General features: G+C 64.3%; 53 protein-coding genes (2 of these 53 running past the window's edge). 21 read left to right on the top strand and 32 right to left on the bottom strand.

The window, feature by feature from the left end; all coding sequences use genetic code 11:
• Positions 1–353, top strand: partial view of a YfcC family protein gene (locus tag KW842_RS16130; protein ID WP_218305130.1) — the 3' end only. Its footprint begins 1,045 nt before the window's first position; the window shows 353 of its 1,398 coding nt (coding positions 1,046–1,398); the start codon falls outside the window, past its left edge; it ends in the stop codon at positions 351–353.
• Between the two features lie 181 nt (positions 354–534).
• On the opposite strand, the gene KW842_RS16125 is transcribed toward KW842_RS16130, so the two are convergent.
• Positions 535–969, bottom strand: a complete 435-nt coding sequence (locus KW842_RS16125) for a GNAT family N-acetyltransferase (protein ID WP_229223730.1) — start codon at positions 967–969, stop codon at positions 535–537.
• A gap of 86 nt (positions 970–1,055) precedes the next feature.
• Here KW842_RS16125 and argH point away from each other — a divergent pair, with 86 nt between their 5' ends.
• The gene (argH, locus tag KW842_RS16120; protein WP_218305128.1) at positions 1,056–2,450 is read left to right on the top strand and encodes an argininosuccinate lyase; all 1,395 of its coding nucleotides are present in this window, start codon (positions 1,056–1,058) and stop codon (positions 2,448–2,450) included.
• A 112-nt stretch (positions 2,451–2,562) separates the two neighbouring features.
• A complete protein-coding gene (locus tag KW842_RS16115; protein WP_218305127.1) occupies positions 2,563–4,878 on the top strand; it encodes a M4 family metallopeptidase in 2,316 nt (771 codons plus the stop codon).
• Here KW842_RS16115 and KW842_RS16110 read toward each other — a convergent pair whose 3' ends face one another.
• Positions 4,879–6,480 (bottom strand): S-layer protein, encoded by a 1,602-nt coding sequence (locus tag KW842_RS16110; RefSeq protein WP_229223729.1) that lies wholly within the window; start codon positions 6,478–6,480, stop codon positions 4,879–4,881.
• Between the two features lie 115 nt (positions 6,481–6,595).
• Here KW842_RS16110 and KW842_RS16105 point away from each other — a divergent pair, with 115 nt between their 5' ends.
• On the top strand, positions 6,596–7,822 hold the full coding sequence (locus tag KW842_RS16105; RefSeq protein WP_229223728.1) for a Xaa-Pro peptidase family protein: 1,227 nt from the start codon (positions 6,596–6,598) through the stop codon (positions 7,820–7,822).
• On the opposite strand, the gene paaZ is transcribed toward KW842_RS16105, so the two are convergent.
• The 12 genes from paaZ to paaA are packed head-to-tail and all read right to left on the bottom strand — an operon-like array spanning position 7,819 to position 19,572.
• Positions 7,819–9,861, bottom strand: coding sequence for a phenylacetic acid degradation bifunctional protein PaaZ (gene paaZ, locus KW842_RS16100; RefSeq protein ID WP_218305126.1), 2,043 nt, complete (start codon positions 9,859–9,861; stop codon positions 7,819–7,821). The two genes, KW842_RS16105 and paaZ, sit on opposite strands and share 4 nt — an antisense overlap.
• 15 nt (positions 9,862–9,876) lie before the next feature.
• Positions 9,877–10,488 carry a phenylacetic acid degradation protein PaaY gene (locus tag KW842_RS16095; protein ID WP_218305125.1) on the bottom strand — a complete coding sequence of 204 codons (612 nt, stop codon included), beginning with the start codon at positions 10,486–10,488 and terminating at the stop codon, positions 9,877–9,879.
• Between the two features lie 2 nt (positions 10,489–10,490).
• Positions 10,491–11,696 (bottom strand): 3-oxoadipyl-CoA thiolase, encoded by a 1,206-nt coding sequence (gene pcaF / locus KW842_RS16090; protein ID WP_218305124.1) that lies wholly within the window; start codon positions 11,694–11,696, stop codon positions 10,491–10,493.
• 10 nt (positions 11,697–11,706) lie between these two features.
• On the bottom strand, positions 11,707–13,017 hold the full coding sequence (gene paaK, locus KW842_RS16085; RefSeq protein ID WP_218305123.1) for a phenylacetate--CoA ligase PaaK: 1,311 nt from the start codon (positions 13,015–13,017) through the stop codon (positions 11,707–11,709).
• An 11-nt stretch (positions 13,018–13,028) separates the two neighbouring features.
• Positions 13,029–13,478: a hydroxyphenylacetyl-CoA thioesterase PaaI gene (gene paaI, locus KW842_RS16080; RefSeq protein ID WP_218305122.1), complete on the bottom strand. Its 450-nt coding sequence runs from the start codon at positions 13,476–13,478 to the stop codon at positions 13,029–13,031.
• Positions 13,471–15,051 (bottom strand): 3-hydroxyacyl-CoA dehydrogenase PaaH, encoded by a 1,581-nt coding sequence (gene paaH, locus KW842_RS16075; protein ID WP_218305121.1) that lies wholly within the window; start codon positions 15,049–15,051, stop codon positions 13,471–13,473. The genes paaI and paaH overlap by 8 nt, the downstream gene beginning before the upstream one ends.
• Position 15,052: 1 nt before the next feature.
• Positions 15,053–15,853 carry a 2-(1,2-epoxy-1,2-dihydrophenyl)acetyl-CoA isomerase PaaG gene (gene paaG, locus KW842_RS16070; RefSeq protein WP_218305120.1) on the bottom strand — a complete coding sequence of 267 codons (801 nt, stop codon included), beginning with the start codon at positions 15,851–15,853 and terminating at the stop codon, positions 15,053–15,055.
• A 13-nt stretch (positions 15,854–15,866) separates the two neighbouring features.
• The gene (gene paaE / locus KW842_RS16065; RefSeq protein ID WP_218305119.1) at positions 15,867–16,949 is read right to left on the bottom strand and encodes a 1,2-phenylacetyl-CoA epoxidase subunit PaaE; all 1,083 of its coding nucleotides are present in this window, start codon (positions 16,947–16,949) and stop codon (positions 15,867–15,869) included.
• A gap of 5 nt (positions 16,950–16,954) precedes the next feature.
• Entirely contained in the window at positions 16,955–17,518 is a 564-nt protein-coding gene (gene paaD / locus KW842_RS16060; RefSeq protein ID WP_218305118.1) for a 1,2-phenylacetyl-CoA epoxidase subunit PaaD, read from the bottom strand.
• 13 nt (positions 17,519–17,531) lie between these two features.
• On the bottom strand, positions 17,532–18,284 hold the full coding sequence (paaC, locus tag KW842_RS16055) for a 1,2-phenylacetyl-CoA epoxidase subunit PaaC (RefSeq protein ID WP_218305117.1): 753 nt from the start codon (positions 18,282–18,284) through the stop codon (positions 17,532–17,534).
• A gap of 9 nt (positions 18,285–18,293) precedes the next feature.
• The gene (gene paaB / locus KW842_RS16050; RefSeq protein ID WP_092276067.1) at positions 18,294–18,578 is read right to left on the bottom strand and encodes a 1,2-phenylacetyl-CoA epoxidase subunit PaaB; all 285 of its coding nucleotides are present in this window, start codon (positions 18,576–18,578) and stop codon (positions 18,294–18,296) included.
• Between the two features lie 10 nt (positions 18,579–18,588).
• Positions 18,589–19,572: a 1,2-phenylacetyl-CoA epoxidase subunit PaaA gene (gene paaA, locus KW842_RS16045; RefSeq protein WP_218305116.1), complete on the bottom strand. Its 984-nt coding sequence runs from the start codon at positions 19,570–19,572 to the stop codon at positions 18,589–18,591.
• 157 nt (positions 19,573–19,729) lie between these two features.
• On the opposite strand from paaA, the gene paaX reads away from it, so the two are divergent.
• Positions 19,730–20,698 (top strand): phenylacetic acid degradation operon negative regulatory protein PaaX, encoded by a 969-nt coding sequence (gene paaX, locus KW842_RS16040; RefSeq protein WP_218305115.1) that lies wholly within the window; start codon positions 19,730–19,732, stop codon positions 20,696–20,698.
• A gap of 130 nt (positions 20,699–20,828) precedes the next feature.
• Positions 20,829–21,959 (top strand): M14-type cytosolic carboxypeptidase, encoded by a 1,131-nt coding sequence (locus KW842_RS16035; RefSeq protein ID WP_218305114.1) that lies wholly within the window; start codon positions 20,829–20,831, stop codon positions 21,957–21,959.
• A gap of 583 nt (positions 21,960–22,542) precedes the next feature.
• On the opposite strand, the gene pmbA is transcribed toward KW842_RS16035, so the two are convergent.
• Positions 22,543–23,895: a metalloprotease PmbA gene (gene pmbA, locus KW842_RS16030; RefSeq protein ID WP_218305113.1), complete on the bottom strand. Its 1,353-nt coding sequence runs from the start codon at positions 23,893–23,895 to the stop codon at positions 22,543–22,545.
• 94 nt (positions 23,896–23,989) lie between these two features.
• Here pmbA and yjgA point away from each other — a divergent pair, with 94 nt between their 5' ends.
• Genes yjgA through KW842_RS16015 form a run of 3 tightly spaced genes read left to right on the top strand, consistent with a single transcriptional unit; the run spans position 23,990 to position 25,867 of the window.
• A complete protein-coding gene (gene yjgA, locus KW842_RS16025; RefSeq protein WP_218305112.1) occupies positions 23,990–24,601 on the top strand; it encodes a ribosome biogenesis factor YjgA in 612 nt (203 codons plus the stop codon).
• Positions 24,591–25,205 carry a molybdopterin adenylyltransferase gene (gene mog / locus KW842_RS16020; RefSeq protein WP_218305111.1) on the top strand — a complete coding sequence of 205 codons (615 nt, stop codon included), beginning with the start codon at positions 24,591–24,593 and terminating at the stop codon, positions 25,203–25,205. The genes yjgA and mog overlap by 11 nt, the downstream gene beginning before the upstream one ends.
• The gene (locus tag KW842_RS16015; RefSeq protein ID WP_218305110.1) at positions 25,202–25,867 is read left to right on the top strand and encodes an alpha/beta hydrolase; all 666 of its coding nucleotides are present in this window, start codon (positions 25,202–25,204) and stop codon (positions 25,865–25,867) included. The genes mog and KW842_RS16015 overlap by 4 nt, the downstream gene beginning before the upstream one ends.
• Here the strand turns inward: KW842_RS16015 and KW842_RS16010 are convergent.
• Together KW842_RS16010 and KW842_RS16005 are read right to left on the bottom strand one after the other, a co-directional pair.
• On the bottom strand, positions 25,864–26,439 hold the full coding sequence (locus tag KW842_RS16010; protein ID WP_218305109.1) for a serine hydrolase: 576 nt from the start codon (positions 26,437–26,439) through the stop codon (positions 25,864–25,866). The genes KW842_RS16015 and KW842_RS16010 overlap by 4 nt on opposite strands.
• 2 nt (positions 26,440–26,441) lie before the next feature.
• Entirely contained in the window at positions 26,442–26,996 is a 555-nt protein-coding gene (locus tag KW842_RS16005) for a carboxymuconolactone decarboxylase family protein (protein ID WP_218305108.1), read from the bottom strand.
• Positions 26,997–27,087: 91 nt separating this feature from the next.
• Between KW842_RS16005 and KW842_RS16000 the strand changes: the two genes are divergently transcribed.
• A complete protein-coding gene (locus KW842_RS16000) occupies positions 27,088–28,431 on the top strand; it encodes an aspartate aminotransferase family protein (RefSeq protein WP_218305107.1) in 1,344 nt (447 codons plus the stop codon).
• A gap of 25 nt (positions 28,432–28,456) precedes the next feature.
• Here KW842_RS16000 and KW842_RS15995 read toward each other — a convergent pair whose 3' ends face one another.
• Genes KW842_RS15995 through KW842_RS15980 form a run of 4 tightly spaced genes read right to left on the bottom strand, consistent with a single transcriptional unit; the run spans position 28,457 to position 32,908 of the window.
• On the bottom strand, positions 28,457–29,308 hold the full coding sequence (locus KW842_RS15995; protein WP_218305106.1) for a fumarylacetoacetate hydrolase family protein: 852 nt from the start codon (positions 29,306–29,308) through the stop codon (positions 28,457–28,459).
• 33 nt (positions 29,309–29,341) lie between these two features.
• The gene (locus KW842_RS15990) at positions 29,342–30,244 is read right to left on the bottom strand and encodes a 2OG-Fe(II) oxygenase (RefSeq protein WP_229223727.1); all 903 of its coding nucleotides are present in this window, start codon (positions 30,242–30,244) and stop codon (positions 29,342–29,344) included.
• 7 nt (positions 30,245–30,251) lie between these two features.
• Positions 30,252–31,547, bottom strand: coding sequence for an MFS transporter (locus KW842_RS15985; protein ID WP_218305105.1), 1,296 nt, complete (start codon positions 31,545–31,547; stop codon positions 30,252–30,254).
• Complete coding sequence (locus tag KW842_RS15980) at positions 31,544–32,908, bottom strand: KamA family radical SAM protein (protein WP_218305104.1); 1,365 nt, start codon at positions 32,906–32,908, stop codon at positions 31,544–31,546. The genes KW842_RS15985 and KW842_RS15980 overlap by 4 nt, the downstream gene beginning before the upstream one ends.
• Positions 32,909–33,039: 131 nt before the next feature.
• On the opposite strand from KW842_RS15980, the gene KW842_RS15975 reads away from it, so the two are divergent.
• Entirely contained in the window at positions 33,040–33,486 is a 447-nt protein-coding gene (locus KW842_RS15975; protein WP_218305103.1) for a cache domain-containing protein, read from the top strand.
• An 11-nt stretch (positions 33,487–33,497) separates the two neighbouring features.
• On the top strand, positions 33,498–35,153 hold the full coding sequence (locus KW842_RS15970) for a methyl-accepting chemotaxis protein (protein WP_218305102.1): 1,656 nt from the start codon (positions 33,498–33,500) through the stop codon (positions 35,151–35,153).
• Here the strand turns inward: KW842_RS15970 and KW842_RS15965 are convergent.
• Entirely contained in the window at positions 35,052–35,633 is a 582-nt protein-coding gene (locus tag KW842_RS15965) for a DNA-3-methyladenine glycosylase (RefSeq protein WP_218305101.1), read from the bottom strand. The two genes, KW842_RS15970 and KW842_RS15965, sit on opposite strands and share 102 nt — an antisense overlap.
• A 181-nt stretch (positions 35,634–35,814) precedes the next feature.
• On the opposite strand from KW842_RS15965, the gene KW842_RS15960 reads away from it, so the two are divergent.
• The 5 genes from KW842_RS15960 to KW842_RS15940 all read left to right on the top strand — a co-directional run bounded on the left by KW842_RS15960 (position 35,815) and on the right by KW842_RS15940 (position 42,590).
• The gene (locus KW842_RS15960) at positions 35,815–36,681 is read left to right on the top strand and encodes an HDOD domain-containing protein (protein ID WP_218305100.1); all 867 of its coding nucleotides are present in this window, start codon (positions 35,815–35,817) and stop codon (positions 36,679–36,681) included.
• 18 nt (positions 36,682–36,699) lie between these two features.
• A complete protein-coding gene (locus KW842_RS15955) occupies positions 36,700–37,887 on the top strand; it encodes a DUF2863 family protein (protein ID WP_218305099.1) in 1,188 nt (395 codons plus the stop codon).
• Between the two features lie 118 nt (positions 37,888–38,005).
• Positions 38,006–39,199 (top strand): tetratricopeptide repeat protein, encoded by a 1,194-nt coding sequence (locus KW842_RS15950; protein ID WP_218305098.1) that lies wholly within the window; start codon positions 38,006–38,008, stop codon positions 39,197–39,199.
• 102 nt (positions 39,200–39,301) lie between these two features.
• Positions 39,302–41,902, top strand: coding sequence for a quinoprotein amine dehydrogenase (locus tag KW842_RS15945; protein ID WP_218305097.1), 2,601 nt, complete (start codon positions 39,302–39,304; stop codon positions 41,900–41,902).
• A 7-nt stretch (positions 41,903–41,909) separates the two neighbouring features.
• On the top strand, positions 41,910–42,590 hold the full coding sequence (locus tag KW842_RS15940) for a GNAT family N-acetyltransferase (RefSeq protein ID WP_218305096.1): 681 nt from the start codon (positions 41,910–41,912) through the stop codon (positions 42,588–42,590).
• A gap of 27 nt (positions 42,591–42,617) precedes the next feature.
• On the opposite strand, the gene KW842_RS15935 is transcribed toward KW842_RS15940, so the two are convergent.
• A complete protein-coding gene (locus tag KW842_RS15935; protein ID WP_218305095.1) occupies positions 42,618–43,136 on the bottom strand; it encodes a DNA-deoxyinosine glycosylase in 519 nt (172 codons plus the stop codon).
• Between the two features lie 115 nt (positions 43,137–43,251).
• Here KW842_RS15935 and KW842_RS15930 point away from each other — a divergent pair, with 115 nt between their 5' ends.
• Positions 43,252–43,689, top strand: coding sequence for a DUF962 domain-containing protein (locus KW842_RS15930; RefSeq protein ID WP_218305094.1), 438 nt, complete (start codon positions 43,252–43,254; stop codon positions 43,687–43,689).
• An 8-nt stretch (positions 43,690–43,697) separates the two neighbouring features.
• Here KW842_RS15930 and KW842_RS27620 read toward each other — a convergent pair whose 3' ends face one another.
• The gene (locus KW842_RS27620) at positions 43,698–43,832 is read right to left on the bottom strand and encodes a hypothetical protein (protein WP_255369057.1); all 135 of its coding nucleotides are present in this window, start codon (positions 43,830–43,832) and stop codon (positions 43,698–43,700) included.
• Positions 43,833–43,991: 159 nt separating this feature from the next.
• Here KW842_RS27620 and KW842_RS15925 point away from each other — a divergent pair, with 159 nt between their 5' ends.
• Together KW842_RS15925 and KW842_RS15920 are read left to right on the top strand one after the other, a co-directional pair.
• Positions 43,992–44,900 carry a DMT family transporter gene (locus KW842_RS15925; protein ID WP_218305093.1) on the top strand — a complete coding sequence of 303 codons (909 nt, stop codon included), beginning with the start codon at positions 43,992–43,994 and terminating at the stop codon, positions 44,898–44,900.
• Entirely contained in the window at positions 44,900–45,391 is a 492-nt protein-coding gene (locus KW842_RS15920) for a GNAT family N-acetyltransferase (protein ID WP_218305092.1), read from the top strand. Before KW842_RS15925 ends, KW842_RS15920 begins: the two co-directional genes overlap by 1 nt.
• Here KW842_RS15920 and KW842_RS15915 read toward each other — a convergent pair.
• From KW842_RS15915 to KW842_RS15880, 8 genes are all read right to left on the bottom strand, one after another.
• Positions 45,351–46,892 carry a glycine betaine ABC transporter substrate-binding protein gene (locus tag KW842_RS15915; protein ID WP_218305091.1) on the bottom strand — a complete coding sequence of 514 codons (1,542 nt, stop codon included), beginning with the start codon at positions 46,890–46,892 and terminating at the stop codon, positions 45,351–45,353. The genes KW842_RS15920 and KW842_RS15915 overlap by 41 nt on opposite strands.
• Positions 46,893–46,952: 60 nt before the next feature.
• Complete coding sequence (gene hutI / locus KW842_RS15910) at positions 46,953–48,170, bottom strand: imidazolonepropionase (protein ID WP_218305090.1); 1,218 nt, start codon at positions 48,168–48,170, stop codon at positions 46,953–46,955.
• A gap of 11 nt (positions 48,171–48,181) precedes the next feature.
• Positions 48,182–48,757, bottom strand: a complete 576-nt coding sequence (locus tag KW842_RS15905) for a HutD family protein (RefSeq protein WP_218305089.1) — start codon at positions 48,755–48,757, stop codon at positions 48,182–48,184.
• Complete coding sequence (locus KW842_RS15900) at positions 48,754–50,130, bottom strand: formimidoylglutamate deiminase (protein WP_218305088.1); 1,377 nt, start codon at positions 50,128–50,130, stop codon at positions 48,754–48,756. Before KW842_RS15900 ends, KW842_RS15905 begins: the two co-directional genes overlap by 4 nt.
• Positions 50,127–50,912: an N-formylglutamate deformylase gene (gene hutG / locus KW842_RS15895; protein ID WP_218305087.1), complete on the bottom strand. Its 786-nt coding sequence runs from the start codon at positions 50,910–50,912 to the stop codon at positions 50,127–50,129. The genes KW842_RS15900 and hutG overlap by 4 nt, the downstream gene beginning before the upstream one ends.
• 10 nt (positions 50,913–50,922) lie before the next feature.
• Positions 50,923–52,461, bottom strand: a complete 1,539-nt coding sequence (gene hutH / locus KW842_RS15890; RefSeq protein WP_229223726.1) for a histidine ammonia-lyase — start codon at positions 52,459–52,461, stop codon at positions 50,923–50,925.
• A gap of 8 nt (positions 52,462–52,469) precedes the next feature.
• The gene (hutU, locus tag KW842_RS15885; protein WP_218305085.1) at positions 52,470–54,173 is read right to left on the bottom strand and encodes a urocanate hydratase; all 1,704 of its coding nucleotides are present in this window, start codon (positions 54,171–54,173) and stop codon (positions 52,470–52,472) included.
• Positions 54,174–54,249: 76 nt separating this feature from the next.
• Positions 54,250–55,908 carry an amidohydrolase gene (locus KW842_RS15880; RefSeq protein WP_218305084.1) on the bottom strand — a complete coding sequence of 553 codons (1,659 nt, stop codon included), beginning with the start codon at positions 55,906–55,908 and terminating at the stop codon, positions 54,250–54,252.
• 98 nt (positions 55,909–56,006) lie between these two features.
• Here KW842_RS15880 and msbA point away from each other — a divergent pair, with 98 nt between their 5' ends.
• Positions 56,007–56,235, top strand: partial view of a lipid A export permease/ATP-binding protein MsbA gene (msbA, locus tag KW842_RS15875; RefSeq protein ID WP_218305083.1) — the 5' end (the start) only. Its footprint extends 1,625 nt past the window's final position; the window shows 229 of its 1,854 coding nt (coding positions 1–229); its start codon is at positions 56,007–56,009; the stop codon falls past the right edge of the window.

Raw genomic sequence — 56,235 nt, 5'->3', positions numbered from 1 at the left:
TGCCGCTGGTGCAATCGGCGCACCCGGTGTTCGCGGCGTGGAAAATGTTCGGCATCCAGACCGTGATCAACTTCTTCATCCACTCCGGCAGCGGCCAGGCAGCGCTGACCATGCCCATCATGGCGCCGCTGGCCGACCTGGTTGGCGTCACGCGGCAGACGGCGATCCTGGCGTTCCAGTTCGGCGAATTCACCACACCGATGATCCCGACCTCCGGCATCACCGTCGGCGTGCTGGCCCTGGCGCGCATCCCGTGGATCACCTGGGCCAAGTGGATGATCCCGCTGCAACTGATCTATGCCGTGCTGGCGCTGGCGCTGCTGGTGCCGCCCTGCCTGATGAACTGGCAATAGACTTGCCGGCGATGCCTATTTCTGCCTATTTTCGCCTGAAGAATGCCTGCATTTGTAACAGCGCGGCAGCTCCGCAAGCGACTGGACCCACGGCGAAATCGAAGTGTTCAGCCGGCGTGCCCGACGCAATCACTGGCGCGCTCATCAAAAATCGCCGACGCCTCCACGCTGCAAGCCATCATCAGTTCGCATAAATATGTGGGAAATAGCGCTCCATCAGCGTCGCCGGGCGAGCCGGCGGCGTGAAACCGTAGCGGGCGTAGAGAGCGTGGGCATCACTGGTGGCCAGCATAAAGCGGCGCAGCCCCTGCAAGTCGGGATGCGCCAGCACCGCCGCCACCAGCGCCTTGCTGACGCCCTTGCCGCGCTGCTCCTCCACCACAAACACATCGGCCAGATAGGCAAACGTCGCGCGGTCGGTGGTCACGCGCGCGAAACCAAGCTGCCGGCCCTCCAGATACGCGCCAAAGCATAGTGAATGGGCAATTGCCCGCTCCACCGTGGCGCGCGGTATGCCCAGCGCCCAGGTCGAGCGCTCCGACAAAAATTGATGGATCAGGGTGACGTCGAGCGCCGCCGTATCAGTACTAATGTGCAGTTGAGCCATGATTTCCATAAGCATAAAGACAATGTTGACGTATTTTAGGGCAGATGACGGTTTATAATCGCTGTTGATCTTCAGCGACCCTCTTCTATTTGACTATGACTTCACAATTCTCCAAAAAGGCCGAAGCCTGGTCGGCCCGCTTCAGCGAACCGGTCTCGGACCTCGTCAAACGCTACACCGCTTCGGTATTCTTCGACAAGCGCCTGGCCAAGGCCGACATCCAGGGCTCGCTGGCGCACGCCGAAATGCTGGCCGCGCAAGGCATCATCAGCGCGCAGGACCGCGCCGAGATCGAGCGCGGCATGGCGCAGATCAGCGCCGAAATCGAGGCCGGCAGCTTTGAATGGCTGCTGGACCTGGAAGACGTCCACCTGAACATCGAAAAACGCCTGACCGAACTGGTAGGCGACGCCGGCAAGCGCCTGCACACCGGCCGCTCGCGCAACGACCAGGTGGCCACCGACATCCGCCTGTACGTACGCTCCGCCATCGACGACGTGCTGGAACTGCTGCATGCGCTGCGCAGCGCACTGACCGACCTGGCGGAAAAGAACGCCGACACCATCCTGCCGGGCTTCACCCACATGCAGGTGGCGCAGCCGATCACCTTCGGCCACCACATGCTGGCCTACGTTGAAATGTTCGGCCGCGACGCCGAGCGCATGGCCGACGCCCGCAAGCGCGTCAACCGCCTGCCGCTGGGCGCCGCCGCGCTGGCCGGCACCACCTTCCCGATCGACCGCGTGCGCGTGGCGAAAACTTTGGGCTTCGACGACGTCTGCCACAACTCGCTGGACGCCGTCTCCGACCGCGACTTCGCGATTGAATTCACTGCCGCCGCCTCGCTGGTGATGATGCACGTGTCGCGCATGTCGGAAGAGCTGATCATCTGGATGAGCCCACGGGTCGGCTTCATCGACATCGCCGACCGCTTCTGCACCGGCTCGTCGATCATGCCGCAAAAGAAAAACCCCGACGTGCCGGAACTGGCGCGCGGCAAGACCGGCCGCGTGTTCGGCCACCTGATGGGCCTCCTGACCCTGATGAAAGGCCAGCCGCTGGCCTACAACAAAGACAACCAGGAAGACAAGGAACCACTGTTCGACACCGTCGATACGCTGGTCGACACGCTGCGCATCTTCGCCGACATGGCCGGCGGCATCACGGTCAAGCCGGAGAATATGCGCGCCGCCGCGCTGCAAGGCTACGCCACCGCCACCGACCTGGCCGACTACCTGGTCAAGAAAGGCCTGCCGTTCCGCGACGCCCACGAAGCCGTGGCGCACGCTGTACGCGCCTGCGACGACCTGAAAATCGACCTGGCCGAGATGTCGCTGGAACAGCTGCGCGCCTTCTCGACGCTGATCGAGCAAGACGTGTTTGCCGTGCTGACGCTGGAAGGCTCGGTCGCCGCCCGCGACCACGTCGGCGGCACCGCGCCGAACCAGGTACGCCTGGCCATCGCCCGCGTGCGCGCGCAACTGAAGTAAATCCCCCACGGCGCCGCTGTCTGGCGGCGCCGATCTGCCAGCTTATTGATCTGGCACAGTACCCAGCCCCCGCCAGCGTTTAGCGTGATGTCATCTACCCACGGAGGATGACATGAATCCACGCCTGCCCCTGATCGCCGCCAGCCTCGCCTTCGCGCCCTGGCTTGCCGGCGCCGCCCAGCTGATGTCCGCACCGGTGGCCCTGGCCACGCCACAGGAAAGCGCCAGCCTGGTCGCCCAGCTGACCGCGCTGGATGCGCGCGCCGGCCTGACCGCCGACTACAGCTTCCGCATCAGCAGCCAGCACCCCGGCGTGGTCGGCCAGAAAATCGTCCGCGCCCAGCACACCTACAAAAACCTGCGCGTGTTCGGCTCGGAGTCGGTGGTGGTCAGCAACGCCGCCGGCGAAATCGTCAGCGTCTCCAGCGCCGACCGCCGGCCGGGCATCGCGCCGCAAGCCAGCATGCCCGGCGAGACGGCACCCGGCCCAGTGACCGCCCCGGCCTCGCCGCCACCATTGTCCTCGGCCACCGCCCCGCCCTCGCCGGCCGAGCTGACGCCGACGCTGTCCGGCGATGATGCCGTCAACGCCGCCGTGCAAGCCATCGCCCCCAGCGCCACGCACCGCTGGCCGCCCAGCGCCGAACTGCTGATCTACCCGGTGATGAAAACCGTGCGCAGCGCGGCCGCGCTCAACAAGCCCGCCGACCAACTCAACGCGCTGGACGTGGAAGAAGTGGTCGACCACTACGAGCTGGCCTACCTGGTGCAGCTGCGCATGGCGCAGGACGGAAAGCTGATCTACTACGATGTGGTGGTCAAGGCCCGCAACGGCGAGATCATCGCCAGGTGGCCGGCGCTGCAAACCGTGATCGGCACCGGCAACAGCCAATACAACGGCGTGGTCCCGATCAGCACTTCGCCCACCGCTGGCGGCTTCCAGATGCTGGACGCCACGCGCGGCAGTGGCGGTAAATTCGGCGGCATGGCCATCACCAACGCCAACCATAGCTCGCCGAACAGCCCCGATCCCGGCGACATCTACAGCAACAGCAGCAACACCTGGGGCGACGGCCAGCAGTACAACGGCGGCGGCACCACCACCGCCAACGGCCAGACCGCCGCCGTCAACGCGCTGTGGGGATTGATGAACACTTACGACGCCAACAAGAACGTACTGGGATGGCAGTCACTGGACGGCAACAACACCGCCACCTACATCGCCGCCCATATCGGCACCGCCTACGACAACGCCTTCTACGACGACAGCTGCCTATGCATGTACATCGGCGACGGCAACAGCTTCACCAGCCTGGGCGCGATCGATGTGATCGGCCACGAGATGTCGCACGGCGTCACCGCCGCCACGGCGGACCTGATCTATACCGGCGAATCAGGCGGATTGAATGAATCGCACTCCGACATCGGCGGCGAAATGGTTGAGGCCTATGCGCGGCGCGGTGGCGCAGGCGCCGAGATTCCCGCCGCCGGCAACGACTGGATGCTCGGTACGGAAATCAGCAAGAGCGGCCAGCCCTTGCGCTGGATGTACCGGCCGGGCAAGGACGGCAGCAGCCAGGACGCCTGGAGCAGCGGACTGAAAGACCTGGATGTGCACTACTCCAGCGGACCGAATAACCGCATGTTCTACTTTCTCGCGCAAGGCTCCAAGGCCGACGCCAGCAGCGATTACCACAGTCCTTACTTGAACAAGGCGCCGGCCGCGATGACAGGCATCGGCAGCGACAAGGCCTACCGCATCTGGTTCAAGGCGCTGACCACCAAATTCACCTCCTCCACCAACTATGCCGACGCACGCAACAAAGTGCTGCAGGCGGCGCAGGAGCTGTATGGCAACGGCTCCAGGGAAGCCATCGCCGTGCAGCGCGCGTATGCGGCGATTAATGTTGGCGCAGATATCGACGAGGCGGGCGGCAGCGACGGCGGGGGCGATGGCGGCGAGAGCGAAGCAGTCGAGCAGGTGGTCAACGGGGGCTTTGAAGACGGCATCACCGGCTGGAGCGGTAGCACCGGCGTGATCGGTGCGCACGACGGCCAGACGCCACATCAAGGCTCACGCTTCGCCTGGCTGGGCGGCAACGGCCGCCGCACCAACGAAACGCTGACGCAGCAGCTGCAAATCCCCGCCACCGCCAGCAGCATCCAGCTCAGCTTCGCGCTGCACATCGACACCGACGAAACCAGCAACACCGTCTACGACACGCTGACCGTATCGCTGCGCGCGGGCGGCGCCAGCACCACGCTGGCCACCTACACCAACCTGACGCCCGCCGGCGGCTACCAGCTGCGCAGCTTCGATCTGCTGCCGTTCAAAGGCCAGACCATCACACTATCCTTCGCCATGCTCGAAGACCGCAGCAAGCAGACCTCCTTTGTGCTCGACAAAGTCAGCCTGCTGACCAAATGATTAACGCAGCGTGACAAACACCGGATTCGAATAGAACCACAGGCTGCGGTAATTGCGGTCGTTGATATCGTTGAAGCGCTGGGTGTTGTCAGTGGTGCTGGTGCGCTGATCCGCCAGCGGTTCGCCATTGGCAGTCAGGCCCGCGACATCCACACCAAGATTGCTGCCACGCAGGCGGAAGTACTGATTCTTTGCGGCCGTGGTTTCATACGTCACGCTGTAATAGCCATCCGAGTCCACCCTCCAGTCAGCCGCCGTGAAGCGCTTGACCACGCGCGTGCTGGCGTTGGTGGCCACGTTATAGGCCGCACTGCCCGGCGTCGCCTTCGCACCGACATCGCCGGCGATCAGGTCAACGTGATCCACTACCGGCTTGACGTTGGCAGCAGTCCCGCTATCCACCGGCTTCTCGTAATTGTTCTTGGCCGGGGTCTTGAAGCGGATGGTGATCGTCACCTTGTCGCCGCTGGCCACTTTCAGCTCGCCGCCCATCTCCTTGCGATCATCCTTGCTGGCCAGGTTGAAGTCCAGCGCGTTGATCAGGTCACCGTATACCGAGAACATCTTGCCCGAGCGCAGACCAGTCAGCAGGTCCTTGGTGGCCGGCTTGCCGGTGCCGTTGTTGAACACATAGTTCTTCGCATACTCGCCAGGGAAATAACCGCTGCTGTTACCGCCGACGATCTTGAAGTGCGTATCGGAGTCGGTCAGGTTCCAGATACGGCGGCCTTCACCCAGCAGCGCATCCCATGGCCCGCCCAGCTTGGCCACCACATAATCGACGCCACCATAGACGCGCAGCAGCGCGTTCTCATCGGTGTAGGCCGCCGTGTAACCACCGCGATCCGGCTCCATCTGATTGCCCACCATGCCTTCGATGGCAAACATGATATTCGGCGCGGCGTCGTTGAACGCGCGGAAGTCGGCGATACTGTAGCTGCCCTTGTTGCGCGATGGATGATTGATGACCGCGTAACTGGTGTCCGGATAATTCGTCTTCAGCCAGTTGATCGCTTCCAGCGCGTCTGCGGCGGTCTTGTTGTAGCGCGTCTCGCCATACCTGGCCTTCCACGCCGCGACATCGGCCGCGTCGAACATCGCCGCGTCGCGTGTGGTGAACAGATACTCGAACTCCTTCATGCCTTTGACGCTGGCGTTGGCGCCGTCAAAGATGCCGATGCCGATGTGATCGTGGGTCGGCATATCCCATTCCACGCCAGAGAAAATCAGCTTGTCAGCATACGTGCCAGCGGCTTGCAGCGCCTGTACGCGCGGCAGCTCGTAACGCTCCAGGCCGAGCGCCATCGGAATCTGCGCCGGCAGCGCCGCGCCCTTGTCATCGCGCGTCGACACGCGCAGGTGATTGGTCACCGCCATCCAATCCAGGCCGTAAGTGGTGAACGCCTTGCTCAGGATTTTGTCCAGTGTCTGGCTGACATCAGCGTCGGCCGACTGGGTGGTGTGGGTGTGCAGATCCCCGGCGATCCAGCGGCCGGCTGGCAGCGGCGGCACGGCACTCGCGGGCTCGTTATCACCGCCGCACGCGGCGACGGTCAGCATGATGGCGATGGCGGAAGGGATCAGCATTTTTTTGTACGACATATGGACATCCTGGAAGTGTAAAACAAACGAGCGGGCAATTTAGCATTCATGTGTTACCTGCCCATGACCTGCTATGATCGAAAGCTCGTTAGAACACCAACACCAGGATATAAAAATGACTATTGGCGGAAAGACCATCGAGCAGGCACTGGCCTCCCTGTCGGACATGACTGCGGGCGCGGTCCCGATCGGCAAGGACGAACACCTGGCGCGCATCGCCCGCGCGCAAGCCTATATGCAGGCACAGGGCGTCGCCGCGATCTACATCAACGCCGGCGCCAACCTGACCTACTTCACCGGCACCAAATGGCACGCCAGCGAGCGCATGGTCGGCGCCATCCTGCCAGCGCACGGCGAGATCGAATACATCGCACCGGGCTTTGAAGAAAGCACGCTGAAGGACTTCATGCTGGTCGACGGCCAGGTCAACTGCTGGGACGAGCACGAAAGCCCGTACGCGCTGTTCGTCACTGTGCTGAAACGCATCGGCATCGCGCCGAATTCCGCACAACCGCCACGCGTGGGCATCTGCGAAAGCGCCGCCTTCTTCATCTACGACGGCATCCGTCCTTTGGCGGAGGGCTATACACTGGAGAATGCGCGCAACGTTACCGCCCACTGCCGCACGCGCAAATCCGCCGCCGAGATCGCGCTGATGCAGCGCGCCAAGGACATGACCATGGCGGTGCACATCGCCACCGCCAGCATGCTGCGCTTAGGGATCACCACCAAGGAAGTGGAAGAATTCATCGACCGCGCGCACCGCAAGGTCGGCGCTGCGGCAGGCTCCTACTTCGTCATCGTGCTGTTCGGCGAAGCCACCGCCTACCCGCACGGCGTCAGCTACGTGCAGACGCTGAAGCCCGGCGACACGGTGCTGATCGACACCGGCTGCAAACTGCACAACTACATCTCCGACATCACCCGCACCTACGTCTACGGTCCGATCAGCGAGCGCCAGCGTTCGGTATGGAACAGCGAAAAGAAAGCGCAAGCCGCCGCCTTCGCTGCCGCGCAGCTGGGCGTGCCGTGCGAACAGGTCGACCAGGCCGCGCGCCGCTCACTGGAAGCCGACGGCTTCGGTCCCGGCTACAAGCTGCCCGGCCTGCCGCACCGCACCGGCCACGGCATCGGCCTCGACATCCACGAATGGCCGTATCTCGTCGGCGGCGACAAAACCCCGCTGGATGTCGGCATGTGCTTCTCCAACGAGCCGATGATCTGCATCCCCGGCGAATTTGGTGTACGCCACGAAGACCACTTCTACATGACCGAACACGGTCCGAAATGGTTCACCGAACCCGCCCACAGCATCGACGATCCGTTTGGCCTGAACCGTTAAGCGCGCTTCATCACCAGCGTCAGGATATCGTAGCTGGCGACCAGTTCGCCGCGCTGGTTGGTGATTTGGACGTCCCACGCGACCACGCCCTGGCCGATGCCTTTGTCGTCGGTGCGGTTGCGGTCGACCTTGCGCTTGCAGGTCAGGCGCGCGCGGATCGTGTCGCCGATCGCCACCGGCGTGATGAAACGCAGGTTGTCGAGGCCATAGTTGGCCAGCACCGGGCCTGGCGCCGGCGAGACGAACAATCCCGCAGCCGCCGACAACACGAAGTAGCCGTGCGCGATGCGCTGGCCGAATTGCGTGTCTTTGGCGGCTACTTCGTCGAAGTGCATATAGAAGTAGTCACCGGAGACACCGCCGAAGTTGACGATGTCCGCCTCGCTGACGGTACGGCGGTGGGTCAGCAGCGAATCACCTATCGCCAGGTCTTCAAAATGTTTGCGGAACGGGTGTACTTCACTTTCCTGCACCGCCGCGCCGCGCACGTATTCGCCGGTGACCGCCGCCAGCATGGTCGGCGAGCCTTGCACCGCTGCGCGTTGCAGGAAATGGCGCACTGCGCGGATGCCGCCCAGTTCTTCACCGCCGCCGGCGCGTCCCGGCCCGCCATGCTTCAGCTGCGGCAGCGGCGAGCCGTGGCCAGTCGAATCCACCGACGCCTCACGGTCCAGCACCAGCACACGGCCATGCGAGGCGGCCGCCATCGGCACTGCATAGGCGGCGATGGCGGGCTCTTTCGTTACCAGCGTCGATACCAGCGAGCCTTTGCCGCGCGCCGCCAGCGCCAGCGCTTCGTCGATGCCGTTGTAACTGATGATGGTGCTGACCGGGCCGAACGCTTCCACATCATGGACCGCGTCGTTGCCGTGGCCGTCGCGGCACAGCAGCAGCGTCGGCGCGAAGAAAGCGCCTTCTGCCACGCCCTCGCCCACCGGCTTGAAACCATCGCGTGCGCTGAACAATACCTCGTTGCCGCGCGCGAGTTGTTCGACGCGTTTGGCGACGTCACGCAGTTGATCGCGCGAAGCCAGCGCACCCATGCGCACGCCTTCCACTGAAGGATCGCCGACACTGACCTTTGCCAGCCGCTCACGCAGTCGCACGCCAACCGCATCGACCATATTCTCCGGTACGATGATGCGGCGAATCGCGGTGCACTTCTGTCCTGCCTTGCCGGTCATCTCGCGCGCCACTTCCTTGACAAACAGGTCGAACTCCGCATCGCCCGGCGTCACATCCGGCGCCAGGATGGCGCAGTTGAGCGAATCTGCTTCGGCGGTGAACGGTACCGAGTTGGCAATCAGGTTGCGGTTGGTGCGCAGCTTGGCGGCCGTATCGGCAGAGCCGGTGAAGGTGACCACGTCAGCGCCGCCCAGACGGTCCAGCAAATCGCCGGTGCCGCCGATCACCAGTTGCAGCGCGCCTTGCGGCAGCAGGCCGGATTCGTTCATCATGCGCACCAGCGCTTCGGTCAGGTAGCTGGTCGCGCTGGCCGGCTTGCCGATGCACGGCATGGCCGCCAGAAAGCTTGGTGCGAATTTCTCCAGCAGTCCCCAGATCGGGAAGTTGAAGGCATTGATGTGCACCGCCAGTCCGCCGCGTGGCACCAGGATGTGCGTGCCGGCAAAGCCGCCGTTCTTGCCCAGCACTTGCGCCGGGCCTTCGTGCAGTACATTGGACGACGGCAGCTCGCGGCTGCCCATGCTGGCGTAGGCGAACAGCGTCCCGGTGCCGCCTTCGATATCGACCCAGCTGTCGGCGCGCGTGGCGCCGGTCTGGTGCGAGATGGCGTACAACTCTTCTTTGCGCTCCAGCAGATACAAGGCCAGCGCCTTCAGGCGCGCGGCGCGCTGCTGGAAATTCATTTGCATCAGCGCCGGTACGCCGGTCTTGCGGGCGTAAGTGACCGCCTCGTCAAAGTCGATGCGGTCAGCGTGCGTATGGTAGATAACGGCGTTGGTCAGCGCGCTATGCAGCGGCGTGGCGGCTTCGCTGCCGATCCAGCGGCCGGCGATATAGCTTTGCAAGATGGTCATACAGTCTCCATTGATTTATGCTGAGGCGTTCTTGTGCAGGTGCAGCGGCAGCGCGCTGTCCCATTCAATGCGCTTGCGGTCCGGCTCCGGCGCGGTCAGCGCTTCGGTTTCACGCATGGTTTGCATCGAACGCACCGCCAGTTCCTGGTATTGCGCGGTACCGCCGGATTTCCACTGGATTTCTTCGTCGCGCAGCTCGCGCGCCACCTTCGCCGGCGATCCCATCGCCATGCTGCGCGGCGGGATCTGCATGCCGGCGCGGACAAAACTCATGGCCGCAACAATGCTGTCCTCGCCCACTACAGCGTTGTCCATGACCACGCTATTCATGCCAACCAGCGCGTTGCGGCCAATGCGGCAGCCGTGCAGCACCGCGCCGTGGCCGATATGGCCGTCGCGCTCCACCACCGTATCGCAGCCGGGGAAGCCGTGCATCACGCAGGTATCTTGCAGGTTGGCGCCTTCTTCCAGGATCAAGCGGCCGAAGTCGCCGCGCAGCGCGGCCAGCGGGCCAATATAGCAGCGTGGTCCGACGATGACATCGCCAATCAGCACTGCGCTAGGATGCACGTAGGCGGTGGGATCAACCACCGGCGTGACGCCGTTGATTTCGTAGACCTTGACCATGCTTACACCCTTTCGATCACCACCGCGATGCCCTGGCCGACGCCGATACACATGGTGCACAGCGCATAGCGGCCGCCTGTGCGTTCCAGCTGATGCAGCGCCGCCAGCACCAGCCGCGCACCGGACGCGCCCAGCGGGTGGCCAATGGCGATGGCGCCGCCGTTCGGGTTGACTTGGGGCGCGTCGTCGGCCAGTCCGAGATCGCGCGTGACCGCCAGTCCTTGCGCGGCAAAGGCTTCGTTCAGCTCAATCACGTCCATGTCTGCAATGCTCAGGCCCAGTTGCGCGAGCACTTTCTTCGATGCCGGCGAGGGACCGAAACCCATGATGCGTGGCGCCAGTCCGGCGGTCGCCATGCCGAGCACACGGGCACGCTTGCGCAAGCCGTACTGCTCGGCGGCATCGGCCGAAGCCAGCAGAACGGCGCAGGCGCCGTCATTGACGCCGGAGGCGTTGCCGGCGGTGACCGTGCCGTCAGGGCGCACCACGCCCTTCAGCTTGGCCAGCATTTCCAGCGTGGTGTCGGGGCGCGGATGTTCATCGGTGTCGACCACCTTGGGCTCACCCTTTCGCTGCGCCAGCGTCACCGGCACGATCTCGTCGCGGAACACGCCAGCCGCATGGGCAGCGGCCCAGCGCTGCTGGCTGCGCAGCGCAAACGCATCCTGATCGGCGCGGCTGACGCCAAATTCCTGGGCGACGTTTTCCGCCGTCTCCGGCATGGAATCGATGCCATGCGCCGCCTTCATCAGCGGATTGACGAAACGCCAGCCTATCGTCGTGTCCTCGATTTTGGCCGCGCGCGAAAAGGCGCTATCGGCTTTGCCCATGACGAAAGGCGCGCGTGTCATGCTCTCCACGCCGCCAGCGATTACCAGTTGCGCCTCACCCGACTTGATCGCGCGCGCCGCCATGCCCACCGCGTCCAGCGACGAACCGCACAGGCGGTTGATGGTGCTGGCCGGGACCTCCGCCGGCAACCCGGCCAGCAGCGCCGCCATGCGCGCGACGTTGCGGTTATCCTCGCCGGCCTGGTTGGCGCAGCCGTAGTAGACGTCATCGACCTGCGACCAGTCGACGCCAGGATTGCGCGCGATCAGCGCGGCGATCGGCAATGCCGCCAGGTCGTCGGTGCGCACGCCGGCCAGCGCGCCGCCGTAGCGGCCGAACGGGGTACGGATGGCGTCGCAGATATAGGCTTGGTTCACGGTGTCTCCTTTAGTTTTTCGGGCGCTTGTCGATCACGCGGCGCGCCTTGCCGGTCAGCGTGCGTTCGATGCCGTTCGGCGGCAGCAGCGTGACTCTGGTGCTGACGCCGACATTGGTCTTGATGCGCTGTGTCAGTTCAAGCGCCAGTGCTTCGCTCTCGCTGGCGGCCACCTCCGGCCGCAGCTCGGCCAGCACCTCCAGCTGATCGAGATGGCCGTCGCGTGTGATCACCAGCTGATATTGCGGCGACAGTTTGGGCATATTGCAAATCAGTTCTTCGATCTGCGTGGGGAACACGTTGACGCCACGGATGATCAGCATGTCATCCGAGCGACCGGTAATTTTCCCGATGCGGCGCATGCTGCGCGAAGTCGGCGGCAGCAGGCGCGTCAGGTCACGCGTGCGGTAGCGGATGATCGGCAGCGCTTCCTTGCTGAGCGAGGTGAATACCAGTTCGCCCTCCTCGCCGTCCGGCAGCACTTCGCCGGTTTCCGGGTCGATGATCTCGGGGTAGAAATGGTCTTCCCAGATGACCGGACCGTCTTTGCTTTCGATGCATTCGCTGGCGACGCCGGGGCCCATCACTTCGGACAGGCCGTAGATATCGACCGCGTCGATACCGGCGCGCTGCTGGATTTCCACGCGCATGGCGTCAGTCCATGGCTCGGCCCCGAAGATGCCGACCTTGAGCGAGCTGGCGGCCGGGTCCAGTCCCTGGCGTTGGAACTCCTCGATGATGTTAAGCATATAGGACGGCGTGACCATAATGATCGATGGCTTGAAATCCTGAATAAGCTGCACCTGCTTTTCCGTCTGCCCGCCGGACATCGGCACCACTGTGCAGCCAAGCCGCTCGGCGCCATAATGCGCGCCCAGGCCGCCGGTGAACAGGCCATAGCCGTAGGAGATGTGCACCATGTCGCCACGCCGGCCGCCGGCGGCGCGGATCGAACGCGCCACCACATGCGCCCAGGTGTCGATGTCGTTCTGGGTGTAGCCGACCACGGTTGGCTTGCCGGTGGTGCCGCTCGACGCATGCACGCGCACCACGCGGTCCTGCGGCACGGCGAACAGGCCGAACGGGTAGTTGTCGCGCAGCTCCTTCTTGGTGGTGAAGGGGAAGCGCGCCAGGTCGGCCAGCGTGCGCAGATCGTCCGGATGCACGCCGGCCGCATCGAAGGCGGCGCGGTAGTGCGGCACGTTATCGTAGGCGTGGCGCAGCGACCATTGCATGCGTTGCAGTTGCAGCGCTTGCAATTCGTCGCGGCTGGCGCGCTCTATCGGCTCCAGGTCAGATGGCTCGGGCATGCGTTGGACCATCGATTGTCTCCTTATATGACTTCGCCGCTGATGCGGTGCGATTTGCCGCGAAACAGGGCAATTGTGCGGCCGTCCTGATTGCGGACAGTAACGTCGTAGATGCCGGTTTTACCGGTCAGCGTTTGTTCAGCGGCGATGGCGGTCAGTACGTCGCCTTCGCGGCCGGGCGATAGATAGTCGATGGTGCAACCGGCGCCCACGGTGACCAGATTATGGCTGTTGCAGGCGAACGCGAAGGCGCTGTCGGCCAGCGCGAAGATGAAGCCGCCGTGGCAGGTCTGGTGGCCGTTCAGCATGTCGGCGCGCACCGGCATCGACATCCGCGCCTGGCCTGGTGCGATGGCGTCCAGCGTCATGCCCAGTGATTGCGAAGCCGGATCGCGCGCATACATCGCCGACCCCACGGCCTCCGCCAGCGCCTGGGGGGCAACAGCGACGCCTGCGTCGTTCAGCTTATTCATGGAAGCGCCCTCCGCTCGCCTGCTTGCGGCGCAGCAGCGGCGAGACGCGATAGCGTTCTTCGCCATAGCTGGCGGCAAGGTTGGCCAGCACGCGCACAATATGCTCGATGCCGACCGCTTCCGCCCAGGCCAGCGGCCCGCGCGGGTAGTTGACGCCTTTCTGCATCGCTGCATCCGCAGCGGCGGCGCTGCATACGCCCTGGTTCACCGCATCCGCCGCCTCGTTGGCCAGCATGGCGACCGTACGCATGACCGCCATGCCGGGTACGTCGTCCAGTCGCGTGACCACCATGCCTGCCGCTTGCAGCAGTCCAACCACGGCGTCATAAGCCGCCGGCGAGCACTGATCAGCGCCGGCGATGGCGATACGTGTGGCCGTGCCATAGTCCAGCGCGAGATCGAACAACACCGTGTCCGGATGATTGTTGTCGCGCGCACGCTGGGTGGCGCTGCGGCCGTCGGTCAGGTAGATGGCGGCGCCATTGCAATGGAAGGCTGGCGCATCGTCATGCGGGACAGCGTGACGGATAGTCTCCGGCGTGGTCCGATGCGAGATGGCGATGCCCGCCGCGCGCAAACGCGCCGCCAGCGCATCCGCCGCCGCGCCGCCCACAGCATGCGAAGCGGCTCCCTGCTCGATGGTGTAGCTGACGTATTCCGGCTTCGGCTGTGGCGCCTCGGCTTGTGCTTGCGGCAAGACCGCGCCATCGCCATACCGATAGAAACCGCGCCCCGCCTTGCGGCCCAAAAAGCCAGCGCTCACCATTTCGCGTTGCAGCACCGATGGCGTAAACCGAGGGTCGCCGAAGTAGGCGTTGAATACGGATTGCGTGACGGCGAAGTTGACGTCATGCCCGATCAGGTCCATCAACTCGCATGGTCCCATGCGGAAGCCGCCAGCCTCGCGCATCACTGCGTCAATGGTGGCTGCATCGGCGGCCTGTTCGTGCAGCAGGCGCCAGGCCTCCGCGTAGAACGGCCGCGCCACGCGGTTGACGATGAAGCCCGGCGTCGAGCTGGCGTGCACCGGATGCTTGCCCCACGCGGCGGCGGTGTCATACACGGTCTGCGCGGCCACAGCGTCGGTGGCCAGGCCGCTGACTACTTCGCACAAGGCCATCAGCGGCACCGGATTGAAGAAGTGCATGCCCACCAGCCGGTCCGGCAAGCGCAGGCCCGCAGCAATCGCGGTGACGGAAATCGACGAGGTGTTGGTCGCCAAAATACAGTCATCGCTGACGATGGCTTCCAACTGTGCGAACAGGCTACGCTTGGCGTCCAGGTCTTCCACAATCGCTTCCACCACCAGCCCGGCGCCGGCCACATCGGCCGGGATGACGGCGGCTTGCAGGCGGGCGATGGCGGCGGCGCAGTCCACCGCGTCCATGCGCGCTTTGGCAACCAGCTTGTTCAGCGCGGCGGCGATGTCGGAGATGGCCTTGGCCACCGCATCGGCGCGCGTGTCGTATAGCCGTACCGTGTAGCCGGCCACAGCCGCCACCTGCGCGATGCCCGCGCCCATGGCGCCGCTGCCGATGACCGCCACCATGCGGCTTGTGTCGAGGGCCGCCATGTCAGCGCCCCTTGAACTGTGGCGCGCGCTTTTCCATGAAGGCGGCCACGCCTTCGCGGTAATCGTCGCTGCGTCCCAGTTCGCTCATCATGCCGCATTCCAGCGCCAGCTGCTGTTGCAGACTGTTGTGGGCGCTGGCGTGCAAGGCTTGCTTGGTGAAGGCCAGTCCCTTGGTCGGCGCACTGGCGAAGTGACGCGCCATCGTCTGCACTTCAGCGGCGAATTCGTCGTCGGGGATGGCTTTCCAGATCAGGCCCCAGGCCTCGGCCTTGTCAGCGCTGAGTTTTTCGCCCAGCATGGCCAGGCCCATGGCGCGTGCGCTGCCGATCAGGCGTGGCAGGAAGTAGGTGCCGCCGGTGTCGGGGATCAGGCCGAGTTTGCAGAACACTTCGACAAAGCTGGCCGAGCGCGTGGCCAGCACGATGTCGCAGGCCAGCGCGATGTTGGCGCCAGCGCCGGCGGCGACGCCATTAATGGCGCCGATCACCGGCAGCGGCAATGCGCGCAGCGCCTGCACCAGCGGCGCGTAGTTCTTTTCCACCGAGTCGCCCAGATCGACAGCTTTGGCGCCCGGCTCCACTGCGCGGTCGCTCAAGTCCTGGCCTGCGCAAAAGCCACGCCCCGCGCCCGTCAACACCAGCACGCGCGCGCTGCCTTCGGCGGCTGCGGCAGCGGCACGCTTCAAGGCGTGGCGCACTTCTTCGTGCATGGCCTGCGTGAAGCTGTTCAGCTTATCCGGACGGTTGAGCGTCAGCGTGGCGATGCCGCCGCTGATGTCGAACAGGATGTTCTGGTAGTCCATAGGGTCTCCGTTGTTATTCGGCCTGGTCGAAGTCGATGACGACTTTGGCGGTGGTGGGGAAGCTCTGGCAGCTCAACACATAGCCGCGTGCGATTTCGTAGTCTTCCAGCGCGTAGTTGACGTCCATGTCAACCTTGCCCTCGATGACTTTGCAGCGGCAGGTCGAGCACACGCCGCCTTTGCATGAATAGCGCATGTCCAGCCCCGCGCGCAGGCCGGCGTCGAGCAGCGATTCCTTGTCCTGTTCCATGCTGAAGCTGGTGGCGTTGCCGTCCATGATGACGGTGACTTCGGTCTGCTGGTGCGCAGCGCTGGCGGCGGTCGCGGCGCGCGGCTGATGCGTGTGCTTGGGAATGCTGGCGGCGAACAGTTCAGCCTTGATGGCGGTCTTCGGCATGCCGGCTTCCTGCAATGCTTCGGAGACGCCCAGCATCATGTCTTCCGGGCCGCAAATGAAGGCGGTGTCGATGTCTTCCACCCGCACCCAGTGCTGCAGGAATTGCGCCGCCTTGTCTTTGGTGATGCGGCCGTTGAACAGTTCGATGTCCTGCTGCTCGCGGCTCATGACATAGGTGATTTTCAGACGGTCCAGGTAGATGTCTTTCAGGTCCGCCAGTTCTTCCTTGAAGATCACCGATGACGAGGCGCGGTTGCCGTAGAAGAGTGTGAAGCTGCTGCGTGGCTCGGCCGCCAGCGTGGTTTTGATGATCGACAGGATGGGCGTAATGCCGCTGCCGGCGGCGAAGGCCAGGTAGTGCTTGTGGTTGGCCGCGTTCAGCGGTACGTTGAAGTGGCCCATCGGCGGCATCACTTCGAGGGTGTGGCCGGCTTGCAGCGTGTCGTTGGCCCAGCAGGAGAACAGTCCGCCCTGGGTGCGCTTGATGGCGACGCGCAGTGCGCCGTCCTGCACCGCCGAGCAGATTGAGTAGGAGCGGCGCACGTCTTCGTCGCCGATCCGCGCGCGTAGGGTCAGATGCTGCCCTTGCTGGTACTGGAAGCTGTCCCGCAGCTCGGCCGGTACGGCGAAGGTGACGGCGATGGTGTCGCGGGTTTCGTTGCGCACGTGGGCGATGGTCAGCGGATGGAATTTGCTCATGGCGTTTAGTGGCACTTGAAGTAGTCGAACGGTTCGCGGCAATCCAGGCATTTGTAGAGCGCTTTGCAGGGTGTGGAGCCGAACTGGCTGGTGATGTCGGTGTGCCGCGAACCGCAGCGCGGGCAGGCGACCGTCAGCGCGGGCTGTGCGCGGCGCGAGATGGCGGCTCGGGCACTGGCCCGCAGGCCGCTGATGTCGATCACCTGCTGCACCGGCGGTGCGATACCGTAGCCGGTCAGCGCGGCCTTGCCGGCGGCGCTCATCCAGTCGGTGGTCCAGGCAGGTGAGATCTGATTGTGCAGCCGTACTTGCGCAACGCCGTGCGCGTGCAGCGCTGCGGTGATGGCGTCGGCGATGACTTGCATTGCCGGGCAGCCGGAGTAAGTGGGTGTGATGGTGATGTCGCACGCACCGTCGGCAGCCACGTGGACGCCGCGCACGATGCCCAGGTCAACGATGCTGATGACTGGGATTTCGGGGTCGGGGACTTCGCCGAGCCAGGCCCAGATTTGCTCAGCGTAGCCCCCGGCTGTCGCCGGGGCGATGGCGGTGATAGCGGCGGCTGTCATGGCTGCCTCGCACTTACCAGACCGCGCCGGGATAGGCGCGCTGCAGGAACTGCATCTCGGCCAGGATGTAGCCCAGGTGCTCGCTGTGGCGGCCTTGCTTGCCGCCCTTCTGCATCCAAGCGTCGGCCGGCGGCATGGTTAGCGTGGCTTCGGCCAAGATCTCGGCAACGTGGGCCAGCCATTGCGTGCGCAGTTCGGCGGCGGCCGGTGCAACGCCGGCAGCGACCATGGCCTCGTCCACCGCGTCGTAGGCGAATACTTCGCCGCTGTACATCCACAGCGCGTCCACCGCTGCCTGTGTACGGGCACGGCTGAATTCCGTGCCGTCGCCCAGCCGCACCATCAGGTCGCCGCTGCGGCGCAGGTGGTAGGTGACTTCCTTCAGCGACTTCTCGGCGATGGCGGCGATGCGCGCGTCGCTGCTGCGCGTCAGGCCGTCGATCAGGAAGTAGTGCCAGGTGTCGAAGTAGAACTGGCGCACTAGGGTGTCGGCGTAATTGCCGTTCGGCTGTTCCAGCAGTAGACAGTTTTTGAAGTCATGCGCGTCGCGCAGATAGGCCAGCTTGTCCTCGTCGCGGCCAGCACCTTCCAGCTCGGCCGCATACTCGTACCACAGGCGCGTCTGGCCCAGCAGGTCCAGCGCCACATTGGTCAGCGCCATGTCCTCTTCCAGCGCCGGGCCTTTACCGCACCATTGCGACAGCTGCTGGCTGAGGATCAGTGCGTTGTCGCCCAGCCGCAGCAAGTAGTTTACCTTGTTGTCCATGGCCGTGCCTTACAGGTTCTTGACTTCTTCCGGCATCGGGAAGAAGGTCGGATGGCGATACACCTTGCTGTTAGACGGCTCGAACAGCGCGCCCTTGTCGGCCGGGCTGCTGGCGACGATATCGGCCGCGCGCACCACCCAGATGCTGACGCCTTCATTGCGCCGTGTGTAGACGTCGCGCGCGTTGTTGACCGCCATTTCGGCGTCCGGCGCATGCAGGCTGCCGACATGCTTGTGCGCCAGTCCGTGCTGGCTGCGGATGAAGATTTCCCACAATGGCCATTCTTTGCTCATGCTTGTCTCCTTATGCGGCGCGTGCGGCTTGTTTGTCGGCGTGGGCGACCAGCGCGTCGCGGAACCACTCGCCGTCGTCCCAGGCCTTGACGCGGGTTTGCAGGCGCTCGCGGTTGCACGGGCCATTGCCCTTCAGGACGTTATGGAATTCGCTCCAGCCGATGGCGCCGAATTCGTAATGGCCGCTGTCAGCGTTCCATTTCAGGTCGGGATCGGGCACAGTCAGACCGAGAAATTCGGCCTGTGGCACGCTCTGGTCGACCATGCGCTGGCGCAGCTCGTCGTTGGAGAACAGCTTGATGCGCCACTGCGCCGATTGCGCGCTGTTGACCGATTCCGCATCCGACGGGCCAAACATCATCAGCGACGGCCACCACCAGCGGTTCAGTGCATCCTGCGCCATCGCCTTCTGCTCGGGCGTGCCGCGCGCCAGCGACAGCATGATGTCGTAGCCCTGGCGCGCGTGGAACGATTCTTCCTTGCACACGCGGATCATGGCGCGCGCATACGGGCCGTAGGAGCAGCGGCACAGCGGGATCTGGTTGATGATGGCCGAGCCGTCCACCAGCCAGCCGATGGCGCCCATATCGGCCCAGCTCAAGGTCGGGTAGTTGAAGATGCTGGAGTATTTGGCTTTGCCGCTGTGCAGCGCCTGTAGCAGCTCGTCGCGCGACACGCCCAGCGTTTCGGCGGCGCTGTACAGGTACAGGCCATGGCCGGCCTCGTCCTGGATCTTGGCCATCAGGATGGATTTGCGTTTCAGCGTAGGTGCGCGCGTCACCCAGTTGCCCTCCGGCAGCTGGCCGACGATCTCCGAATGCGCGTGCTGCGAGATCTGGCGTATCAGCGTCTTGCGGTAGGCCTCGGGCATCCAGTCCTTGGCCTCGATCTTGACGCCGGCGTCGATGCGGGCCTGGAAGGCCTGCTCGTCGGCGCTCATGTCATCGGCCGTGCGAACTTGCTTGAGACCGGTCTCCACCAGTTGTGCATACATGGCTGTCTCCTCGTTTTCCATATATTACGATACGTATTTTAATTTAGCTACGTTTTTTTTGACTCATATTAAAATCATGCATCGCGTTAATTTTTTGCTGCGCCTGGCGCGCAGGCAAGTAAACTAGGGTTTCCATGTACAGCTTAATAAGACGCCTATGAATTGCAACGACTGGATAGCCGGATTCCTGGCCAGTGACCCGCCACGCTCGAAATCGCTGGTGGTGACCATTTTTGGCGACGCCATCGTGCCGCATGGCGGCATGGTCTGGCTGGGCAGCCTGATCGAGTTGCTGGCGCCGTTCGGCGTCAACGACCGGCTGCTGCGGACTTCGGTATTCCGGCTGGCGCAGGAAGGCTGGCTGGGGGCGCAGCGCGACGGCCGCCGCTCCTCGTATGCGATCACGCCGGACGCCATGGCGCGCTTCGTGCACGCCTACCGGCGCATCTACGCGCCGCCGAATGTGCATTGGGACGGCAGCTGGACGCTGGTGCTCAGCGGCGACGGCACACTGACTGCGGCTGAGCGGGCGGCGCTGCGCAAGGAATTGCTGTGGGAGGGCTATAGCCTGATCGCGCCCGGCATCATGGGCCATCCGGCCGCCGACGGTCCGGCGCTGGACGAGCTGCTGACGCGGCTGGGCGTGGCCGGCAAGCTGTTCGTGGTGCAGGGCAAAGCGATGCGCCAGGTCAGCGCACGTCCGCTCAGCGAGCTGGTGGCGCAGGGCTGGGATATGGCTGCGGTGGCCGACGGCTACAGCAAGTTCATCGCCCAGTTCGAGCCGCTGCTGGCGGCGCTGCAAGCCACCGCCGACGCGGCCGACGGTTTGCCGGTCGGCGCGGATGGCCAGGCCTGCGAACAACCGCTGTCGCCGGAAAAAGCCTTCGTGGTGCGCACCCTGCTGATCCACGCCTACCGCCGCGTGCAGCTGCACGATCCGCAACTGCCGGTGGAGCTGCTGCCGACGCCATGGCCGGGCACGCTGGCCTACGAGCTGGCGCGGCGTATCTACCTGCTGGTCTACAGCGCCGCCGAGCAGCACATCGACACCGCCCTGCGCCGCGAAGACGCCGCTGCTCCCGCCGCCGAAGCTGCCTTCTTCGACCGTTTCGGCGGCCTGGCCTGACACGCAACAAGCACCGCGCCTGGCGGCGCGAGGCGGAAATCCGGGCGTATCCATGGACTAGCCTGTATCATGTCGGCTCTGCGCCACAAGCGCGGCCCACTATTTCCATAGAATTCACCAGGATTCCGCTATGCCTATCAAAATCAGCCAGCAGTTCGACGCCGGCGCCATCGAGGTGGTTCGCGCCGATGATCCGGCCGCCATCGACCTGAACATCCGCAAAGATTCCCACGCTGACATCGTGCAGTGGTTTTACTACCGCGTGCAGGGTGCGCAGGGTACGCCGCTGAGCATGAATTTCCTCAACGCCGGCAGCGCCGCCTATCCGGACGGCTGGAAAGACTACCAGGCCGTCGCCAGCTACGACCGCGACAGCTGGTTCCGTGTGCCGACCACCTATGATGGCAAGACCATGACCATCAACCACACGCCCGAGCACGACAGCGTCTACTACGCCTACTTCGAGCCGTATTCGTGGGAACGCCACCTGGCGCTGCTGGACAACGCCCAGCTGTCGCCGCTGGTCAAGCTGGTTGATCTGGGCAGTACCATCGATGGCCGCGACCTGAATATGCTGGTCATTGGCGATCCGGAAGCGGAGCAGAAAGTCTGGGTCATCGCTCGCCAGCACCCTGGCGAAACCATGGCGGAATGGTTTGTCGAAGGCTTCGTCGAAGCGCTGCTGGACCCGGCCAATCCGTTCGGCCGCCAGTGCCTGAACGAAGCCGTGTTCTACGTGGTGCCGAATATGAATCCGGACGGCTCGGTACGCGGCAATCTGCGCACCAACGCCGCCGGCGCCAACCTGAATCGCGAATGGCTGAACCCGACCATGGAGCGCAGCCCGGAAGTGTTCCTGGTCAAACAGAAGATGCACGAAATCGGCGTCGACCTGTGCCTGGATATCCATGGCGACGAAGGCTTGCCATATGTGTTCGTGGCCGGCAGCGAGTCGCTGCCGACCTTTACCGCCGATCAGGTGGAAGCGCAGCAGTACTTCATCGATAATTTCCTGATCGCCAGCCCGGACTTCCAGGACGAATACGGCTACGGCGAAACGCCGTACACCGATGAAACGCTGACCATGGGTTCGCCGCACATCACCCACGCCTTCGGCTGCCTGTCGCTGACCTTGGAAATGCCGTTCAAGGACAATGCCAACGATCCGGATCCGGAAGTCGGCTGGAACGGCGCCCGCAGCGCCGAGCTGGGCAAGGCGATCCTGCAGCCCGTGCTGCAATCGCTGCTGGCGCAACAGTAAACAGCACCACCGCCCTGCGGCCCCGCAGGGCGAAGGCCGGCCCGCAGCCCGCGCTGCAACCGGCTATGGTGGAGGACATACCCATAGGGTTTGCCCTCCACAGTCACTGCCTATTTCGGCCTATTTCTGCCTATCGGATGCCTATTTTTTTCAGCGCCATTTGTGGAACTTCCCTCTAGGGCGCAGTGTCTAACTGTTACAAATGTAGGCAATCCGCAGGCAGAAATAGGCGAAAATAGGCAATCAGCATAGATACAACCCACCCTGTATATATGGGGCTATATTTTCAGATGCGCAAGCGCGAAGACCTGCGCTCGCAGGAGGAAATCGTGCTGATCGCGTTGCGGGAATGGATGATGCGCGAATACGGCCAGCCGACCGATCGCGGCTATCAATGGAAGGATTTGTTTCTGCCGCACGGCACGCGGTTGCGCATCATCCACCGCGGCCATTGCTACATGGCGCAGGTGGAAGGCGACTTATTGATGGCCGAAGGAAAAATCACCACACCAAGCACGTGGGCTGCCGCAGTATGCGGCATCAACCGCCGCCAGCGCGCGCCGCAGCACCGACTAAAGCGGGCTCAGGCGCCGGCCACCACCATATTCTCGATCAGGATGGAGCCGGTCTGCTTGGTGCCGCGCACCAGCACATCATTGCCGACCGCAACGATCTGCGCCAGCATATCCTTCATATTGCCGGCGATGGTGATCTCCTCGACCGGATACTGGATCACGCCATTCTCGACCCAGTAACCCGCCGCGCCGCGCGAATAATCGCCGGTCACATAATTGGTGCCCTGTCCCATCAGCTCGGTCACCAGCAGGCCGGTGCCCATCTTGCGCAGCATGCCGGCGAAATCGTCGGCCGCCGTGGTCAGCGTCGAGGTCAGCGCCAGATTATGCGAACCGCCGGCATTGCCGGTGGTCTTCATGCCCAGCTTGCGCGCCGAATAGGTCGACAGGAAATAGCCCTGCACCACGCCATCCTTGACCACATCGCGCTTGACGGTGCGCACGCCCTCTTCGTCAAACGGCGCCGACCCCACGCCGCCGATGACGTGCGGATCTTCGTGAATCTGCACATGCTTGGGCAACACCTGCTTGCCCAGCGAGTCCAGCAAAAAGGTCGACTTACGGTACAGCGCTCCACCCGAGGTCGCCTGCACGAACGCGCCCAGCAGGCCAGCTGCCAGCGGCGCCTCGAACAGCACCGGGCAAGTGCGGGTATCGATCGAACGCGCATGCAGACGCGCCAGCGCACGCTCAGCAGCATAGCGGCCGATCGCTTCCGGGGGCGACATCTTGGCCGCATCGCGCACCGACGAATACCAGTCGTCGCGCTGCATATGCTTGCCCTTGCCGGCGATCGGCGCCACCGACAGCGTATGCCGCGAATATGGATAGCCGCCGATGAAGCCGCGCGAATTGGCCGCCACAAAATGCGACTGCTGCACATGCACGCCGGCGCCTTCCGAATTGGTCACGCGCGGATCGACGGCAAACGCGGCCGCCTCGGCGCGCTGCGCCAGCGCCACCGCATCAGCGGTCGAGATATCCCATGGGTAGAACAGTTGCAGGTCGCGAGGATTCAGCTCCAGCTGATCTTCATCGGCCAGCCCGGCGCAATCATCGTCCGAGGTAAAGCGCGCGATATTGTAGGCCGCCTCGACGGTTGCCTTCAGCGCGGCGGCCGAAAAATCCGAGGTCGATGCATTGCCGCGCCGCTGGCCGATGAACACGGTCACACCCATGCCCTTGTCTTTATTCTGCTCGATGGTTTCGATCTGGCTCTTGCGCACCGACACCGACAGGCCGCTGCCCTCGCTGATTTCGACGGCGCAATCGCTGCCGCCCTGGGCTTTCGCATAGCCCAGCACATCGCGTGCGAGCTGCTTCAACTGGTCCTGGGTATGGGTAAAATGGGTATCGCTCATGGGCTGTTTTCTTCGAGTGGCCGCTAAAACAGTTATCATAGCAGTCGTTTACAGTTTAAGGGCGCGGCCTAGCGCCCGCAGGAAAGTTAATATTATGGTAAATCCCAACCGCAGCACCGGCGGCGTCGGTTTCAGCTCGGCCGAATTCGAAGACGAATACGAGCGCCCATCCAAATCCGAAGCCAAGCGCCAATCCAACGCCCTGCAAAAGCTCGGCGAGGCCCTGGTAGAGGCACCGCGCGACCGCGTCAAGAAAGTGCCGATGCCGGAAGATGTGCTGGAAGCCATCCTCGAATGCCAGAAAATCACCAATCACGAGGGCCGTCGCCGCCAGATGCAGTTTGTCGGCAAGAAAATGCGCACCCTGGACGAGACCGAAGTGGCCGCCATCCAGAAAGCCATCGACAGCTGGAAAGGCGCTTCCAAGGCTGAAACCTCGGCCATGCACGCACTGGAACGCCGCCGCGAAAAACTGCTGACCGACGACAACGCGCTGACTTCGCTGCTGTCCGACCACCCGGAGCTGGACGTGCAGCACCTGCGCACGCTGATCCGCAACGCCCGCAAGGAACAGGCCGAGAACAAGCCGCCTAAAGCCTACCGCGAAATCTTCCAGATCCTCAAGCAGCTGGATGCCGACAAGCGCAAGGCGGCCGGCGCTGACGATACCGAAGCAGACGCCGACAGCGAAGCAGATGACGAGTAACGCCACGTTGCTGATCGGCCTGGTGTCGATCTCCGACCGCGCCAGCGGCGGCGTCTACCAGGACCAGGGCCTGCCGGCGCTGCAAGACTGGCTGGCGCGCGCGCTGACCACGCCGTTCCGCGTCGAAACCCGGCTGATCGCCGACGAACAGCCGCAAATCGAAGCCACGCTGACCGAACTGGCCGACGTGGCCCGCTGCCACCTGATCCTGACCACCGGCGGCACCGGCCCGTCGCGCCGCGACGTCACGCCGGAAGCCACCAAGGCAGTCGGCAGCAAGGAAATGCCCGGTTTCGGCGAACAGATGCGCCAGATCAGCCTGCACTTCGTGCCGACCGCGATCCTGTCGCGCCAGACCGCCGTGATCCGCGAAACCGCCGACCACGCGGCGCTGATCCTCAACCTGCCGGGCCAGCCGAAAGCCATCGCTGAAACGCTGGGCGGCCTGAAAGACGCCGATGGCGCCACGCTGGTGGGCGGCATCTTTGCTGCCGTCCCCTACTGCATCGACCTGATCGGCGGCCCTTACATGGAAACCGACCCGGCCGTGTGCAAGGCCTTCCGGCCCAAATCCGCCATTCGCCCTGCCCAAGGACAAGCATGAGCCAATTGTTGCAAACCATCGAAAAAGAAACCGGCGCCAACCCGAGCGTCGCCATCATCTGGATGCACGGCCTGGGCGCCGACGCCAACGACTTCGTGCCGCTGGTGCCGGAGCTGGACCTGGCCGGCCTGCCGGCTATCCGCTTCATCTTCCCCAACGCCGAGACCATGCCGGTCACCATCAACGGCGGCTACGTGATGCGCGCCTGGTACGACATCGCCGTGACCGACCTGGGCCGCCAGGAAGACGAAGCCGGCCTGCGCGCCTCGCAGCTCAAAGTGGAAGCGCTGATCGCCCGTGAAAACGCACGCGGCATCCCGAATGAGCGCATCATCCTGGCCGGCTTCTCGCAAGGCTGCGCGATGACCTTGCAAACCGGCTTGCGCCAGAAAGTGCCGCTGGCCGGCCTGATGTGCCTGTCTGGCTACGTGCCGATCGCCGCCAAGGCCGCCGAGGAACACACGCCGGAAAGCAAGCAGACCCCGATCTTCCTGGTGCACGGCCGCATGGACCCGGTGATCCCGCTCGCCCGCGCCACCGCCTCGCGCGACCTGCTGACCGGCTGGGGCTACCAGGTCGAATGGCATGAATACGCCATGCAGCACTCGGTCTGCCCGGAAGAAGTGCAGCACATCAGCGCCTGGCTGAAGAAGATCCTTTAAGCCAGCGCCGCATCCACCAGCTGTTGCCAGTCCGGCTCCACGGCCCTGGTATGGGACAGCTGGATAATCGACAGCCGCTGCTGCGGCAAGCGCAGCAGCATGGTGTTGAAGCCCCACAGGCAGCCGCCGTGGAACACCACATCCTGCCCGTGCCGCTGCAGCCACTCCAGCCCGAAACGATAGCTCGGCGCTACGCCGTCATTCAGCGGCGAAGCCTGCAGCAGCGCCCGCAGCAGGCTGTCCGGCTGATCCCACTGCTGATGCCACGCGCGCTCCCACAGCAGCAACTCGCGCACGCTGGCATACAAGCCGCCATCGCCCACCGTGTTCGCATTCCCCAGATGCTGCTGGTAGCCGCCCGGCCGCGCCGTATCCGCCTCGTAACTGCAGACACGCCCCGGCAGCACTGTGGCGCGGTCCTCGTCGAAGCCGCTGCGCGCGATGCCCAGCGGCGCCAGCCCGTGATGCAACGCAAACGCCACCTCGCCATCGCGCAGCACCGCTGCACTGAAACCCGGGCCATCGGCCGGCAGGGCCGCCTTCAACGCTTCAAAATACTGCGCTAAACCCATGCTTACTCCGGTAGCGGCGCGGCGCTGGATGCAGGCGCGGGCGTCCGCGCCGCATTCATCACCATCGCCAGAAACGTGTAGTAACCGTTGATGCCCATCAGATCGACCACGCCCTGCTCGCCGAACGCCGCCAGCGCCGCCGCGTAAGTCGCATCATCCACCCGCTGTAGCTGCTGCAGCTGCACGCAAAACTCGTACACCAGCGCCTCATCTTCCAGCAGCCGCGTGGGCCGCTGGCGCGCCGCGATGGCAGCAATCGCCTCCTCCGCAATCCCGTACTCGCGCGCGATCGGCGCATGGATCGCCCATTCGACCTGCTGGCTCCACTGCCGCGCCGTCACCAGTATCGCCAGCTCGGTCAGCCGCGTGCCGATCGCGCTGCGGTAGCGCAGATACTCGCCCATGCGCTGCGCCGCCGACATCAGCTCCGGCGAGCGTATCAGCGGCACGAACGGCCCGTACAGCGCGCCGCGCGGCCCATCAATCACCGCCTGCGCCGCGACCTGCTGCGCCGCGCTCATCCCGGCAAACGGAATCGGTCCCAAACGATCGTCCATAGTCGCTCCCAAAGAACGCATCATGGCATACATCAATAAGCGCCCCGCAAATCACGGCTATCGTCAGCTGACATCACCACGAAAGGACGCCATGAGCCACCTCATCCACCGCGACCTGCGCCACCCGCCACCGGTAGCGGTCCACGCCGCTGGCATCCGCATCACCGACCAGGCCGGCCGCAGCTACCTGGACGCCAGCGGCGGCGCGGCCGTCTCGTCGCTGGGCCACGCCCATCCCGACGTGCTGGCCGCGATGCACGCGCAGATCGACCGCAACGCCTACGCCCACACCAGCTTCTTCACCAGCGACGCCGCCGAACAACTGGCCGCGCGCCTGGCCGCCGACGCACCCGGCGACCTCGATCAGGTCTACCTCGTCTCAGGCGGTTCGGAGGCGATGGAAACGGCGCTCAAGCTGGCGCGCCAATACTGGCTGGAAGCCGGCCAGCCGCAGCGCAGCGTATTCATCGCACGCCGCCAGAGCTACCACGGCAACACGCTGGGCGCGCTGGCGGTGGGCGGCAACGCATGGCGGCGCCAGCCGTTCGCACCGCTGCTGATGGAAGTGCCGCGCGTCGCCCCCTGCTATGCATACCGCGACCGCGCCAGCGGCCAGAGCACGGACGACTACACCGCCGCGCTGCTGCGCGAGCTGGAGCAGGCCATCGTTGCCGCCGGCCCGCAGCGGGTAATCGGCTTTGTCGCGGAAACCGTGGTGGGCGCCACCGCCGGCGCGGTGCCGCCCACGCCCGGCTACTTTCGCGGCGTGCGCAAGCTGTGCGACCAGTATGGCCTGCTGCTGATACTCGATGAAGTCATGTGCGGCATGGGCCGCACCGGCACGCTCTACGCGTTTGAGCAGGAAGGCGTGCTGCCCGACCTGGTGGTGCTGGGCAAAGGCCTGGGCGCCGGTTACCAGCCGATCGGCGCGGTGCTGGCGCGCGGGCCCATCGTGCAGCGCTTGCGCGACGGCAGCGGCGCTTTCCAGCACGGCCATACCTATGGCGGTCATCCGGTCGCCGCCGCCGCCGCGCTGGCAGTGCAGCAGCTTATACAGCGCGACAATCTGCTGGGCGCCGTCACCGCACGCGGCGTAGCGCTACGCCATATGCTGCGGGAGGTGCTAGGCGAACATCCGCATGTCGGCGACATCCGTGGCCGAGGGCTATTGATAGGATTGGAACTGGTGGCCGACCGTGCCAGCAAAGCGCCGTTCGATCCCGAACAGCAGCTGCACGCGAAGGTGAAACAGGCGGCCATGGCGCGCGGCCTGCTGATCTATCCGATGGGCGGCACCATCGACGGCCGCTACGGCGACCATATCCTGCTGGCGCCGCCGTTTATCACCACTGAAGCAGAACTGGGGGAAATCGTAAGCCGGTTAGCGGACTCGCTCGCTGCGGCGCTGAATCCCGCCACCGCAAGAGGCGTCTGACCCCGCAGCTGCTGGCCGTGCGGGTTTAGCGCGCATGCCAGGCGATGACTTCCGGCTGCTGCTCGCCCAAACCCGCGATCCCCAGTCGCAGCGTATCGCCCTTCTTCAGGAAACGCTGCGGCTTGCGCCCCATGCCCACGCCCGGCGGCGTGCCGGTAGCGATCACATCGCCCGGCTCCAGCGTCATGAACTTCGACAGATAGCTGACAATCTGCGCCACCGTGAAAATCATGGTGGAAGTATTCCCGGTCTGCATGCGCTTGCCGTTCAGTTCCAGATACAAATCCAGATCCTGCACATCGTAGATATCCTCCGCTGTCACCAGCCACGGGCCGACCGGGCCGAAAGTATCGCAACCCTTGCCCTTGTCCCATGTACCGCCGCGCTCCAGCTGATACTCGCGCTCCGACACATCATTGACCACCGTGTAGCCGGCGATGTACTTGTGCGCATCGGCCTCGCTGACATACTGCGCGCGCGTACCGATAACGATGCCCAGCTCCACTTCCCAGTCAGTCTTCCTGGAGCCTTGCGGCAGCATGATCGGATCATCCGGGCCATTCAGCGCGGACACCGCCTTGGTGAAAATGATCGGCTCCTTCGGCTCCGGCATACCTGCCTCCGCCGCATGGTCCGAATAATTCAGGCCGATGCACAGGAACTTGCCAACCCGCGCCACCGGCACGCCAAAGCGCGGATTGCCGCGCACCAGCGGCAGCGACGCATGCGCAATCTTCTCCAGCTTGCGCAGCGACTTCGGCGCCAGCGCCGCCGCATCGATATCGCCGATCACGCCGGACAGGTCGCGCAGCTTGCCTTCGTCATCGATCAAGCCTGGTTTCTCTTTGCCTGGACGGCCATAGCGCACTAATCTCATACATCACTCCCGGTTAAAAATTCACCCGGCATTTTAACCGTAGCGCTGCTGCCGCAGCCATTTGTTGGCGATGATCTTGGTACCGCTGACCACCGGCGCGCCACCGTGCAGTGTTTGCGGGTCCGGCTGGTGATTGCTGTCGGTGTTGAGGAACCACAGCGCGCTGCCCTTTTTCGGAAACACCTCCAGTCCGAGATTGGGAAACACCGTGCCGCCGCCCTGCTCCACATCGCACAGATACAGCACGAACGTTGCCAGCCGCTGGCCGCCGCGCGCCAGGTGCGAGCGATGGCCGGTACTGTCCGGGTCCAGCCAATCGTAATGCGGGCGGTATTCCTGCATCTTGCCGTATTTTTGCAGCTGGAACGGCTCGCTGCATTCGGGCGACCAGTGCGCGATCGCGGCCAGCCGGCGGTCAATGCGCTCCGCCACTTCCGCTTCGCCGCGCTGGATGAAGGCCATCTCCGAAGTGCGGCCCTCATGCACCACGCTGGCGCCATCGGCTTCCGCCGTCACGGTGGAGCGCGTGTAGCGGGTGCCGCAATGCTCGATGATGGCGTCGCACTCCTCGTCGCTGAGCACATTGCCGAGCAGGATCACTTGCGGCTTCTTCAGCACGAACAGCACATCGATCTCGCGGTCCGGTGCGGCGATGCGGTTGCTGCTGGTGTCGATAAACGGCATATCGCGCGGCGCGGAAAACGCGCTCGCCACCGGCGCCGGGGCGGCCGCAGACGCAGCGCCAACTCCGGCGCCGGTGGCGCGCAGCAGCAGCGCTTCATCGATCGCCGCGCGCGCAGTGGCCATGCCGTACTGGCCGGACCGCACCATGCTGTTGGCCATATCCAGCGGGCTGCAGGCGCGTGCCAGGTTTTCCATGATCCATTCGCGCCAGGACAGCGGCAGCGAGGCAAAGGCATTATCGGATTCGGTCATCGCATCATTAAAGGCTGGTCGGATGGGAAACCCATTCTACCGGATTGCGCCTGCGCCGCCGCACAAACCAGATCAGCCCCGGCAACTGCAGCAGTATCAGTGCGCCAAACGCCGCTTGATAGGCCGCCGCTGGATAATGCCCAGACAGGTCCGGCCGCCAGCAGCCGACGATCAGGCCAAAACCTGCCTGCACGGCGAACGCGCCGGCAAAGATCAGCAGATTCAGGCAGGTGGCCGCGCGGCCGGTCAGCGCGCCGGGCAGGCTTTGCGCGACGATGGCGTACTCGATGCCGGTCACTGTGCCGATCAGCGTGAACAGCACCGACAGCAAGGCATAGCTGGGCCGCCAGTCGCACACAAAGCCTGTTTGCACCAGCATGAACAGCGCCACACCGGCCGCCGCCACGCTGAGCGGACGCACGCCGCGCCGCGCCAGCCATTCAGTCAGCATGCCCACCGCGATGGCGCCGAAGATCAGCGCCGCCATGCCGAGATACAGCAGATACACCACCGCCTCTTCGCGATAGCGCGCAACATCGCTCAGCCAGCGGCCAATCCACAGCCCTTGTATGCCGAAAAACACTGTGTGCGGTATCAGCACCAGCCCCACCACCTCGCGGAACGCAGGATAGCGATACACAAGCTGCATAGCTTCCAGCATGCCTCGCTTGTGCACGCCAGCCGGCGGCAAGGTGGGCAGCGACGGCGCTGCGAGTGGCGGCTGTGCTGGCGCCAGCCAGCGCATCAGCACGCCGGCCAACGCAAGTGCGGCGGCCAGCCACAGGAACAGGCCGCGCCAGTCGGTGTAGTGCAAGGCCAGCCGCACCGGCAGCGTGGCCGCCGCAGCTCCCAATCCACCCGCAGCGATCAGATAGCCCTGCACCGATGGCAACCGCGCTGGTGCAATCCACGTTGACAGCGCCTTCAATGCCGACATGAAACAGCCGCCCAGACCAAGACCGATCAGCGCCCGCGCCACCAGCAATTGCGCAAAGGTCTGCCCGCCTGCAAACGCCAGCGCCCCCACGGCGGCCAACAGCAGCATCGGCAGCTGCACCCTGGCCGGCCCCCAACGGTCCAGCGCAACGCCGACCGGCAGTTGGGCCAGCGCAAACGCCAGAAAGAAGCTACTGGTCAACAGCCCAAGCTGTCCCGGCGTCAACGCCAGCGCCGCCACCAGTTGCGGCGCCAAGGTCGCATTCACCGTGCGTATCAGCCCGGACAGAAAGTGCCCCAGCGCGAACGGCAGGAACACCAGCGCCAGCAAGGAAGGCCCGGACAGCGGCGGCGCGGTGCAGCTCATCGCGCCGCCATCAGCGGAATCACCTTGCGCGCGCCCGGTGCTTCGGCACCGAATTCGCTGCGGCTGCCGCCCTCCTCCTCGAAAAAGAATTTATCCCGCCCGAAGGCGGGCTTCAGCTCATCCATCCAGGTCGCCTGCGGATCGAACTTCGCATAAAACGGCTTGCGCACCCAGTCCGCCTTGCGCGCCTGCAGGAGCTGCAAGGCAAACACCTTCTCGCCGCCGATATTGGCGATCCCGTCGATCACGACCTTGCCCGGAAACGCGCTCATCGACGGCCCGCGCACCGTGCGCGACAAGCCGGACACCATCTGATACGCCGCCTGGAAAACCTCATGCGCGCGCGCCAGCGGCAGCTGAAAATACGCGCGCGGCCCGGTATCCCGTTCAACAAACATATAGTAGGGTATCGCCCCCAGCCGCACACCGGTCTGCCACAGCTCTGCCCACGACGCCGGGTCCTCGTTGATATGCCGTATCAGCGGCCCCTGCATGCGCAAGGTCGCGCCGGTGCCGACGATGCGCTTCACCGCCTGCTGCGCAATCGGCTGGCGCAGCTCGACCGCATGGTTGTAATGCCCCATGATGGCCATATTCTTCCCGGCTGCCACCACCCGCTCGAACAGCCGCAGCAGATCGTCCGCATCGCGGTCCGACACAAAACGCTGCGGCCAATACGCCACCGACTTGGTGCCGATGCGGATATTCTGGATATGCGCCAGCTCCGGCGCCAGCAGCGGCTCGATATACGCCTCCAGCGAACGGGTATTCATGATCAGCGGATCGCCGCCGGTAATCAGCACATCGGTCACTTCCGGATGCTGCCGCAGATAGGCCGCCAGCTCGTGCGACTCCCTGGCGTCGAACTTCATATCGTCCATGCCGACAAACTGCGGCCAGCGGAAGCAGAAAGTACAGTAGGCGTGGCAAGTCTGGCCGGCGCTGGGAAAGAACAGCACCGTCTCCTTGTACTTGTGCTGCAAGCCCTTCAGCGGCGCGTCGTTTACGCGCGGCACATTGTGTGTCATCTGTCCAGCCGGATGGGGATTCATGCGCAGCCGGATACGCCGCACCAGCTCCGCCAGCGCCGGCTGATCGGCCTTGCCCAGCACCAGCTCGCGCAGCCGCGCATAGTCGTCCGGCGCCAGCATGTCGCGGTGTGGAAAGGTTAGCCGGTAGATTGGATCATCAGGCACATTGTTCCAGTCGATCAAATGATCCAGCACGTACTCGTTGGTGCGGAACGGCAGCACATGCGACACCACCTGCACCGCCTCCTGCAAGTCCGGCGCTATCCACTCCCATTGGCGCGAATGCGAAATGGTCTGTCGTATGAACGGTTTGAATTTGGGCGTATCCATCGCGGCTTCCTATGTGGTCAGAAAACCCCATGCTAGGCCGCGCCGCATTAACCGATCTTGCGCCAGCGCAACTCATTAAACGTGCGCCGGCGTACAGTTGCTCGGGTCATTCACCGTCCAGGAGCACGTTCATGAAAACCTTCGCTGCACTCACTTTCGCCATCATCACCCTGCCTGCGCTGGCGGCCGATCCCACTGAAAAAGATGCCATCGCCATGGCCGAGAAAGGCGCCGCCTTCATCAAGGCCAACGGCCAGGAAGCCTTCATCCGCAAGATCGCCGCGCGCGATCCCGAGTATCTGCAAGGCTCGCTGTACGTCGACATCCGCGACCTCAAAACCGGCATCGTGCTGGCGCATCCGGTCAACCCGTCCATCGTCGGCAAGGACCTGACCGACATCCCCGACGCCAGCGGCAAAAAATACCGCCGCGAGATCATCGATCTGGCTGCGCGCAAAGGCAGCGGCTGGGTTGATTACCAGTACAAAAATCCCGCCACCGGCAAGATCGAACCCAAGACCACCTACATCCTGCGTGTCGGTGATGTCGTGCTGGAAGCCGGCATCTACAAAAAATAACGGAGCACATCATGCTCAACAAACTGCGTATCGGTCCCAAACTGCTGCTCGCGCCAATGCTGGTACTGGTGCTGCTGATCGCCACCGCCGGCGCGGCCTGCCTTGGCATGGCGCGCCAGAACGCCTCGCTGGAAAACCTGGTGCAAGTGCGCGCCGCGCGCCTCAAGATGGCGGCCGATGCCAGCGGCGAAGCGCGCTACGCCCACGCCCACATCTACCAGCTGCTGGCCTGGGTCAACGGCAGCTTCGCCCAGCCGCGCCTGGACGCGCTGGCGCGCGACATCCGTAGCCGCCACGCCCACACCGAAACGCTGCTGCGCCAGCTCGACGAGGCGCCCGGCACGCCGACCGCCGAACGCCAGATCCTCATACAGTCGTTGCAAACGCTGTCCGCCTACCGCCAGGCGGTGCGCGACACCATGGACATGGCGCAGATGGACCAAAGCATCGCCACCAACGCCATGGCCGGCGCGGAAAAGCAATTCCTGCGGCTGAACGGCCAACTGGCGCAACTGGCGGCGCTGGAAAAGCAGCTCAGCGAGCAGGCGCACGCGCAAGCCCAGGCCGACTTCCACGCGCTCAACACCAGCATGGCGGCGATGGTGCTGCTGTCGATCGCGCTATCGGTGGGCGTGACGACGGCGGTACGCGGCGCCATGCTACGCGACATCCGCGCGATTGGCGACGTGGTGCTTGCGCTGGCCGCCGGCCGCCTCGCCAGCGGACGCGGCACGCAGGGACGCGACGAAATCGCCGATACCGCGCGCATGCTCGACCAGAGCCTGCACAAGCTCACCCACACGCTCGGCACCATCCTCGGCGCGGTGCGTTCGATCGACACCGCCGCGCGCGAAATCGCCAGCGGCAATCTCGACCTGTCCAGCCGCACTGAAATCCAGGCCAGCTCGCTGGAGCAGACCGCCAGCGCCATGAACAGCCTGACGCAGGCGGTGCAAGCCAACGCCGCCAACGCGCGCCAGGCCTGCCAGCTGGCCGCCAGCGCCAGCGACCTGGCGCAGCACGGCGGCGTGGCCATGCAGGACGCGGTACGCACCATGGCCTCGATCCGCGCCAGCGCGCGGCAAATCGTCGACATCATCGCCGTCATCGACGGCCTCTCCTTCCAGACCAACATCCTGGCGCTGAACGCGGCCGTGGAAGCAGCGCGCGCCGGCGAACAGGGGCGCGGCTTCGCCGTAGTCGCCGCCGAAGTGCGCACACTGGCGCAGCGCTCGGCCGCCGCCGCCAAGGAAATCAAGAGCCTGATTGCCGCCTCGGTCGCCACCATCGACGGCGGCAGCGCCTCGGTGCAGCAGGCCGGCGAGCGGATGGGCGGCATCGTCGCCGCCGTGCAGCAGGTGAACGACATCATTGCCCGCATCAGCAGCGCCAGCGCCGAGCAGGCGCAAGGCATCGCCGAAGTCAATCAGGCGGTCGGGCAGATGGATGATGTGACGCAGCAGAACGCCGCGCTGGTCGAACAGGCTGCTGCGGCCGCCGCCAGCTTGCAGCATCAGGCCGGCCAGCTGTCGCAGGCGGTATCGGTATTCAAGCTGGAAGGCGGCTCAGACGCGCCGCATGGGCTTGCTCAAAAAACGCGAGCCGGCTTCGACGAAGCGCCACGGCAGCTCCACCGCCTTGGAAATGCCGATGCGCGGACCGGCTAATACCACCACCTCGCGCTCACGCGGCAGCAACTCGAACGGCGCCTGCGCCAGCGGCAGGTCATTCAGCGCGCGCGTCACGCCCAGCGCCTGGCCCAGCCGGCCCGGCCCTGAACACAGCAGCCGTGGCTCGTCCAGGCCGCGCCGCGCGCACATCTTCGCCAGCCCCTCGGCGTCATCCAGCGGCTCCAGCGCGCGGATCAGCACCCCGGCGCCGTGTCCCGGTTCGCGACAGACAAAATTCAGGCACCAGTGGATGCCGTGCGACTGATACACATAGCTGCGCGCCGGCGGCCCGAACATCGAAAAATTGCGCGGCGTCTCGCCGCCGTAGCAATGCGAGGCAGGCTCCTCACGGTCATACGCCTCGGTTTCGACAATACGGCCGCCCACGCCGTTAATCAGCAAGGTCACGCCTATCAGCTGCGGCGCCACCTCATGCGAGGGAGCGCTGAAATCAATGCCTGCCAGTGTGGTCATCATGCGTCTATTCTAAATGCCAATCTGGACGGCGCGCTCATGGAATTGGTGCCAAATAATTATCACTCGCACGCAATTCACGACAAAATATGGCGTGTTGCCGAGAAAATCACCACAAATTCGCGCTATCGCCGCCCGTATGCGGCGATAATCGAGGGTAATTGCCTTTTGCCTGAAGATAACAATGACGACAGTAGCTGCCCAAGCCTTGCCAACAGAAAACGCGGTGGAAGACGCGCTGATGCGTTCCATCCGTATTCCGCCTCGGCCCAGCCTGCTCGTCGACCTGCAGCGCGAACTGGCCAAGGAAGATCCGTCGCCGCGCCACATCGCACGCATCATCGCCAACGATGTCGGCATGTCCGGCGCGCTGTTGAAACTGGCCAATTCGCCGTTCTTCGGCGCCGCCCGCAAGGCCAAGTCAGTCGAACAGGCGATCAACTTCCTCGGCATCAACCAGTGCGCCTCGCTGCTGACCGGGCTGCTGGCGCGCCAGGCGATCGAGGGCAAGGAATCCGACCTCAACGCATTCTGGGAAATCTCGGCGCGCCGCGCCCAGGCGCTGGTGTTCACCTCGCGCAAGCTGCGCGTGGCGCCGCCCGACATCGCCCATACCTTCGGCCTGTTCTGCGATATCGGCGTGCCGCTGCTGATGAACCGCTTCGACGACTACAACGCCACCTACGAGCAGGCCTGCAACGACGCCAGCGGCGTGTTCACCGCCGTCGAGGACGCACACTACAGCACCAACCACGCCGCCATCGGCTGCCTGCTGGCACGCAACTGGGGCCTGTCGCCGGACGTCTCCTGGGCGATCCTGCTGCACCACGACTACCGCGTGCTGGAAGACCCGTCCACCGACGATGCGATCCGCTCGCTGGTGGCGCTGTCGCTGCTGGCCGAAAAAGGCATCCAGCGCCTGCACAACCATCACAGTTCCTACGAATGGGAAAAAGGCGGCGACAGCGCCTGCCGCCACCTTGGGCTGACCGAGGATGAAACCGAAGACCTGCTCGACGAACTGAACGAAACCTTCCACACCGAACGATAATAAGAAGTCAAAACCAGCATGCCTAAAAATAAGCGCCCCGTAGCGCGCAAATCCGCCAATTCCCCTGAAGTCAAAGACCAGCAACAAACCACCGAATTGTGCGCGCTGGCGCTGGACCTGGCCGACGAATCGGCCAGCGGCGACATCATTTCCGCCGCCACCCGCGCCGAGCTGGCGCAAAAACACATCGAGTTCCAGCGCCTGCTGCGCCGCCTGCTGGCGCAAGGCAAGAATGAAGTGCTGTACGGCGCCATCGAGATGGCGCGCGACGAATCGGCCGACGCCTACCGCTACCTGCGCAACGCCGTCGAAGAAGGCGCGGCCAATTTGATTATTCGCCGCGAGAATGCACCGGAACTGGAGATCGACGCCTTCGCCATCCCGGTGTTCGTGCACAGCCAGGGCGGCCTTGATCCGGCCGCCGACTTCCAGGACAGTGACGCCTACGACGCCCTGCTCAACAGCTTCACCGGCGCCGGCCTGGAAAGCCCCAAAGCGCAAGTGGTGCTGGTCAGCCACGCCTACGACCTGGGTGAAATCGAGCGCATCAACTACGGCCAGCTGCACGCGATGGTGCGCGAAGCGGCGCAATCGCTGACCGACAAAAAAATCAGCGCCGCGCCGGCGCTGGAGCGCAGCATGGCGGCCGGCTGGTCGCCCACCAGCTTCGGCCCGGAAGACACGGCGGTCGAACTGCGCTTCCTGCTCGGCTTCGCACTGAAGCGTGCCGACGACGCCTTCTATAAGGTGCCGGCCGGCGAGAAAGCCGCCGACGCCTACTTCGCCGAACGCGCCGAACGCTATCAGCAATGGACCAGGGATTGCGCACCCATGGTAGCGCGCTGCCTGGGCCGCGCGCGCGGCGCCGATACTGCGCTGACGCTGAACTTCCTGTACCAGGACCTGTTCTTCGGCGCACGCGCCCAGGGCCAGTCCGAGCACGACATGCTGCACCTGCTGTCGACACTCAGCCAGGCGCTGGCCGGCCACGATCCGGCGCAGGCGCAAGCAGTCATCGCGCCGTCCGAAGACGACGATGAGCCGCTGCTGCTGGTGCAGCTGTCGCTGGGCGGCGCACCGCTGGCCACAGCCGGCAAGCCGCTCGATCCGGCCGCCGATCTGGGCCTGGCGCTGGAAGACCTGGCTGACGCGCTGGCCAGCCTGGGCGTTACCGACATTTCAGTCTCGGAAGATCCGCTGCCCTGAAAGCGATTTCCAGTTTGACAGTCCCTGTTTAGCCGAGGATACTTTCCAGAACGCGGAACGCAGATTCCGCTGCCTGGTGCGGCGCCGGCCTTGTGCTCCGCAGCAAAGGGAGACAGTCATGACATCATGGGCCCGCATCACGTGCACGGCGCTGTGCGCCGCCGCATTCCTCAGCGCTTGCGCCAGCCAGCAACCGGCGCGCCAGGCGCCACAGCAGCAGCTATTCCGCGACAGCACATTCCAGCCCGCCGCCGAGCCGATCGACACCAGCCAGGTGTTCGCCCTTACTCCGGCCATGCGCGACTATGTGCGGAATAACCTCGGCGCCGCGCCCGGCAAGGATGTGCGCCTGGTGCTGTTCGACGCGCTGTACCGGCGCGACAAGCTGCAGCTTGAGTACGACGACGCCATCACCCGCACCGCTGCAGAGACCTTCGAAGCGCGCGCCGGCAACTGCCTGTCGCTGGCCATCATGACCGCCACGCTGGCGCGCGAGCTGGAGATGCCGGTGATCTTCCAGCAAGTGCAGCTGGACGAAGTCTGGAGCCGCGCCGGCAATCTTTACTTCGCCAGCAACCATGTCAACCTGGCACTGGGCCGGCAGCGCAGCAACCGCAATCCCTACACCGCCTACACCATGGATGAGGCGAACACGCTGACGGTGGACTTCATTCCCATCCCGCCCAAGTCGCGCGAAACCGCCAAGCCGCTGGAAGAGCATACCGTGCTGGCGATGTTCCTGAACAACCGCGCGGCCGAGCTGCTGGCGGCCGGCAAGGTCGACGAGGCCTACTGGGCCGCACGCAAGGCCGCCACGGTCGATCCGCTCTTCCTCAACGCCTACAACACGCTGGGCGTGATCTATCAGCACCACGGCGACCAGGACGCCGCCGAACAGGTGCTGCGGTATGCCCATACGCAGGCGCCCGACAACACCATCTTCCTGTCCAATCTGGCGCAGACGCTGGAAAACCAGAACAAACTGGACGAGGCGGCGGTGCTGCGCGTGCGGCTGGCGAAACTGGAGCCGTATCCACCGTTCTACTTCTTCAACCAGGGACAAGCAGCGGTCCAGCTGGGCGACTACGCGCGCGCCCGCAAACTGTTCGAGCGCGAGCTGGAACGGGTGCCGGATTACCACGAGCTGCACTTCTGGCTGTCGGTGGTCAACTACCACCTGGGCAATCTGCGCGCGGCCGATAACTACATGGCGCTGGCCAAGAAAAACAGCACCACCCGCAGCGCCGAGCGGGTGTACGCCGCCAAGCTGGACCGCATCCGCGCCCACGAAGCCGAACTCCGCGCAAAATAGACTCTCCCGGTGGTATGCTGCATGCGCTTTAACTTGACACTTAGTTGCGTTCGCGCAACAATTGCAAGTAAATTAAGCTGCTCTTACCACAAGGATTCCGTCATGTTGCGACCTTTTTTCGCCGCCGTCCCCCTCACGATTAGCGTATTGCTGGCCGGCTGCGGAGGTGGCGGTAGCAGCGGCGGTGGTGGTGGCGGCGGAGGTAGTCCCACCACCCCGGTGGTCACGCCCGCCCTCAGCTTCAACCCCGCCACCGTGACCGGCAGCGTTGTCGCTGGCACCGCACTCGCCAGCAACGTGATCGCGACCGTCGCCCGTCCTGCCGATTTCGCCAATGCCACCGTCTACGCCATGGTGGTGGACACCGCCGGCGTGCTGCAGCCGAATGTGCAGCTGGTACGCGACAGCGATACGCAATACCACGCACTGCTGCAAACCTCAGCGACGCTGGCAGCCAACAATTACCAAGGCAGCTTTAGTGTGCGGCTGTGCCGCGACAGCGCCTGCGCCAGCCAGTTCCCCGGCTCGCCGGTTGCGTTGCCTTACAACATCACCGTCACGCCGGCCGGCGCAACCACGTTCAGCGCCGTGCCAGCGATGCCGCTGACCAGCACCGCCCAGGCCGGCGGCGCAGCACCGGCCAGCGTCACCGTTGCCGTCAACGCCACCGGCCGCAGCTGGACCGCAGCCGGCAGCAGCAACTGGCTTAAAGTCAGCCCTGCCAGCGGCACCGGCAATGCCAGCCTGACCGTCAGCTACGACATCAGCGGCTTGACGCAAGGCCAGTACGCCAGCGACCTGATACTCAAATCCAATGACAACCAGACCTTACTGCTGCCGGTCTCGCTGACGGTGCTGCCGCCCGCACTGGTGTTAGGCCAGAACAGCTTGACCTTTAATGCGATCAACGGCGCGCCGACGTCATCCCAGGTAGTCAGCCTGGACACCAGTCCGCGCACCACGACCGACTGGACCGCCAGCAGCAACGCGCCATGGCTGAGCGTATCGCCAACCGCCGGCAGCACCCCGGCCACCACCGTGGTCACGGTCAATCCAGCCATCGGCCCGCTGGCCAGTGGCACTCACAGTGCCGCGATTGTCATTACCCCTAAGGGAACGGACGCGCGCACGCTGCCGGTCACGCTGCAACTGAGCAAGGCGCAACTGCAGTTCTCAAGCAGCACGCTGACGCTGGGGGGCACTTATGGGCGCGACTTCAGCACCAGTCAACCGCTAAAACTGGGCCTGAATACTGGCAAGAACAGCTGGCCGTGGAACCTGGCGACTTTGCCAGCCTGGGCTACCGCCAGCGTGACCAGCGGCACTGTCAACGAAGACCTCACCAGTCTCACCTTCAAGGCGAATCCCGCCTCGGTTGCGGTCGGCACGACGACGCAAACCAGCGGTGCGGTGGCGCAGGTGAATGGCGATGCGGTGCTGGGTCAGCTACTGCTCACTATCAACAAAGACCAGCACAAGCTGCTGCCGGCCGAAACCGCTGTCGCGCTGGTATCGACACCAAGCTGGAAACGCCTGACGCGCACCATCAGCGTGGTCGACAACTTCGGCAGCTTCACCAGCATGAACGCCGCCAGCGACGCCGCCTGGCTGAGCGTCACCATCAACAACGACAAGCTGACCCTGACTGCCAACGACAGCGCGATGGCCAATGACACGCTCAGCACCGCCACCGTCACCATTGTTTCGCCTGACGCGGATGTGACGGTGCCTGAAAAAATCCGCGTGACGCTATGGAAAGGCAAAGATACGCCATCGGCCATCAGCAAGGCCTCCGGCGCCTACACCACCGTCATCACCGATCCGCTCCGCCCTTATGCGTATGCACACAACGGCGGCGCCTACATCGATATCTACAACCTCTACACGGGTCTGAAAGAGGCCAGCATCACCGGCCTGTCGTCCGCGCTGGGCAATATGGCGATTGCGCCTGATGGCGACCTCATGTATGTAGTCGACCTCAACACCAGTCGCATCACCACCGTCAATCTGAGCACGCGCGCAATCAGCGCCCAGATACCCCTGGCGGCGGCATCCACCAGCAGCACGCGCCTGCGGCTGATACGGCCGAACGGCGTACGCATGCTGCTGCTCAGCGACGGCCAGCTCTATCTGACCAGCGACAACAGCCGCCTCGCCAACCTGCCGCTGAGCGCCGGCGTGCTGTCCGCCAGCGGCGATGGCAAGCGTGTCGTGCAACTCAATGAAGACGGCGCCAGCGTCCAGTACACCACGGTCAGCGTTGACTATGCGGCGCTGAACAAAGGCACGCTGTTTGCCGCCCAAGTGCCGGCCGCCAGCCACGTCAGCCCGGGCACGCTGGGCCAGGATATCTGGGTTGGCAGCGACGGCGTCCGCGTTTTCAGCGCCTTGGCCACGCCGAAATCCTGCGCCATCATGAACGCCGCCGATCTCGGCATCGTCGGCTATATGGCAAGCGGCGACGCCGCCCCCAACAATATCGAAGTGGGCGTGGATGGACGCATCTTCTGCGGCGGCGCCACCAAGACCAGTAACAGCGATATCTACAGCTTCGACAGCACCGGCAAGCTGTTGAAACAATACAAGCTGGGCGCCGTTGGCAAGCAACTGCTGCCGCGCCAGATGGCGGTGTCGGGCGATGGCTGGATCGTGGCCGGCATCACCGACGACGGCGTGCTCAGCTTCCTGCCGGTCGGCCCGTAAGCCGGCGATGCAAGGCCATCCGCCGCTGGAGCATATCTTCTGGCACGCGCTCAACGGCGCACACCGCCTGTGGTCCAGCGGCAGCGACACGGCGCGCCGTTACACCCAGGGCTTCTCGCCCATCATCGCCTTTGCCAACCCGGACGCGCCCGACTTCGCCGCGCTGGCGCCTTGGGTCGTGCCGGGGGAAATGTTCTACTGCGACGGCTGGGCCGGCGCCGCGCCGCCCGGCTGGCGCATTGACGCCGAGACCACCATGTTCCGCATGCTGTGGCAGGGGCCCACGCCGGACAGCGATCCCGCCGCAGACGCCCGCCCGCTTGCCCCCGAACACGCGCAGCAGGCGCTGCAACTGGCCACGCTATGCAAGCCCGGACCGTTCGGCATCCGCACCATCGAGCTGGGCGATTATTTCGGCTACTTCGACGGCGAACAACTGATCGCCATGGCCGGCGAACGCATGCGCGCGCCGGGCTATTGCGAAATCAGCGGCGTCTGCACCCATCCGGATTACCAGGGCCGAGGGCTGGCCAGAAAGCTGATCGGCAAACTGCTGCGACGCCACCAGCAGCGCGGCGAGCGCTCCTTCCTGCACGTGATGCGCACCAACCCGGCCCACCAGCTCTACCTGGACATGGGCTTCCGGGACTACCTTGAATCCACCGTGCGCGTACTGGTCGCCGAATAGCCGCCACAAAAGCGTTTCGACAAAGAATTACGGCAGGTAGTCCGAGAGTTGACGCCACACTTTTAGCTTGGACTCAAAACCCATCGTATGTGCGGGACTGGACGATGGCAGGTCAATAAGCAAAGGGCAAGCCGCGCTAGCCTGTAGCTGCTTGCGACCAAGACGCGCTGCGGTGCCTCCGTTGAAACCGATCGCCAGCAGATTTGGCAGCGCCTCCACCAGTCCGGCCAGCGGATTATGCGACGCGTTGGAGATTGCCGAGTCCAGGCTGCCCACGCGTTCAGCTTCAGCAATCACATCCCAAAGGCCGACGCCACGTCCAAGCAGCGCCGCAAGACGTTCGTCATACCCCAAAGAGCGTAAATCAACGTTGAGAACCGCGCCTAGCAGCTCCCAAAATTTGTTTTGCCGATTGCCATAATATTGTTGGGCCGCCAGTGACTTGTCACCTGGCAGACTGCCCAAGATGAGCAGACGTGTATTCCTGTCGATGACCGGATCAAAGCAACGCTTGCGAAGGGGCTGGTTTTCACTTGCTGGAGACATGGTTCAATGCGCGTAGTGCCGGGGATGAGGAGTAGCGGCGATCATGCCCCATTGTAGCGTTCAGGTGTAGAATTTGCTGGCGGCACAGACCGCGCTATAACGACAGGAGACTACCATGCCGCAACCCCGTGCCATCGATGCGCTGCTGGCCAAGTACAGCGAAAGCCACCTCAACCCGACCAACGAGCTGATCCACTTCGTCTGCGTGCCGGTCATCATGTTCACCCTGCTCGGCCTGCTGTGGTCGCTGCATCCGCTGGTGGCGTTTGCCTTTGCCGCCGGGTCGATGTGGTACTACCTGCGCTTGTCCAAGCCGTTTGCGGTGGGCATGTTCATGATGGCAGCGGTGATGCTGTCGATCCTGGCAGCACTGCCGCAGACGAGCATCCTGCCGCTGTCAGTGACGATTTTCGTGCTGGCGTGGATCGGCCAGTTCATCGGCCACAAGATCGAAGGCAAGAAGCCTTCCTTCTTTGAAGACCTGCGCTTCCTGCTGATCGGGCCGCTGTTTGTGCTGAGCTTTCTGTACCGCCGCCTGCACCTGGCCTACTAATCTTCTGCTTAGTGGAACCAGGCGTAGAACAGCGCATGTGCCGCGCCCTGCATCTGGTCGTCAGACAGCATCAGCACCAAAGCGGTGCTGAGGGCGACATAGCCCAATAGCGTAACGACCTTGATTTGCAGCGCGGTACTCATGGCGCCCTCCGGCGGAAGTGGTGTGATTTCACTATACTTGGTCTTTCAGCATGCACCGCTGAATTTACACTTCAGATACAACTTAGGCATCAATCTGTTGCGTCGCAACAAAATACTGGCCGCTAGGCAAGATGCAAGCTGCCCGGCTATACTCGTTTGATGTCCTCTCCACTGCTATTCATCATCGCCTGTTTGATCTGGGGCTCCACCTTCTTCGCTATCACCTTGCAACTTGGCGAGGTGGCGCCGGCGGTGTCCGTGGTGTACCGCTTTGCCCTGGCATCGGCGGTGCTGTTCGCCTGGTGCGCCGCGCGTGGCGATCGCCTGCTGATGCCATGGCGCGTGCAGCGCTGGATGATGCTGCAAGGCGCCGCCACCTTCGCGCTCAGCTATATCTGTACCTACACCTCGGAGCAATACCTGGTGTCCGGCCTGGTGGCGGTGCTGTTTGCGCTGATGGTGTTCTGGAATCCGCTGCTCAACCGCATCGTGTTTGGCGCCGCGCTCAGCTGGCGCACCTGGGCCGCCGGCGGCGTCGCCATCTGCGGCGTCACCCTGCTGTTCTTCCATTCCATCCACGACGCCTGGGCGGAGATCCGCAGCGGCGGCAATGGCCACTTCCTGCTCGGCCTGGCGCTGGCGCTGACCGCGACCATCGCCAGCTCGGTCGGCAATGTGGTGGTGGTCAAAGTCCGCCAGCAATCGGACAATGTGCTGCTGACCATGGCCTGGTCGATGATGTGGGGCACGCTGCTGGTGGCGCTGTACGCGCTGGCGAGCGGCGCAAGCTTCACCGTGCCGGCCACCGCGCGCTACTGGGGCGGCCTGCTGTGGCTGTCGCTACTCGGCTCGGTGATTGCGTTTGCCGCCTACTTCACGCTGATCCATCGCATCGGCTCCGACAAGGCCGTGTATATCGGCGTGGTCACGCCGGTGATTTCAGTACTGCTGTCTATCCAGCTGGAGCACTACCGCCCCGGGGCCATGGAATGGCTGGGCATGATATTGTGCCTGTCCAGCGTGGCCTGGGCGCTGCAACCCCATTCTTCTACTACTGCCAAAACCTGATGAGTACTTCCGAACTGACCATCCGCCCGGCGACGCCGGCCGACATTCCCGCCATCTTCGGCATGATCTTCGAGCTGGCCGTATTTGAAAAGCTGGAGCACATGGTGGTCGCCAATGAAGCCATGCTGCACGACAGCCTGTTCTGCGACAAGCCGGCCTGCGAAGCGCTGGTCGGCGAAACCGGCGGCGAGGTGGTGACCTTCGCGCTGTTCTTCCACAACTTCTCCACCTTCCTGTGCAAGAAAGGCCTGTACCTGGAAGACTTGTACGTGCAGCAGTCGCAGCGCGGCAAGGGCTATGGCAAGCAGATGCTGGTGGCGCTGGCACAGCTGGCGGTGGAGCGCGACTGCGGCCGCTTCGAGTGGTCGGTGCTGGACTGGAACGCCAACGCCATCAAATTCTATGAAGGCATGGGTGCGACGGTGATGCCGGACTGGCGCATCTGCCGCGTCACCGGCGACGCGCTGGCGCAGCTGTCGGCGCAGGCCTGAGCTGGCGCCGCCGCATCACCGCCCATTCCAGCAGCTCGAACACGCCTTGCGTCAGCAGGGCCAGTAACGCTGCCGGAATAGCGCCGGCCAGCAGCATGCCGTGGTCGTTGAGCGCAAGGCCGATGGTGATGCGTTCGCCGTAGCCGCCCGCGCCGATGAAGGCGGCGATGGTCGCCGTGCCGACGCTCATTACCGCTGCCGTCTTCACGCCGGCCAGTATCACCGGCAGCGCCAGCGGCAACTCAATATGCACCAGCCTTTGCGCGGGACGCAGGCCCAGCGCCTGCGCCGCCAGCGTCAATCCCTCAGGTACCTGCAACAAGCCGGTGCAGGTATTGCGGACAATGGGCAGCAGTGCGTACACCACCAGCGCCACCAGCGCCGGCGCGGTGCCGATTGTCCCCAGCAGCGGAATCAGCAAGGCCAGCAGCGCCAGTGACGGCACGGTTTGCAACATACCAGCCATGCCCAGCACGCTCTGCCGCAAGCGCGGCCGGGCTGCGGCCAGCACGCCCAGCGGCACGCCAACCACGCAGGCCAGCGCCACCGACAGCAGCACCAAGGTCAGGTGCTGGCGCGTCAGCCGCGCCAGGTCCTGATCGAAAATCTTTGCCAGCAGATTGTGACGCGGCGCCTTGGATGGCGCGGCGCCCAGCCAGTCGCTTGCCACACGCTCAAAGCGCTTGCCATCGATCTCCGCCGCTGCGTTCATCGCGATCATATCCTTCTCGCTGATGCGCCCTTCCAGCCCGCTGATCGCCCGCCACGCCGCCGGAAAACGCTGCGCCGCATCCAGCCGGTACAGCAGCACGGCGTCGTAGCGCGGGAAGTAATGCCGGTCATCCTCCAGCACCCGTAAGCCATAGTGCCCGATGCGCGCCTCGGTCGAGTACACATCGATCACGTCCACCTGCTTGCGCTGCAAGGCCTCGTAGGCGATGCCGTGGTCCAGCCCTTCCGGACGCTGCGCCAAGCCGTAACGCTGCGCCAGTCCCCGCCAGCCATCCACCCGGCCGATGAATTCATGCGACAAGCCGAACTTCAACTGATTGCGCCCGGCCAGCTCGCTCAACGTGCGCGGCGCATCGGCGTCGCCGCGCACCGCCAGCGCATACGTATTGTTAAAGCCCAGCGGAACCGCCACGCCCAGCCCCATCGCCGCCAGCTCGCGGCGCATCTGCCCCATCGAGGCAGGCTGCCGATGCTTCAGTATTTCCAGGTCTATCGTGCCCACATATTCGGGATAGACATCGATACGCCCCGCCTGCAACGCCGCCAGCACAATCGCCGTATTGCCTAAGCCCTGCAAATGCTCGACCTTCGCATGCGGCTCGGCCACCTGCCTGACAATCTCGCCCAGGATATAGGACTCGGCGAAGCGCTTGGAGCCGATGTGCAGCGTATCGGCCGCTGCCGCCGCGCCAGCGCATAACAAGGCCAGCGCGGCCAGGCAGCGTCGCAGCGCCTGCACGCCGCCAGGCACGGAATTCAAGACGAACATAATGCTTCCCAGGATGACATCGGGATAATGTAACCGAAAGCACCGCGCAGCGATGATTTTTCAGATGGCTGGCGAGCGCAGTTTTCCGGCGTTGACCACCGCGCGGCATGGATTCAGGCCGATGGCATACGACAGGTCGGCCGGACGCGCGATGCGCCACAGTGCGAAGTCGGCGCGCTTGCCTGCTTCCAGTGTACCGATCTCCTGTTGCAGGCCCAGCGCGCGCGCGGCATGGCGCGTTACGCCGGCCAGCGCTTCCTGCGGCGTCAAACGCCACAGCGTACAGGCCATATTCATCGCCAGCAGCAAAGAGGTCATCGGCGACGTGCCGGGATTGCAGTCGGTCGATACTGCCATCGGCACGCCAGCCGCGCGCAAGGCGGCGACCGGCGGCGGCGTGGTGTCGCGCAGGAAGTAGTAGGCACCCGGCAGCAGCACCGCCACCGTGCCGGCGGCGGCCATCGCTTGGATACCCGCTGCTGTCAGGTGTTCCAGATGGTCCGCAGACAAGCCTTGGTAGCGCGCAGTCAGCTCGGCGCCACGCTGATCGGACAACTGTTCCGCATGCAGCTTGACTGGAAGACCGCGCGCCTGCGCCGCCTGAAACACGCGCTCCGTCTGTTCAGATGAAAAGCCGATGCGCTCGCAGAAAGCATCCACCGCATCGACCAGTCCTTGGTCCGCCAACGGTGCGATCATCTCGCAAACCGCTTCGATATAGTCGTCGGCGCGGCCGGCAAACTCCGGCGGCAGGGCATGCGCGCCAAGGAAGGTGGCCGATACGCGCACCGGCAGTTCGCGGCCGATGCGGCGCGCAACGCGCAGCATATTGGCTTCCGACGCCAGCGTCAGGCCGTAGCCGGACTTGATCTCCAGCGTGGTCACACCTTCCGCCAGCAAGCTGCAGACGCGCGGCAGGCTTTGTTTCAGCAGTTCATCTTCGGATGCGGCGCGCGTGGCGCGCACGGTGGACATGATGCCGCCGCCTGCGCGGGCAATGTCTTCGTAAGTAGCGCCGTTCAGGCGTGCCTCAAATTCATCGCTGCGGTTGCCCGCATGGACAATATGCGTGTGGCAGTCGATCAGGCCTGGCGTCAGCCAGCTGCCGCCGCCGTCATGCACGGTGACGGCCTGCGCACCCTGCGGCAAGCCGGCCTGAGGCCCCAGCCATGCAATGCGGCCATCCTTGACGGCGATGGCCGCATCACGGATTTCGCCATAGCCGTCTGCATCGGACATCGTGGCCAGATGCACATTCGTAAACAACACGTCCCACATGCTTTGCTTTCTCAGTTGCGGATGATGTCGACCACCAGCACGGTGGCGCGTTGCGCTTCCAGCGTCCAGTCCTCTTCGGCGTTCATCACCAGCGTGTCATAGCGGACCATGGCGATGCGCTCGCGCGCGCTGCTCAGGCTCAGGCTTTCACCGTCTGCCAGGAACAGCAGCGTGGCGCCGCTGCGGCGCTTGAGCGCCTGCTTGCCGGTCACGGTCAACAGCTCCAGCCGATGGCGGCACAGGCCACGCCGCGTCATCACATTGAAATCGGTAGTCAGCTGGCCGGTGACGGTGGCGTGCACCGCATCCTCGCCGGCGAATTCGATCAGCGGCTCACTGGGGCTGAGCACAAAGCGCTCATCGCCGAAATCGAGCAGCACGCCGTCGCCGTTCACCAGCGCCAGTGAACGGTCGATGCCGGGGAAGGAAGAGAATGGACCATCCTGCGCAATGGTGGCCAGGCTGACGCGCCAGTCGAAATTCTCCAGACTGGCGGTGGCGGGAAAGATGGCGATTTCGGTGGTGCTGCCGCCGCCGTTCTTCCACGGCGTGGCGCACAGGCTTGCATACTGGATCAGCTGGGTCATCGGAACTCCCTCAGTTCGGCCAAGGTCTGCTTGAAGCGCGCAGCGATCGCCTGCTGCGCAAGGTGCTGCTGATTGCGCACTACCCACTGGCCACCGACCATCACGTCCCTGACCAGATTGTCGTTGCCGCTGAAGACAAAGCTGCCGAGTACCTCGTCCAGCGCCAACCCAAACATATTCGGATGCGCGTCATCCAGCACCACGATGTCGGCACGATGGCCAGTCGCAATCGCGCCGACCGGCCGCCCTGCCGCCTGGGCGCCGCCGCGCAACGCGCCTTGCCACAGGAAGTCCGCCACATTGCGCTCGGTGGCGGATACCGCGATGTTACGCCGTTGATGCTGCAAGCGCTGTCCGTACTCCAGCCAGCGCAACTCTTCCACCGCGCTTTGCGACACATGGCTGTCGCTGCCGATGCCAAACACGCCGCCCTGCGCCAGGAAGGATTCCAGCGGGAACAGGCCGTCGCCGAGATTCGCCTCCGTGGTCGGGCACAAGCCTGCCACCGCGCCGCTGGCGGCAATGCCGCTGATTTCATCTTCCGCCAGATGCGTCGCATGTATCAAGCACCAGCGCCGGTCCACCGGCACATTCTCCAGCAGCCATTGCACCGGGCGGCGTCCGCTCCAGCTCAGCGACTGCTGCACTTCGCCCTGCTGCTCGGCGATGTGGATATGTACCGGGCGCTGCTTGGGCAGCGCCGCCAGCACTTCCGCAATCTGCGTCACCGATGCGGCGCGCAGCGAGTGCGGCGCCACGCCGACTTCCACCTGCACGTCGCGCTGTTCTTCCAGCGCCTCCACGATGCGCAAGACATCCTCAGCATCCGTCTTGAAGCGCGCCTGCTCCGGTTTCAGCGGCATTTCGCCAAAGCCGGAATAACTATACAACACCGGCAGCATGGTGATACCGATTCCGGCCAACCGTGCGGCGGCAATCACCCGCTCGGCCGTTTCCGCCGGACGCGGATACATGGCGCCATCCGGCGCCCGCTGCACATAATGAAATTCACACAGCGACGTGTAGCCATGCCGCAGGCATTCGCTGAAAAGCTGTGCGGCAATCGCCTCGATATGCGCCGGTGTGATATTGCGCGCGAAGCGGTACATCAAGTCGCGCCAGGTCCAGAAGCTGTCCTTGCTGTCGCCTGCCTTTTCGGTGCGGCCGCCAAGCGCGCGCTGGAAGCTGTGCGAATGCAGGTTGATCATGCCCGGCAGCGCATATTCGACGCGCGTTGCGCCAGTGCTGCCCTGCTGTGGCGCCGGTGTGCCGGAAGCGACCGCGATAATCGCGCCGGTGCTGTCCCATTCGATCAGCACATCGCTGGCCCAGCCATCTGGCAGCAATGCATGGCGCGCGAACAGCTTGTTCATGCGCGCACCCAGTCGGCTGCAGCCTGCAAAGCCGCGCGCAGCGGCTGGCGCACCTGCGCGGCCAGGCCGGTGCGATATGCATATGGCGCCGACTCGTCCATATAAGTGGACTGGCACATCTCCAGCTGGATGGCGTGCACGCCACGCGCCGGCTCGCCGTAGAAACGCGTGATATGCCCACCCTTGAAGCGGCCGTTGACCGCGATCGTATAAGCGCTGTCCTGCGCGCGCGACACAATCGACTCAGTCAGGCCGGCGGCACAGCTCTTGCCGTCCGCCGTGCCGAAGTTCAGGTCCGGCAGTTTGCCGTCAAAGAAGCGCGGCACATGCGAGGCGATCGAATGCGCGTCCCATAACACCACCCGGCCATGCAGCGCCAGCAGGCGTTCCAGCTCAGCGCGCAGTTGATCGTGATACGGTTTCCAGTATGCCTGCAGACGGCGCTGCACTTCCGCTTCGTCCGGCGCGCGTCCCTCGCGGTACAGCGGCTCGCGGTGAAAGGTATCGACCGGGCACAGGCCGGTGGTGTCCTGCCCTGGATACAGATTGGTATTTTCCGGCGGACGATTCAGATCAATCACGTAGCGCGACCAGCGCGCCGACAAGGTGGACGCGCCCATCTCTTCCAGAAAGTCATACAGGTGTACCAGATGCCAATCGGTGTCCTGCTTGTCGGTGGCGGCCGGCGTCATCGCCGCCAGCACGTCCTCGGGAATATCGGTGCCCACATGCGGCATGGACACCAGCAAGGGAATACTGCCTGCTTTGAACTGATAATCCATGCCGTTCTCCTTACGGATGCAAGGCCGTGAACAGCTCTTTGCATGATGCGCTCAACTCGCCGCGCAGCACCATGCCTTTTGCAGCCTCGATATCCGGCGCGAAGAAACGGTCCTGCTCATAGAACGGCACTTTCTGGCGCAGCTGCTCATGTACATGCTCCAGATGCGGCGAGGTTTTCAGCGGACGGTGAAAATCGATACCCTGCGCCGCCGCCAGCAATTCGATGCCGATGATGGCGGCGGTATTCTGCGCCATGTCTTCCAGACGGCGCGCCGCGTAGGTCGCCATGCTGACATGGTCTTCCTGATTGGCGGAAGTCGGGATGGTGTCCACGCTGCCGGGATGCGCGATCGACTTGTTCTCCGACGCCAGCGCGGCGGCGGTCACATGGGCGATCATGAAGCCGGAATTGAGGCCCGGATCGCGCACCAGGAATGGCGGCAGGCCAGACAAGGTCGCATCGATCAGCAGCGACACGCGGCGCTCCGAGATCGAACCGATTTCCGCGATCGCCAGCGCCAGCGTGTCGGCCGCAAACGCCACCGGTTCGGCGTGGAAGTTACCGCCCGAAACCACCACCGACAGCTCGCCATCCTTGAACAGCAGCGGATTGTCGGTCACTGCGTTCGCCTCGATCAGCAGCGTGCGCGAGGCGTTATTGATGATGTCCCAGCAGGCGCCCATCACTTGCGGCTGGCAGCGCAGGCAATACGGGTCCTGCACGCGCTCATCGCCGACCAGGTGCGAGGCGCGGATCGCGCTGTCCGACACCAGCTGGCGGTAAATCGATGCCGCCGCGATCTGGCCCGGCTGGCCGCGCACTGCATGCACGCGCGCGTCGAACGGTGCATCCGACCCCTTGGCCGCATCCAATGACAGCGCACCGGACACCATGCCCGCTTCCAGCAGGCGCTCGGCCATGAACAGGCCATGCAGCGCCAGCGCGGTCGATACCTGGGTGCCGTTGATCAGCGCCAGGCCTTCTTTGGCGGCCAGCACCACCGGCGCGATGCCGGCGGCTTGCAGCGCTTCGGCCGCGTCCTGCAGCACGCCGTTGACGCGCACCTGGCCCACACCCAGCATGGCCAGCGTCATGTGCGACAGCGGCGCCAGGTCGCCCGAGGCGCCCACCGAGCCCTTGGCCGGAATAGCCGGCATGACACCAGCGTTGTACAACTTGATCAGCGTGTCGATGATCAGCGGACGCACGCCCGAGTAGCCGCGCGCCAGGCTGCCGATTTTCATCAGCATGATCAGGCGGCAGACCGCGTCCGACATCAGCTCGCCGGTGCCGACCGAATGCGACAGGATCAGGTTGCGCTGCAACTGCTCCAGTTTTTCGTCCGGAATGCGGGTCTTGGCCAGCAAGCCGAAGCCGGTGTTGATGCCGTAGGCGGCGTCGCCCTTGGCGACAATCGCCTGCACGGCGGCGGCCGACGCTTCGATAACAGGATAAGCTTCGGCAGCCAGCGACAGCGGCGCGGCAGCGCTCCACACGGCGCGCAGTTCGGACAAGGTCATCGCGCCCGGTTTCAGGATCAGATTCATATTCAAGCTCATTTAATCATTGGGAGATTCAGGCCATTGCGCTTGGCGCAAGCAACGGCGGTTTCATAGCCGGCGTCGGCGTGACGCATCACGCCCGAGCCGCTGTCGTTGACCAGCACGCGCGCCAGGCGCTTGGCGGCGGCGTCCGTGCCGTCTGCCACAATCACCACACCAGAGTGCTGCGAATAGCCCATGCCCACGCCGCCACCGTGGTGCAGCGACACCCAGGTCGCGCCGCCGGCGGTGTTCAACAAGGCATTCAGCAGCGGCCAGTCGGAGACCGCATCGGTGCCGTCCTTCATCGCTTCCGTTTCGCGGTTAGGGCTGGCGACCGAGCCGGTGTCCAGGTGATCGCGGCCAATCACGATTGGCGCTTTCAGTTCGCCGTTGCGCACCATCTCGTTGAACGCCAGGCCGGCGATATGGCGCTCGCCCAGGCCCAGCCAGCAGATCCGCGCCGGCAGGCCCTGGAAGGCGATGCGCTCGCGCGCCATGTCCAGCCAGCGGTGTACCTGCGTATGGTGCGGGAACAGCTCCTTGATCTTGGCGTCGGTCTTGTAGATATCTTCCGGATCGCCGGACAGCGCCACCCAGCGGAACGGGCCGCGGCCTTCGCAGAATTGCGGACGGATATAGGCCGGCACAAATCCAGGGAAATCAAACGCGTTCTGCACACCATGATCGAACGCCACCTGGCGGATGTTGTTGCCGTAATCGACCACCTTGGCGCCCAGCGCCTGGAAGTCCAGCATCGCCTGCACATGCACCGCGCAGCTGGCAGTGGCGGCAGCCTTCAGTTCCGCATGGCGCGACACGTCCTGCTGCGCCGCCTTCCAATCGGCCACGTTCCAGCCTTGCGGAAGGTAGCCATTAATCAGGTCATGCGCCGAGGTCTGGTCGGTGACCAGGTCCGGCGCCAGGCCGCCAGCCTGCGCGCGGCGCACCAGTTCCGGCAGCACATCAGCCGCATTGCCCAGCAGGCCGATGGAGATCGCATCGCCATTGGCCTTGTGCTGCTTGATCATCTCCAGCGCCTCGTCGATCGACGCGGCCTGCTTGTCGAGGTAGCGGGTGCGCAGGCGGAAATCGATGCTGCTCTGCTGGCACTCGACGGTCAGCGATACCGCGCCGGCCATGGTCGCCGCCAGCGGCTGCGCGCCGCCCATGCCGCCCAGGCCAGCGGTAAGCACCCAGCGGCCTTTCAGGTCGCCGCCAAAATGCTGGCGGCCCGCTTCGGCAAAAGTCTCGAACGTGCCCTGCACGATGCCTTGCGTGCCGATGTAAATCCATGAACCGGCCGTCATCTGCCCGTACATGAACAGGCCTTTGCGGTCCAGCTCATTGAAGTGCTCCCAGTTGGCCCACTTCGGCACCAGATTGGAATTGGCGATCAGTACGCGCGGCGCGTCTTCGTGGGTCTGGAACACGCCGACCGGCTTGCCGGACTGGATCAGCAGCGTTTGATTGTCTTCCAGCTCGCGCAGCGAGGCCAGGATCTGGTCGTAGCACGCCCAGTTGCGGGCGGCGCGGCCGATGCCGCCATAGACCACCAGATGCTTGGGATTTTCCGCCACTTCCTGGTCCAGATTATTCTGGATCATGCGGTAAGCCGCTTCCGCGCCCCAGCTCTTGCAGGTGCGCTCAGGGCCGCGCGGCGCGCGGATCTCGCGGCTGGCGTCGTAACGGGGATCGCTGTCGAAATGGCTGCTCATAGGGTCTCCTGCTGCGATGAATTGGAATCATCACAGCATAAGTTGTATAGACAACCAAGTCAACCCGTCGCGCTGCCTATTTTTTGTACACCCGTTTGCCGCCCATCCAGGTTTGCAGCACCTGGGTCTTGCCCAGCTGCTCAGCCGGAATCTTGAAGATGTCGCGATCAACCAGGATGAAGTCGGCCCATTTGCCGGTTTCCAGCGAGCCGATGACGTTTTCCTGGCGCGCGGCATAGGCCGCGTCCAGCGTGAAGCAGCGGAAGGCTTCGGTCAGCGTCATCGCCTGATTCTTATACCAGCCGCCAGCTGGCACACCGGCATTATTCTGGCGGGTGACGGCCGCATGCAGGCCTTCAAATGGATTCGGCGACTCAATCGGGAAGTCCGAGCCGCAGGCGATCTTCGATCCCTGATCGAGGAAAGTGCGCCAGGCATAGGCGCCCTTGATGCGCTCGCGGCCAACGCGCTGCTCGGCCATATTCTGGTCCGAGGTCGCGTGCGTCGGCTGCATCGACGGCAGGATGCCCAGCTGTTTGAAGCGCGGGATGTCTTCCGGCGTCACCACTTGCGCATGCTCGATGCGGTGGCGCAGCTCGACGTTCTTGTATTTCGGGATCAGCTGCGCGTAGGCGTCAAGGATCTGGTGGTTGCCGGCGTCGCCAATCGCGTGGATGTTGACCTGATAGCCGGCCTTCATCGCCTTATCCATCTTGGCGCGCATTTCCGCGTCGGGGTAGAACAGCAGACCCTTGGTCGATGGCATATCGGAGTATGGCGCCAGCAGCGCTGCGCCACGGCTGCCCAGCGCACCATCCGAATACAGCTTGACCGAAGCCAGCGCATACACGTCATTGGCGTAGGACTTCAGCGGACCATCTTTCGACAGCTCGTCGAAGTCGCTGGCGGTATCGCCGATCATCGCGTAGACGCGCGTAGTCAGCTTGCCGTGATCGGCGTAGTCGCGGTAGATATCATCCTGCACCACCTTGATGCCAGCATCGTGCACGCTGGTCAGGCCGACCTTGGCCAGCGACACCAGCGCCACATCCAGCGTGGCGCGCGCTTCGGCCGGCGTTGGCAGCGGCACTACCCGGTTGACCAGCTCCATGGCCGCATCCACCAGCACGCCGGTCGGCTTGCCGCTGGCGTCGCGCTCGATCTTGCCACCGGACGGATCGCGCGTATCCTTGTTCACGCCCGCCATTTCGAGCGCCTTGGTGTTGACCCAGATGGCGTGGCCGTCAACGCGGTGCAGCAGCACGGGACGGTCGCCCACCGCCGCGTCCAGCTCGGCGGCGGTCGGGAAGCGCCCCAGCTTCCAGTTTTCCTGGTTCCAGCCGAAACCGACGATCCAGGCATTTTTCGGGTGGCTGCGGGCGAATTCCGCCACCGCGCGCACCGCGCCGCTCAGCGAGGTGGGGCTGTACAGCTCCACGCCGGAGGCGATCTCGCCCAGCTCGAAGACGTGGCCGTGGGCGTCGATCAGTCCTGGCAGCAGGGTCTTGCCCTGCACGTCGATGTGCTCCGCCCTCGGCAGCGCCGCCGCCGTTTCCTGTTCGCTGCCCACCGCCACGATCCGGCCCAGATCATCGAAGGCCAGCGAAGTAAAGCGCTGTAGCTGGCCTGCGCTGTTCAGCGTGTAGCCGTTGGCGCGGTCGATGATGATATCGGCATGGGCTGGCAGCGCCAGGGCGGCGGCGATTAAAAGGGTGGTGCGCATCGATTTCTCCATTCAGCAGCAAGATTCAGAGTGTATCAGGCAAACAGCAGGAATTCAGTTGCGGGACAGGTACAATGCAGGCTTCAAGCATTCTCCTATGTGAATAACCAGTGTCCACCCGCCTCCTTTACACGCGCCTGCTCAAGGAATTCCGCCCTTACGCCTGGATCGCCGCCGTCACCCTGCTGGCAGTCGGCTTGGCAGCAGCCACCGACGTGCTGCTGATCCGCCAGCTGCAAAACGTGGTCGACGCGCTGGCGCCGGCGCACACGCTGGGCATGGCGCCTGCCAAGCCGCCGGCCACCGGCATGCTGGCGGCGGTGCAGGATGCGCTGGGCC

Origin of the sequence: Duganella sp. sic0402 (assembly GCF_019219065.1) — a bacterium.
GTDB lineage: Bacteria > Pseudomonadota > Gammaproteobacteria > Burkholderiales > Burkholderiaceae_D > Rugamonas.
Note: the sequence above shows the minus strand (reverse complement) of the source record. Positions and strands in the feature narration are given on the sequence as shown.

What these genes read in the sequence shown, in the direction of transcription:
- hutI (WP_218305090.1), bottom strand. Translation starts at nt 48,170, where the DNA reads ATGTGGGACGTGTTGTTTACGAATGTGCATCTGGCCACGATGTCCGAT.
- KW842_RS15945 (WP_218305097.1), top strand. Translation starts at nt 39,302, where the DNA reads ATGTTGCGACCTTTTTTCGCCGCCGTCCCCCTCACGATTAGCGTATTG.
- paaB (WP_092276067.1), bottom strand. Translation starts at nt 18,578, where the DNA reads ATGAGCAAAGAATGGCCATTGTGGGAAATCTTCATCCGCAGCCAGCAC.
- KW842_RS15880 (WP_218305084.1), bottom strand. Translation starts at nt 55,908, where the DNA reads ATGGAGAAATCGATGCGCACCACCCTTTTAATCGCCGCCGCCCTGGCG.
- KW842_RS15965 (WP_218305101.1), bottom strand. Translation starts at nt 35,633, where the DNA reads ATGATGACCACACTGGCAGGCATTGATTTCAGCGCTCCCTCGCATGAG.
- KW842_RS16000 (WP_218305107.1), top strand. Translation starts at nt 27,088, where the DNA reads ATGAGCCACCTCATCCACCGCGACCTGCGCCACCCGCCACCGGTAGCG.
- paaZ (WP_218305126.1), bottom strand. Translation starts at nt 9,861, where the DNA reads ATGACCATCTTGCAAAGCTATATCGCCGGCCGCTGGATCGGCAGCGAA.
- KW842_RS15960 (WP_218305100.1), top strand. Translation starts at nt 35,815, where the DNA reads ATGACGACAGTAGCTGCCCAAGCCTTGCCAACAGAAAACGCGGTGGAA.
- pmbA (WP_218305113.1), bottom strand. Translation starts at nt 23,895, where the DNA reads ATGAGCGATACCCATTTTACCCATACCCAGGACCAGTTGAAGCAGCTC.
- mog (WP_218305111.1), top strand. Translation starts at nt 24,591, where the DNA reads ATGACGAGTAACGCCACGTTGCTGATCGGCCTGGTGTCGATCTCCGAC.
- KW842_RS15935 (WP_218305095.1), bottom strand. Translation starts at nt 43,136, where the DNA reads ATGTCTCCAGCAAGTGAAAACCAGCCCCTTCGCAAGCGTTGCTTTGAT.
- KW842_RS15970 (WP_218305102.1), top strand. Translation starts at nt 33,498, where the DNA reads ATGCTCAACAAACTGCGTATCGGTCCCAAACTGCTGCTCGCGCCAATG.
- KW842_RS27620 (WP_255369057.1), bottom strand. Translation starts at nt 43,832, where the DNA reads ATGAGTACCGCGCTGCAAATCAAGGTCGTTACGCTATTGGGCTATGTC.
- KW842_RS15930 (WP_218305094.1), top strand. Translation starts at nt 43,252, where the DNA reads ATGCCGCAACCCCGTGCCATCGATGCGCTGCTGGCCAAGTACAGCGAA.
- KW842_RS15955 (WP_218305099.1), top strand. Translation starts at nt 36,700, where the DNA reads ATGCCTAAAAATAAGCGCCCCGTAGCGCGCAAATCCGCCAATTCCCCT.
- paaD (WP_218305118.1), bottom strand. Translation starts at nt 17,518, where the DNA reads ATGACAGCCGCCGCTATCACCGCCATCGCCCCGGCGACAGCCGGGGGC.
- KW842_RS16125 (WP_229223730.1), bottom strand. Translation starts at nt 969, where the DNA reads ATGGAAATCATGGCTCAACTGCACATTAGTACTGATACGGCGGCGCTC.
- paaX (WP_218305115.1), top strand. Translation starts at nt 19,730, where the DNA reads ATGAATTGCAACGACTGGATAGCCGGATTCCTGGCCAGTGACCCGCCA.
- paaA (WP_218305116.1), bottom strand. Translation starts at nt 19,572, where the DNA reads ATGTATGCACAACTGGTGGAGACCGGTCTCAAGCAAGTTCGCACGGCC.
- yjgA (WP_218305112.1), top strand. Translation starts at nt 23,990, where the DNA reads ATGGTAAATCCCAACCGCAGCACCGGCGGCGTCGGTTTCAGCTCGGCC.
- KW842_RS16115 (WP_218305127.1), top strand. Translation starts at nt 2,563, where the DNA reads ATGAATCCACGCCTGCCCCTGATCGCCGCCAGCCTCGCCTTCGCGCCC.
- hutH (WP_229223726.1), bottom strand. Translation starts at nt 52,461, where the DNA reads ATGAATCTGATCCTGAAACCGGGCGCGATGACCTTGTCCGAACTGCGC.
- KW842_RS15900 (WP_218305088.1), bottom strand. Translation starts at nt 50,130, where the DNA reads ATGAACAAGCTGTTCGCGCGCCATGCATTGCTGCCAGATGGCTGGGCC.
- KW842_RS16005 (WP_218305108.1), bottom strand. Translation starts at nt 26,996, where the DNA reads ATGGACGATCGTTTGGGACCGATTCCGTTTGCCGGGATGAGCGCGGCG.
- KW842_RS16035 (WP_218305114.1), top strand. Translation starts at nt 20,829, where the DNA reads ATGCCTATCAAAATCAGCCAGCAGTTCGACGCCGGCGCCATCGAGGTG.
- KW842_RS15915 (WP_218305091.1), bottom strand. Translation starts at nt 46,892, where the DNA reads ATGTTCGTCTTGAATTCCGTGCCTGGCGGCGTGCAGGCGCTGCGACGC.
- paaI (WP_218305122.1), bottom strand. Translation starts at nt 13,478, where the DNA reads ATGAATAAGCTGAACGACGCAGGCGTCGCTGTTGCCCCCCAGGCGCTG.
- paaH (WP_218305121.1), bottom strand. Translation starts at nt 15,051, where the DNA reads ATGGCGGCCCTCGACACAAGCCGCATGGTGGCGGTCATCGGCAGCGGC.
- argH (WP_218305128.1), top strand. Translation starts at nt 1,056, where the DNA reads ATGACTTCACAATTCTCCAAAAAGGCCGAAGCCTGGTCGGCCCGCTTC.
- KW842_RS15995 (WP_218305106.1), bottom strand. Translation starts at nt 29,308, where the DNA reads ATGAGATTAGTGCGCTATGGCCGTCCAGGCAAAGAGAAACCAGGCTTG.
- KW842_RS16015 (WP_218305110.1), top strand. Translation starts at nt 25,202, where the DNA reads ATGAGCCAATTGTTGCAAACCATCGAAAAAGAAACCGGCGCCAACCCG.
- KW842_RS15905 (WP_218305089.1), bottom strand. Translation starts at nt 48,757, where the DNA reads ATGACCCAGCTGATCCAGTATGCAAGCCTGTGCGCCACGCCGTGGAAG.
- KW842_RS15920 (WP_218305092.1), top strand. Translation starts at nt 44,900, where the DNA reads ATGAGTACTTCCGAACTGACCATCCGCCCGGCGACGCCGGCCGACATT.
- KW842_RS15975 (WP_218305103.1), top strand. Translation starts at nt 33,040, where the DNA reads ATGAAAACCTTCGCTGCACTCACTTTCGCCATCATCACCCTGCCTGCG.
- KW842_RS15925 (WP_218305093.1), top strand. Translation starts at nt 43,992, where the DNA reads ATGTCCTCTCCACTGCTATTCATCATCGCCTGTTTGATCTGGGGCTCC.
- paaK (WP_218305123.1), bottom strand. Translation starts at nt 13,017, where the DNA reads ATGGTCCAACGCATGCCCGAGCCATCTGACCTGGAGCCGATAGAGCGC.
- hutG (WP_218305087.1), bottom strand. Translation starts at nt 50,912, where the DNA reads ATGGATTATCAGTTCAAAGCAGGCAGTATTCCCTTGCTGGTGTCCATG.
- KW842_RS15990 (WP_229223727.1), bottom strand. Translation starts at nt 30,244, where the DNA reads ATGACCGAATCCGATAATGCCTTTGCCTCGCTGCCGCTGTCCTGGCGC.
- KW842_RS16110 (WP_229223729.1), bottom strand. Translation starts at nt 6,480, where the DNA reads ATGTCGTACAAAAAAATGCTGATCCCTTCCGCCATCGCCATCATGCTG.
- hutU (WP_218305085.1), bottom strand. Translation starts at nt 54,173, where the DNA reads ATGAGCAGCCATTTCGACAGCGATCCCCGTTACGACGCCAGCCGCGAG.
- KW842_RS16010 (WP_218305109.1), bottom strand. Translation starts at nt 26,439, where the DNA reads ATGGGTTTAGCGCAGTATTTTGAAGCGTTGAAGGCGGCCCTGCCGGCC.
- KW842_RS15980 (WP_218305104.1), bottom strand. Translation starts at nt 32,908, where the DNA reads ATGGATACGCCCAAATTCAAACCGTTCATACGACAGACCATTTCGCAT.
- paaE (WP_218305119.1), bottom strand. Translation starts at nt 16,949, where the DNA reads ATGAGCAAATTCCATCCGCTGACCATCGCCCACGTGCGCAACGAAACC.
- KW842_RS15940 (WP_218305096.1), top strand. Translation starts at nt 41,910, where the DNA reads ATGCAAGGCCATCCGCCGCTGGAGCATATCTTCTGGCACGCGCTCAAC.
- KW842_RS16095 (WP_218305125.1), bottom strand. Translation starts at nt 10,488, where the DNA reads ATGGTCAAGGTCTACGAAATCAACGGCGTCACGCCGGTGGTTGATCCC.
- KW842_RS16105 (WP_229223728.1), top strand. Translation starts at nt 6,596, where the DNA reads ATGACTATTGGCGGAAAGACCATCGAGCAGGCACTGGCCTCCCTGTCG.
- paaC (WP_218305117.1), bottom strand. Translation starts at nt 18,284, where the DNA reads ATGGACAACAAGGTAAACTACTTGCTGCGGCTGGGCGACAACGCACTG.
- KW842_RS15950 (WP_218305098.1), top strand. Translation starts at nt 38,006, where the DNA reads ATGACATCATGGGCCCGCATCACGTGCACGGCGCTGTGCGCCGCCGCA.
- paaG (WP_218305120.1), bottom strand. Translation starts at nt 15,853, where the DNA reads ATGGACTACCAGAACATCCTGTTCGACATCAGCGGCGGCATCGCCACG.
- KW842_RS15985 (WP_218305105.1), bottom strand. Translation starts at nt 31,547, where the DNA reads ATGAGCTGCACCGCGCCGCCGCTGTCCGGGCCTTCCTTGCTGGCGCTG.